Source organism: Acidovorax sp. SRI_002 (assembly GCF_057586455.1).
The window spans coordinates 510832-567855 of the sequence record NZ_JBYCZW010000004.1; the positions used below are offsets into that span (position 1 = coordinate 510832).

Consider the following 57024-nt stretch of genomic DNA (forward strand, 5'->3'; position numbering starts at 1 on the left):
AGATGGAATGGAGTGGACATGCGGGCCTCTTGCCCGCCATTGTGTACTGGCGCTGAGGGCGTGCTGCGGCTGCAGATCGCCAAAAAACAACGGCACCCGAAGGTGCCGTTGTTCTGGAGTCGGATGGAAAAGGCCGTGCCGTCAGTCTTCGACGAAGGCTTCCTCGCGCTTGCTCTTCACCGAAGGCAGCAGCACGATGATGAGCAGCAGTGCCGCAGCAGCCAGCAGGCCTGCCGACAGCGGACGCGTGACGAACACGCTCCAGTCGCCACGCGACAGCAGCAGTGCGCGGCGCAGGTTCTCTTCCATCATCGGGCCGAGGATGAAGCCCAGCAGCAGAGGTGCGGGTTCGGTGCCCAGCTTGTGGAAGATGTAGCCCACCAGCCCAAACGCACCCACCATCCAGATGTCCCAGGTGTTGTTGTTGGTCGAATACACACCCACCGCGCAGAACAGCACGATGGACGGGAACAGCCAGCGGTAGGGCACCGTGAGCAGCTTGATCCAAATGCCGATCAGCGGCAGGTTCAAGATGATCAGCATGGCATTGCCCAGCCACATCGAGGCGATCAGGCCCCAGAACAGCTCGGGATTGCTCGTCATCACCTGGGGACCAGGCTGGATGTTGTGGATCGTCATGGCACCCACCATCAGCGCCATCACGGCGTTGGGGGGGATACCCAGCGTCAGCAGCGGGATGAAGGAAGTCTGCGAACCGGCATTGTTGGCCGACTCGGGCGCTGCCACACCACGGATGTTGCCTTGGCCAAAAGGCACTTCACCGGGCTGGAGCTTGGTCTTCTTCTCCACGGTGTAGGCCGCAAACGCAGCCAGCAATGCCCCACCACCGGGCAGGATACCGAGGGCGGCACCCAGCGCCGTGCCCCGCAGCACGGCAGGAATCATGCGCTTGAAGTCGTCCTTGGTGGGGAACAGGCCTTCCACCTTGGCAGTGAACACTTCGCGCTCATCGTCAGGGCGCGAGAGGTTGGCAATGATCTCGCCGTAGCCGAAAACACCCATGGCGATGGTCACAAAGCCGATGCCGTCGGTCAGTTCAGGAATGTCGAAGCTGAAACGGGCCACACCCGAGTTCACGTCGGTACCCACCAGGCCCATCAGCAGGCCCAGCACGATCATGGCCACGGCCTTGAGCAGCGAGCCCGAAGCCAGCACCACGGCGCCAATGAGGCCCAGCACCATCAGCGAGAAGTACTCGGCAGGGCCGAACTTGAATGCCACTTCGGTCAACGGAGGTGCGAAGGCCGCCAGGATCAGCGTACCCACGCAGCCGGCAAAGAACGAGCCCAGGCCCGCCGCCGCCAACGCAGGGCCCGCACGGCCCTTGCGCGCCATCTGGTAGCCGTCGATCACGGTCACCACCGACGAGGACTCGCCCGGCAGGTTCACCAGAATGGCAGTGGTCGAGCCACCGTACTGCGCACCGTAATAGATACCGGCCAGCATGATCAGCGCAGCCACGGGTGGCAGCGCGTAGGTGGCTGGAAGCAGCATGGCGATGGTTGCCACCGGGCCGATGCCGGGCAACACACCAATGAGCGTGCCTAGCAAGCAGCCCACAAAGCAGTAAATGAGGTTTTGGAACGTGAACGCGACGCCAAAACCCATCGCGAGGTTGTCAAATAATTCCATGGTCGGTGCTCCTGCTCAACCCGTGATGAAACTCGGCCACACAGGGAACTGCAGCTTGAGCGCCCAGACGAATGCCACGTAACTGCCAATGGCCAACACAGTGGCCAGGATGAACACGGACTTCGCGTGGAACTCCTGGCCCGCCAGGCTTGCAATGAAGGTCAGTGCATAGATGCCCACGATGAGGCCCATCGCCGGGACACCTATGCTGGGCAAACCGCCCAGCAGGATACCGAACGCAAAGTTGGCAGCCAGGATGAAGAACAGCGGCTTCCAGGCCCACTTTCCAATCTTGTCACCGTCTTGGGTTTCGACCGTAGTGGCCTTGAAGGTGATCGCGCCGCCGATGATGGCCAGCAAGATACCCAGCAGCAGCGGGAAGTAACCCGGGCCCATGCGGGCCCCGTTTCCGACGTTGTACGTGGTGGCTCCCCACGCAAACGCAACACCAACCCCCATGAACATGAGGCCAGCAAAGAAGTCTTTTTGACTTTTGATTTTCACGAATTGTCTCCTTGGCGGGAAATCTCGACTGCGCGATTGTGCGTGCAACCAAGGCCCGCGCGGATGTGGATTCCACCTACATCCGGTAACGCTTGGGATGTCCTGCATAACCCTCGCGCGTCGTTGGTAGTGCGGATCGGGAAAGGCCGCAAGGCGTCTTTTTGCGGCCAATAGCATGGCTATTGGCAAGAAAAGCAACGCAGCGGACTGCCCGAGATCGCGCTATCACAGACCGCAGGGAGTTATGCAGGACATCCCTTGCTCCTGCGGAGCTGGTTCAAGGTCTTACTCCAGCGGCGGTGTCGCAGCAATCACCTCGTCCAGCGTGGTCAGGCCCTCTGCCACCCGCAGCGCGCCCGCCAGGCGCAAGGGCCGCATGCCATCCTGCACGGCCTGGCGGCGCAACTGGTCGATCGAGGGCGCCTGGTTGATCTTCTCCTTGAGCGCCTCGGTCACGGTGAGCAATTCATACAGGCCCATGCGCCCCCGAAATCCTCCCATGCGGCAGTCCACGCAGCCCACGGGCTTGTAGGGGTGGTAGCCGCCACTGAGCTTCCAGGGCTTGACCACCTCCACCAGCGTTTCGCGCTGCGCCGTTTCATCCTTTTGTTTGCACTGCTTGCACAGCGTACGCACCAGCCGCTGGGCCAGCACCCCCAGCAGCGTGGCATTGAGCAAATAGGGGGGCACCCCCAGTTCCATCATGCGGGTGATGGCCGACGGGGCGTCGTTGGTGTGCAGTGTGGAGAACACCAGATGCCCGGTCAGCGCAGCCTGGATGGCCATCTCGGCCGTCTCCAGGTCGCGGATTTCGCCCACCATGATGATGTCCGGGTCCTGGCGCATGAGGGCACGCAGGCCTTCGGCAAAGTTGAAGTCGAGCTGGGGCTGCACCTGGGTCTGGTTGAAGCTGGGCTCGATCATTTCGATCGGGTCTTCCACCGTGCTCACGTTCACCTCTTCGGTCGCCACCCGCTTCAAGGTGGAATACAGCGTGGTGGTCTTGCCCGAGCCCGTGGGTCCGGTCACCAAAATGATGCCGTGCGGGCGCTTGACCAGCGCCTCCCAGCGCTCGGCATCGTGCTGGGCAAAGCCCAGGGCGTCCAGATCCTTGACGGCATTGTCCGGGTCAAAGATCCGCATGACCATCTTCTCGCCAAACGCCGTGGGCAGAGTGGACAGGCGCATTTCCACCTCGTCCCCGCGCTGGTTGCGCGTCTTGATGCGGCCATCCTGCGGACGGCGCTTTTCCACCACGTCGATGCGGCCCAGGAGCTTGATGCGCGAGACCATGGCGTTGTGCACACCCATCGGCATCTGGTAGACCGGGTGCAGCACGCCGTCGATGCGAAAACGGATCACGCCCTGGTCGCGCCGTGGTTCCAGATGGATGTCGCTCGCGCGCTGGTCAAAGGCGTATTGCCAGAGCCAGTCCACCACCTTGACCACGCCCTGGTCGTTGGCGTCGAGCTGCTTGTTGCTCTTGCCCAGTTCCACCAGCTGCTCGAAGCTGCTGCCCCCGGAGTTGCCCCCTGCCTTCTGCGCGGCGCGCACGGACTTGGCCAGGGCAAAAAACTCTGCAGTAAACCGGTGAATGTCCAGCGGGCTGGCCACCACGCGGCGCACCGTGCGCCGGGACTGGCGCTCCACCTCCGCCACCCAGTCCTCGATGAAGGGCTCGGCCGTAGCCACCACCACTTCCTTGGCGGTGACCTGCACGGGCAGCACCCTGTGGCGCTCTGCATAGGTGGCGCTCATGGTTTCGGCCACGCGCCCCACGTCCACCTTGAGCGGGTCAATCCGCAAATAAGGCAGGCCTGCCCGCTTGGCCAGGTACTCAGACAACGCCTCGATGTCCAGCGGCTTGCCATCGCTGGCACGTTCCATGGCCACGTTGGCCAGGCGCACCAGCGCATGCTGGGAGCTTTCCGCCTGCGAGCAGCGGGCGATGGTGCGTTGAGCTTCTTCCTGGGAGATGACTTCGTCATCGCTGAGCCACTGCACCATGCGTCGCCAGTCCACGGGACCGACGTAGGGTCGCGCCGCAGTGCTGGCCAGGGAAGCGGAGATTGTTTTCATCAGATACCTTTCCGAAACGGGGCTGTGGGCGGCCCGGGGGCTCAGGCCGCGACGGGCTTGAATGCCCGCAGCCATTTGGTGGTCGGCAGGTCCCAGCGCGCCTGGATGGCCTGCGCCTGCACGTCGAGTTCCGCCCGCTTGGGGCGCGTTGGCGTCTTCTGGGCCAGCACCACGGTGTTGCCTTCTCGCGTGGGCTTGAAGGCCCAGAGTGCCTTGTCACCAAAGGCCGCCGCCATGCTCTGCAGGCTGCGTTCAAAGCTGGACGCCCGCCCGAACAGGTTGACCGTCATGCACCCCGTGTCGGTCAGCAAGGCGCGGCAGTCGGCGTAGAAGTCTGCGCTGTCGAGCACCGGCGCTGCGGCCTCATGGTCGTACAGGTCCACCGCCAGCGCATCCACCGTGCCCTGCCACATGGGGTTCTTGATCTCTTGCGCCGCATCGGCCAGCACCACCCGCAGCTTGGGGCCATCGGGCGGCAGCTTGAACCATTGCCGACACACCGCCAAGACCTGTGGGTTGAGCTCGATGGCCGTGGTGCAGATGCGCAGCTTCTTGTGGCAGAACTTGGTGATGGCACCGGCCCCCAGCCCGAGCTGCATGGCATGCCCCTTGGACACCTGGGGCAGGTCGGCAAACAACAGCCACGCCATCATGCGCTGCACGTACTCCAGTTCCAGTTCAAAAGGCTCTGCAACGCGCATGGACCCCTGAATCCACGGGGTGCCCAGGTGCAGGTGGCGCACTTCGCCGTCATCAGAGACGCTGACTTCGGGCAGTTCTTGTGATTTTTCTTTTTTGCGGGTCATTCACAACAATCAAAGCAGGCGGTGGGCCGCCATCAGGTCCGCCCAGGCAGCCAATTTACGTTCAAAACTCCAGGAGGCATTGGCCGGGCTGGTCGAGGGCAGACGGTGCGATGCGATAGAGCGGGCGGAACCAGGCCCGGAACCCGTGCCCACGCGCTGATCGGAAAGCACATCATCATGCGCCGCAGCGCGGGGGGGCCGGAAGCTGCTGAGCACCGCCGGGGCATGCTTGAAGCTCTCACCCCCATTGTGGGCGACGGCGGCGAGCTGCGGACACACCGCATGCAGGCGCGCAAAGTCGTTGACCTGCGCATTGCGGATGCTGGTGTCCAGGCTGCCCTCCCGCTCGCAGCTCTCATACACATCCCACAGGCCAAGCCCCCTTGCCAGCAACCAGTCGCAACGTGCGGCATACCCTTCGGCCCCTGCGGGCGGCAAGGGATGCAGCGGCCACAGCGCTTGCAAGATCTTCCAGAAATGGTTTTGCGGGTGTGCGTAGTACTGGAGCAGCCGCAAGGAGGCAGCCCCCGGAAAACTTCCGAGGACCAGCACCACCGTGCCTGCAGACACCACCGGCGGCAGCCCCTGGAGGCGCACCGGCGGGGCTGGCGCCGGAGCATCAGGGAGCGGAGGGAGCTGCGTCAGAGCGGCGTCGGGCATCCGCCGATTCTGAACCGAAACCCGTCAGCAACCCCGCGACATCCTCAAAAAAAACGATAGCTGTAAACCCTTTACCACAAAGCGCTAGCCTCCTAAAAACCTACCAATTGGTGGATCAGACGGAGACCAGAGCCTGCAACCGGGGCAGCGCAACCAGCGCATTGGCACAGGTGATACCCGCCAAATCCTCCAGCGGCTGACTGCGCAGCTCGGCCAATGCGCTTGCAATGCGCGGGAGTTCGCCGGGTGCATTGCGCCCTTGGGGCAGGCCTTCGAGCCGCTGGGCGGCGGTGGCATACAACCAATGGGGCGGGATGTCCGGCGCATCGGTCTCCACCACCAGGGTCTCTGCGGGCAGTTCTGCCGCCAGGCGACGCAGCTGCAGCGCCCGGTCGTAGGTCATCGCGCCGCCAAACCCCAGCTTGAAGCCCAGGGCGATGAACGCCTGCGCCTGCTGCACGCTGCCATTGAAGGCATGGGCGATACCGCCTTGTACCGGCAGCTCCCGCAAGCCCTTGAGCAATTTGTCGGACGAGCGGCGCACATGCAGGATTACGGGCAGGTCGAACCGGCGCGCCAGCTGAAGCTGCGTGCGATAGAACTGCTCCTGCCGGGCTGGGTCCAGGCCGGGCACAAAATAATCCAGGCCAATCTCTCCGATGGCCACCAGACGCTGGTCAGCCCGGTGTTGCTCCAGTTCCTGCGCCAGCAGCTCCAGATCTGCGTCGTGCGCGCGCCCTGTGTAAAGGGGGTGAATGCCCAGCGCATAGCTATCGCCATGCCGATGGGCCAGGGCGCGCACCGTGGCCCAGTTGCTGCGCTCCACCGCCGGAATCACACAATGGGCCACGCCCTTGGCCCGCGCCTGGGCACGCACGGCATCGCGGTCGGGGTCAAATTCGGGCGCATCCAGGTGGCAATGGGTATCGATCCAGACAGTCATTGGGTGATGATGCCCCATCAGCCCCGACCGCTCCCTCGGCGTGAAACCTTGCAAGTGCACTCTGCAGCGATCCGTGCTAACGTGAAAACCGTGCGCCGTCTCGCGGCGTCTTCCGTAGAAAAGGTGACAGGATGCCCCGGCCCGCCCTCTACAGCAGCTCCCGCCACACCCGCCGCTCCCCGCCCGAGCCGGTTGAAAAAGCGCCTGCGCCCACCGAACAACCAGCGGCCAGTGTGATGGAGCCCTCCCCAAACCCTGCCACCAAGCCAGTGGCGGGCACGGCTCTGTCGCGGCGCCATCTGTACGCCCTGTGGGCACTGATCGCGCTGCTGACCACATTGCTGCTCTACAGCCTGTGGCTGCACCAACGCCCCGCCGCCCAGCGGATCACCCAGGAAGACATTGATACCGCCGTGCTGCGCACGCTGGAGACGACCACCCCGCCCTCCGCCGCCGCCCGCGCTGTGGAAGCGATCTCTCCCTCGATCGTGCGCGTGGTGGGCTATGGCCGCAGCAAAAACGGCAAGGAAGAGGTGGAACGCGGCATTGGCACGGGCGTGGTGATTGTGGACAAAGGCATCATCCTGACCAACCTGCACGTGGTGGCGGGCGCGGACCGCATTGCCATCACCTTCCACGATGGCCTGGAAACCACCGCCAGCATCACGGGCGCCCAGCCCGAAAACGACCTGGCCGTGCTGCAAGCCCACAAAGTACCCGATGACCTCTTCGCAGCCCCGCTGCGTTCCACCCAGGACCTGCGCCCCGGCGACCACGTGGTGGCCGTGGGCTTCCCGTTCGGCATCGGGCCTTCGGCCTCAGCGGGCGTGGTCTCGGGCCTCCAGCGCGAATTCACCTCGCCCGAAGGCAAGCGCCAGCTCAGCAACCTGATCCAGTTCGATGCTGCGGCCAACCCCGGCAACTCCGGTGGCCCGCTGGTCACGCTCGATGGCGAGGTGGTGGGCATCGTCACCGCCATCCTGAACCCCACGTCGGCACGCACCTTCATCGGCATCGGGTTTGCGGTGCCCATCGAGAACGCGGCTTCTGCCGTTGGCATGCCCCCCTTCTGATCCCGACCCTTCACAAGGAGCACCATGGAAACCACCCCATCGCCCTCTGCCATGAACAACGCCGCCACCGCCACCCTGATGGAGCAGGTTCTCTACGAAGTCAAGCGCGTGGTGGTGGGCCAGGACCGCTTTCTCGAGCGGGTCATGGTGGCCATGCTCGCCCAGGGCCATCTGCTGGTCGAAGGTGTGCCGGGCCTGGCCAAGACGCTGACGGTGAAGACGCTGGCCAGCACCATCCAGGGCAGCTTCAAGCGCATCCAGTTCACGCCCGATCTGGTGCCCGCCGATCTGGTGGGCACGCGCATGTACAACCAGAAGACTGGCGAGTTCAGCACCACGCTGGGCCCGGTCTTTACCCACCTGCTGCTGGCCGACGAAATCAACCGCGCGCCCGCCAAGGTGCAAAGCGCCCTGCTGGAGGTGATGCAGGAACGTCAGGTGACGATTGCAGGCGAGACCCACAAGGTGCCCGAGCCCTTCCTGGTCATGGCCACGCAGAACCCCATCGAGACCGAAGGCACCTACGCGCTGCCTGAAGCCCAGGTGGACCGCTTCATGATGAAAGTGCTGCTGGGCTACCCCACCGAGGAGGAAGAGTTCGTGATCGCCCAGCGCGCGCTCGATGTGCCCGTGCAGGTGCTGCCCGTGGCCACCACCGCGCAGCTGGCGGCGCTGCAGGCCGAATGCCGCACCGTGTATGTAGACCCGTCGATGCTGCAATACGCCGTGAAGCTGGTGGCCGCCACCCGCGAGCCCACGCGGCATGGCCTCAAGGACCTGACCGGCTACATCAGCTGCGGCGCCAGCCCGCGCGCCACCATCGCCCTCGCAGAGGGCGCCCAGGCCCTGGCCATGCTGCGCGGGCGCAACTACGTGCTGCCCGAAGACATGACCGACCTGGCGGCCGACGTGCTGCGCCACCGCATTGCGCTGTCGTACGAAGCGCTGTCCGAAGGGCTGGATGCCGATGCCCTCGTCAAGCGCATCATGGCCAAGATAACGGCGCCTGCTCGGCCTCTGCATCATGAGCAAAAAGTTGCCTGACACCACTTCAACCACGGTCCACACGCTGCCCACCCTGCCGGGGCAGGCGGACCGGCTACTGCGCGAGCTGGAGTGGAAGGTGATCCGCCGCCTGGACGGCCTGCTGCAGGGCGACTACCGCACGCTGATGCGCGGCAGCGGCCTGGACCTGGCCGACCTGCGCGAGTACCAGCCGCATGACGACGTGCGCCACATCGACTGGAACGTGACCGCGCGGCTGAACATCCCCCACGTGCGCGTGTTCACCGAAGACCGCGAGATGTCCGCCTGGTTTTTGCTGGACCTGAGTCCGTCCATCAACTTCGGCCCGCAGGGCAACGCCAAGCGCGACATCCTGACCGGCTTTGTGGCCGTGCTGTCGCGCCTGCTGACGCGCCACGGCAACCGCGTGGGCGCCATGCTCTACGGCGCAGGCAATGCACCCGCCCGCGCCGTGGATGCGGTGTTACCGCCCCGCAACAGCCGCGCCCATGTGCTGCATCTTGTGCACCGGCTGTTGACACCGCCCCCTCCTGCCACCGGCACATCCAAACCCGGCGGAGGCGCCACAGAACTGCACCGTTTGCTGCAAACGGGCCTGGCCAACCTGCGCCGCCGCTCCACGGTGTTTGTGGTGTCCGACTTCATCAGCGCACCCGGCTGGGAGAAGCCCCTGGCCCAACTCGCCCAGCGGCACGACGTGGTGGCCGTGCGCCTGCTCGACCCGCTGGAGCTGGAACTGCCCGATGTGGGCCTGATCACGCTGCGCGATGCCGAGAGCGGCGAGCAGCTGCAGGTGGACACCCACGACGCGGGCTTTCGCCGCCGCTTTGCCCGCCTGGCGGCCGAACGCGAGGCCGTGCTGCGCGAAGGCCTGACCCGCGCGGGCGCCGACACGCTGGAGCTGTGCACCGACGACGATCTGGTCGATGCCCTGCTGCGTTTCATGGACCTGCGCCAGCGCCGGGTACGCACCTCCCGAGCCGCGCCCTCCCGCGCTGCAGACCCGGCGCAGCACGCCGCCTGAACGAACCAAAACGCGCCCCGCCCGAAGGAACACACCATGGTTTTTCTCTGGCCCACCCTGCTCTGGCTGTTGCTGGTCGTGCCCCTGCTGGTACTGATGTACTGGTGGCTGCTGCACCGGCGCAAGAAAACGGCGCTGAGCTATTCGAGCCTGTCGCTGGTGCGCGAGGCCATGGGCCCCGGCCAGAACCTGCGCCGCCACATCCCGCCCGCACTCTTTCTGCTGGCGCTGGTGGCGCTGCTGCTGGCCACCGCACGCCCGCTGGCCGTCATCACCCTGCCCTCGCAGGACCAGACCATCATGCTGGCCATGGATGTCTCGGGCAGCATGCGCGCCGCCGATGTGGAGCCCGACCGCCTCACTGCTGCGCAGAACGCCGCCAAGGCCTTCATCGCCGAGCTGCCCCGCCATGTGCGTGTGGGCATCGTGGCGTTTGCCGGCAGCGCCCAGCTGGCCCAGCTGCCCACGCAAAGCCGCGAAGACCTCGTCAAAGCCATCGACAGTTTTCAGCTCCAGCGCGGCACGGCCACGGGCAACGGCATCATGCTGTCGCTGGCCACCATCTTCCCCGACGCGGGCATCGACATCTCCGCCCTGGGCGGCCGCCAGGCCATGCGACCCAAACCCATTGACGAAATTGGCAAGCAAGACCCAGCCAAGGCGTTCACACCTGTGGCGCCCGGCTCCTACACCTCGGCCGCCATCATCATGCTGACCGACGGCCAGCGCACCACCGGCGTGGACCCGCTGGAGGCCGCCAAATGGGCGGCCGACCGGGGGGTGCGGGTCTATACCGTGGGCGTGGGTACGGTGGCGGGGGAGACCATCGGCTTTGAAGGCTGGTCCATGCGGGTGCGGCTGGACGAAGAAACCCTGAAGGCCGTGGCCACACGCACCAACGCCGAGTACTTCCACGCGGCCACCGCCGCAGATTTGAAGAAGGTGTACGAGACGCTCAGCTCACGGCTGACGGTGGAGAAGCGGGAAACCGAAATCTCGTCATTGCTGGCGTTGCTGGGGGCGACGTTGGCGTTGCTGGCAGCCGGGCTGTCGGTGTGGTGGCACGGGCGGATTTTGTGAGATTTTTTGGCTCTACCGCTTACTAGACAAGCGTAAATAGCTACCATTTTTATAGCATATAGCCTGTAGTGCTTGTCTCGGGCGTGCTTGGGATGCGAGTAAGCGCCACCGTGCACTCCTCAGCATTCTCCAAACCATAGACTTCAAAAAAGATAGCTGTCAGCGCATTACCAGCCAGCGCTACACCCCAAAATCTTTTGGAATCTGCTCACGCCGCTCCCAGCGCCATCCGCCCCGACGCCGTCGCCTGGCTCGCATGGCGCGTCTCTACCCGGTTGCGCCCCGCGCGCTTGGCGTCGTAGCACGCCATGTCGGCCGCATACAGCACCGACGGCACATCCTGCAGACTCGCATCCAGCACCACCAACCCGATGCTCACCCCCAGCGTGAAGCTGCGCCCCTGGTACGAAGGCTCCCACGCCTGTACCGAGGCGCGCAGCTGCTCCGCCACCGCCTGGCCCCGTGCCAGCGCGCACCCGGGCAGCACCACCGCAAACTCGTCGCCGCCCAGCCGCGCGGCCCAGCCAATCTGGCGCACCTGGGATTCGAGCAAGCGGGCCACATGGCGCAGCACGTCGTCGCCCGCGTCATGCCCGGCAATGTCATTGACCACGGTGAAGTGGTCCAGATCCAGAAACAGCACCACGCCGTCCCCGGCTGCTTCGCTGCTGTCTGCATCCGGTGCGCGCGGGCGCATCGAGCGTTCGGCCAGCAGCAGGCCCAGACGCTCGTCAAACGCATTGCGGTTGTAAAGCTGGGTCAGGGCATCGTGCGTGCGCTCCCACGCCTGCTGCATCTGTGCCTCGCGTGCAGCGGTGATGTCCTCCAGAATCCAGACGGTGCCGCCCGCCATCTCGTCGGGCCGCACACCACGGCCCTGCACGCGGGCCCACACGGGGGTGCCATCCTTGCGCATGAAGCAGACGTCGCCATCGAAGGCGCCATGTGCGGCGAACTCGGCCTGCACACGCTCGCCAATGCGGCCGTATTCGGCATCGTTGGCATACAGGGTGCGCGCCGGATGGCCCTGCAGTTCGCCCTCGGTGTAGCCCAGCATCAGGCAGGCCTGCCGGCTCACCACCTCCAGGATGCCGTGGCGCGAGATGACGATGCCCACCGAGGCACTGTCGAGCACGGCCTGGAACTGCCCGTCCAGCGTGGCTTTGTGCTGCTGCTGCAGGCTGCCCTGCTGCACCATGCCCTGGAACATTTGCACCAGTTCGCCCACTTCACCCCCCGCACGCGGCCAGGCGACGGTGCCTTGCGGCGGGCCAGCACGCGTGCTGCGCCGCAGCAGCTGGCGGGCACTGTGCGTGAGCTGCGCCAGCGGCTGCGCCATCCAGGCCATCAGCCCGGCCACGAGCAGCATGCACAGCGCCATGCTGGCGGCGGCCAACCACCAGGCTTCGCGCTGTGCGCCCTGCAGTGGCGCCAGCAGCGCCTGCGAGGGGCTGACCCGCGCCACGATCCATTGCGGCAGCGGCATGCCCGCCATGCTGACGATGTGCTGGTCTTCAAGATGGGTCGTGCCCCGCCCTACCACTGGCTGGGCCTGCTCCAGCCAGCGGCTGTAGACGGGCGCCAGGCCCGTCTCGTCGCTCACCTTGCCCATGATGCGGGTCGGGTCCGAGTGCGAGAGGATGGTGCCGTCGCGCGTAAACACCAGCAGCCGAGAATCATCGCGCGCGGGCAGTGTCATGGACGGCGGCAGCAGGCCCTGAGATTGCAGGCGCAACGCACCCGCCACCACACCCAGCACAGTGCCGTCTTCGCGGTGCAGCGGCATGGTGAACATCACACGCGCGTCGCTGGTGCGCCCGGCAATCAACTCGGACACCAGCGGCTTGCCGTCGATGAGCGTGCGGCGCAGCGCATCGCGCTCGGCGGGGTCCAGGTTGGAGGCCTTGTCCAGCCGCCCCCCACGCAAGTTCAGCCGCAGTTCTCCATTGTCGCGGGCGACCTGCATCGCATCAAAGAACTGAACGGCGGGCAGGCCTTGCTGCAGCAGCCATTCGAGGGCTGAGGGTGATTCAAGCATGGCAGGCGTAATACCAGCAGCCACCGTGCGCAACACCTTCTGGCTTTGCTCGATCTTGCTGGCCAGCAGGCGGGCCACCACCTCGACCTCATCGGTCTGCTGGCTCACCACCCGCCGCATGGCCTCCTGCCCGGAGGCCCGCGTGACCAGCCACGCCGACACCGCCCCCGACAGCCCCACGGCCAGCACCGCCACCAGCACCAGCCGCAACACCAGCGGACCGGGCATTGACCAGCCCGGCGCGTCCTGTGGCGGCGCAGGGTGGGTCGGGGGCGTCATGGACACTCCGCGCAGGGAGCGCCCGATGGGCGCAAAGGGGTGGCGTTGGGCATGGGGACAGGTCAAACCGGACAGGTCCCAACAAATATACGCAGCCCCTGCAGCCCAGGGCTTGGGTAGAACCCTCAGTGAAACCCAAGGACAAACCCTGACGAGGAAGCCCCCCTGAGCCGCTGCGCGGCTTCCCCCGGAGGGGGACGCACCCAGTGGCCTGGCAAAGCCAGTTCCACGGGTGCGCTGGCGGGCGGCGCGCCAGTAGCAGAGGCGGTGCGCGCTATTTTTCGCGCGGCGCCAAAGCCATCCACGCTGGGTTCAGTTCAGCAACCGGCCATCGACTGCAGCGCCCGGGGCTGAGGCAGGTTCAGCACATTGCCCGTGCCATGGATCAGGCCCAGTTCCCGCAGATGGCGCAGTACGCGCGAGAAGGTTTCGGGGGCGATGCCCAACTGCGCCGCAATCAGGCGCTTGCGCTGGTGCAGCGTGACCTGCATGGTGCCGCTGTGGTCGGGCTGGGCGTGGTTGAGCAACCACTGCGCGCAGCGCGATTCGGCATCCTGCGCGAGGCGGCTCACGGCCAGCTCGGACTGCTGGCGGTAGCCCTGCGCCATGTCGAGCAACAGGCCCCGTGCACCCGCCGGCATTTCTGCAAGGCTGCGGCGAAACTCCTCGATGGGCAGGCGGCGCACCTGCACACGGGTATCAGCCACCATGTCCACCGGCAGCGGCATGCCCATCAGGGCCGACGCGGCATCGAGCCAGAACGGCCCTTCCACGGCCCCCAGCTGGTGGCGCAGGTAGCCATCGTCGAGCACACCGCGCAGCACGCGGCCACTTTCGAGGTGCAGCACAGACGTCAGCACCTCGTTGCGCCTGCGCAGCACTTCACCGGCGGCAATCACCTCGGTTTCGGCGGGCAGTGAGAAATAGGTAGAGGGCAGCATGGGACGGACTGTGCCGCGCCCCGGACCGCTGGGCATTGAGCAAGATCAAACCGAACCCTCGCGGCAGCCCTGCCGCTGCGCCAGGGTTGAGCCAACGCATGAACAACCTGCATGCCCCCCGAACGTCCACCCCAGGGAATGGCCTGCCACCTCACGGAAACAGTGTGTAACAAGGTTGTCACACCCGGCCGATATCGTGGGCACCTTGCTCAGAGTCCCCCATCTACCGTGACGCACAACCCCCTTTGGAGCCGACTGGAGGCGATGATGGCCTTGCTGTCCCCGGCTGCGCGCCATGGCAAGGGCCCTCTGGCACAACTCATGCGCGAAGGGGGCCTGCACTGCGTGTTTCAGCCCCTGGCCGACCTGCGCGAGGGCAGCGTGTATGCCCACGAAGCCCTGATCCGGGGCCCCGAGGGCACCCCTTTGCACACGCCCGATGCCTTGCTGGAGCTGGCGCGGCGCGAGCACATCCTTCAGGACTTCGAGCTGCTGTGCGTGTTCACCGCCTTGCAGCAGTGGGGCGTTCAGAAGGCGCCGGGCCGCCTGTTTGTGAACATCAGCGCCGACGCGCTGGTGCACGGCGTGGCCCTGGTGGGCGCACCGATGCTGGGCGAGGCCGTGCGCAGCTTTGGCGTGAGCGCCCGCCTTCTGGTGCTGGAAATCACCGAGCACGAGCGCGTGACCGACATGCCCCAGCTGCGCCAGGCCATCAAGGCGGTGCACGCCTGCGGCGCGCGGCTGGCGCTGGACGACTTTGGCGATGGCCGCTCCAGCCTGCGGCTGTGGTCCGAGGTGAAGCCCGACTTCGTGAAGATCGACAAGTACTTCATCCGCGACATCAGCAACCAGCCCGAGAACCTGCAGATGCTGCAGGCCATCAAGGGCATAGCCCATATGTTTGGCACCAAGCTGATAGCCGAAGGCATCGAGACACGCGACGACCTGCGCGCGCTGCGCGACCTGGACGTCCCTTACGGACAGGGCTGGCTGCTGGGCCGCCCCGCCAAGGCCCCGCGCGAGGCCGTGGAGAGCCCGGCACAGGAAGTGATGCAGGACCGCCGCGTGGCCGTGCTGCCGCACCTGGGCCAGACGGCGCGCCCCGGCATCCTGCGCAGCCTGCTGGTGGTGCAGGCGCCCACCGCCGCGCCCGCCACCAGCAACGATGCAGTGGCTGCCATGTTCCATGAGCGCACCGACCTGCATGCGCTGGCCGTGGTGGACGGCACGCGCCCCGTGGCGCTCATCAACCGCCAGCAGTTCATGAACCACTACGCCACGCTGTACTTTCGCGAGGTGCATGGCCGCAAATCGTGCCTGGCGTTTGCCAACCAGGCGCCGCGTGTGGTCGAGCTGGACTGTGACGTGGACCAGCTCGTGGGCATCCTCACCTCGCAGGACCAGCGGTATCTGAACGACGGCTACATCGTCACCGACAACGGCCGCTACCTGGGCCTGGGCACGGGCGACCAACTGGTGCGGGCCGTGACCGAGACCCGCATCGAAGCCGCGCGCCATGCCAACCCGCTGACCTTTCTGCCCGGCAACATCCCCATCAGCCTGCACATGCAGCGCCTGCTGGACCACCACACCGAGTTTGTGGCGTGTTATGCCGACCTGAACAACTTCAAGCCCTTCAATGACCACTACGGCTACTGGCGCGGCGACCAGATGATCCGCCTCGTCGCCCGTCTGGCCACGGCGCACTGCGACGCGCGGCGCGACTTTGTGGGCCATGTGGGTGGGGACGATTTCATGCTGATCTTCCAGAGCAGTAACTGGCTGCAGCGCTGCAAGAACATCGTGGACGCCTTTGCCCGCGAAGCGCTCACGCTGTTTGACGACGAGGCCCGGCGCGCCGGTGGCATCCAGGCCGAAGACCGGCATGGGGTGCCACGGTTCTTTCCGTGTACCACGCTGGCCATTGGTGCGGTGCGCATCACCCCCGGGCGTTTTCGGCATGCCGAGGAAGTGGCCAACCTGGCGGCCGTGGCCAAGCACGAAGCCAAGCAGGCAGCGACCGGGGTGGTGCTGCATGGTGGGTTTACTGAATCCGCCCTGGGCGCACTGGCTGCTACGCGGGCGTTGCAGGATGTGCTGGCGGCGTGACTGAATAACTCCTGGCCCGGTCCTCGACTTCAATCTCTTCGTCCAATGGCGAAGGTCACCGGAACACTCAGCGCGCCTCCACGGGCCGGTACACAGGAACGCCCGGAGGTTTGAGAGGAAATTGTTTCCATACAGCATCCCAAATCGCCGAGAAACGATCACGTTCAGCTGATGGGGCCACGCTCATCGGATCGTAAAGCTCCACTCGGCGCCTGGTCGCGTCCACTCGGATTTCTACCGTATAGCTTGGCGCATGGAGAGGCAGCAGCGCAGGCCGAATTTTGCGAGGAAGGCCATCAAATTGATGCAATCGTGCCTCTTCGAGCAAAGGCAACAAGCTATCGGAATCAAGGAAGAATTCCCCGCTCAATGTTCCAAAAGGATGCCCACTATGGAAGCGAAAGTATGCGAACCCGGTCGGCAAAATATGAATACTCCAATCTTTGCCGCCATGTGTGGATAGCCATGCCTGGATTTCCACCTCAGGTTTGGCGGCAGATTCCACATTCGTCGAATCGGCTGACGCAGTCCTGCACAGAAGCACCAGGGCAAAAAACAGGACAGATAGCGTTCTGAAATTCATGTTCAAAAACTAGTAGAGCATCTCCGTACCGCGGCGGTGTGAGGGAGTTCACGGGAAGGAAGGGCAAAGCACCATTACCGCCAGCGGTTAGCGCCCCGCAATTCTTCCACACCGTTCATGCAAGACCTCTACAAGACTTCCCGATCCAGCGGCCGGAACAGTAAGACAAAACCCGACTGCGGCAAAACTACCGTTACACGTCCCATCTAAATTGGCCGAGCGCCCGGCCCAGCTCAAGGCCCCGTCGCTGCCCCCGCCTCAAACCACCGCCCAATCAGTGCCCGCTCCGCGTCGGTGATCTGCGTGGCGTTGTTCATGGGCATGAGTTTTTGCACCACCACTTGCTGGTAAATCGCCTGGGCGTGTTGCTTGACGCTGTCGGGTGAATCGAGCCGCAGGTTCTTCATCTGCACCGCCTCGCCGTGGCACAGGTAGCAGCGTTGCTCCAGCACGGCTTGCACCGACTTGTAGTCATTTTGGCCGCTAGCGCTTGCTGCAATTGCGCTAGCAGCTCCTGAAACAGGAGCACCACTGACAGCAGCCATGGGCGCGGGGCGCATCCACACGATGGCGCCGACGATGACGGCCACGCCCACCAGCGCATAGGGCAGCGGGTTGCCGTTGCGGCCCAGCTTGTAGCCGTGGCGCATCACAAAGAACTGGCGGATGGCGGCGCCCGCAAACATCATCAGGATCAGCACCAGCCAGTTTTGCGGGTGGCTCCAGGTAAAGCTGTAGTGGTTGCTCAGCATGGCAAACAGCACCGGCAGCGTGAAGTAGGTGTTGTGCACGCTGCGCTGTTTGCCGCGCTTGCCGTGGATCGGGTCCACCGGTTCGCCCGCCTTGATCTGTGCGATCACGGTGCGCTGGCCGGGGATGATCCAAAAGAAAACGTTGGCACTCATGGCCGTGGCGATCATCGCGCCCACCAGCAAGAAGGCTGCGCGGCCAGCAAACCAGTGGCAGGCCAGCCACGAGGCGATGCACACCAGCACGAAGACGAGCGCACCCACGATGGCGTCGCCGTTCTTCCTCTGGCCAAAGATGCGGCAGATCGCGTCGTACAGCAGCCAGAACACGACGAAGAACGCGAGCGCCACCACGATGGCCGTGACAGGCGCCCAGTCCATCTTCGACTTGTCGATGAGGTAGGTGCTGGCGCTGTAGAGGTACGACACGGTGAACAGCGCAAAGCCGCTGATCCAGGTGCTGTAGCTTTCCCAGAAGAACCAGTGGAGGTGGCCGGGCAGCTTGGGCGGCGACACGGCAAACTTGACCGGGTGGTAGAACCCGCCGCCGTGCACGGCCCAGAGCTCGCCGCTGACGCCCTGTTTTTTGAGGTCTTCGTCTTCGGGCGGCGTGAGGCTGCTATCGAGGAAGACAAAGTAGAACGACGAGCCAATCCAGGCGATGGCGGTGATGACGTGGACCCAGCGCAACAGCAGGTTGGCCCAGTCGAGAAAGTAGCTTTCCATATCTCAACCTTGGCAGCGCGGATGCGCTGCAATTAGCAAACCTGCTCACCACTGCGGGCGCTCTGAGCAGAAATTTTGGTCGCGCACCTTGGCGGGCAAACCCGCCGGGGCACCGCTGCGACCCGTAAACCGTCAACAAATCCGTTGAAAAGTGTATGCAGGAATTGTTCCCGACTCCAGCCCCAATCCGAGGCATGGAGGCCCGGAATTACCCTCAGCCCACCCCCTTCAGCGTCTGCAGCAGCTGTGCAGCCACCGCCACGGCGATCACTTCGGGCTCCTTGCCCTCAATGCCGGGGATACCAATGGGGCAGGTGACCTGTGCCAGTTCGTCCTGTGCAAAGCCGCGCCCATGCAGGCGATTGCGAAACGTCGCCCATTTGGTCTTGCTGCCTATGAGGCCGATGAAAGGCAGGTCGCCCTGTTCCCGCTGGCGGCGCAGGCAGGCGGCCACCACGTCCAGGTCTTCGGCATGGCTGAAGCTCATGATCAGCACGCGGCTGCCCGGCGCCAGGCGGGGCACAGCCAGTTGCACGGGCTCGGAGTGTTCGCAGACCACGCCCTCGGGCGTGGGGCTAGGGAAGATGCCGTCGCGGCTGTCGATCCAGGTCAGCGCAAACGGCAGCGGCGCCAGCACCCGCGCCAGCGCGTGGCCCACATGGCCGCCACCGAACAGTGCCACGGGGTGCTGGTGCGGCGACAGGCGCGCGCGCAGACCCGCAGCGGGGGCCAGGTCGGCTGCGGTCAGCACCTCAAAACCCAGGTACACCACGCCCCCGCAGCATTGCCCCAGCGCCGGGCCCAGTGCAAAACGCATGGGCGGCTGCCCCGGGGCCGGGCCGGGCACACCGCCCAGGCGGCGGCGCGCTTCGGCAATCGCCTGCAGCTCCAGATGGCCGCCGCCGATGGTGCCCACGATACGGTCTGCGAACACGGCCATCCACGCGCCGGGTTCACGCGGGGCCGAGCCTTCGGTAGACTCCACCCTTACCAGACAGGCGGGGGCGGCTGCAAGGCCGTCCAGCAACAAAAGTACATCAGTCAATCCAGATCCTTCACGCCACCAAGGGTCGCCCGCCCCACGGGGCATCGTTCAGTTCACAAAAGCCATCATGCCGCCCACCCCCACCGAGCGCTCCTCCAGCCACCGCAGCCCCTGGCTGCTTGCCGGACTCATGGCCGCCGTTGCATCGCTGGTGGCGGCCTGTAAGTCGGCCCCCGAGCCACCAGCCCCGGCGCAGGACAGCACCATGCCCAGCCCGGACACCGCCAGCGTCAAGGGGCCTGTGCCCGCTGCCGCAGGCTCGGCCCGCGCGTCTGCCGCCAGCACGGCCCGCGCCTACCGCGAAGACGCCGCCACCCACCTCTATGGACTGAACGCACAGCGTGTGTACAAGGGCAAGCTGCCGCCCATGCTGTATGCCATCGGTGTGCTGGAGGTGGATATCGACCGCGCCGGCAAGGTCACGCGCCTGCGCTGGATGCGTGCTCCCAAACACGCCCCCGAGGTGGTGGCCGAAATCGAACGCACCGTGCGCGCCGCAGCCCCCTTCCCTGCGCCCACGCGCATGGGCAAGGTCACCTACACCGACACCTGGTTGTGGGACAAAAGCGGGCATTTCCAGCTCGATACGCTCACCGAAGGGCAGCATTAGGTACATCCCCCTGAGCGGCTACGCCGCTTCCCCCTTCTCTCGAAATCGCTCCGCGACTTCGGGAGAGGGGACGATGCCCTCGCCGCGGGGCGGCCCTTGCTTGGCATCCCTGGTCCGGGCAGCGCCAGTAAGGACGGCCACGCGATGCCACGCACCGCAGCAGTACCTCTCACGACCCACGGTAGGTCGAATAGCTCCACGGGCTGACCAGCAGGGGCACGTGGTAGTGCTGGTCGGCGTGCGCAATGCCGAAGTCCAGGCTCACCTGGTTCAGAAAATTGGGTTCGGGCAACTCCACACCCCGGGCCTTGAAGTACCCCGCCACATCAAACCGCAGCCGGTAGGTGCCGGTGCGCAGGCTGGCGTTGTCGAACAGCGGGGCATCGGTGCGGCCATCGTGGTTCAGCACCAGGCGCTTGATGAGGGTGGCGTTGTCGCCGTCGGTGGAGTACAGGGCCACCTCCATGCCAGCGGCGGGGCAGCCGTTCATGGTGTCCAGAACGTGGGTGCTCAATCCCATAGGGAATCTCCTGAAGTGGGGGCCACGGCCAATCGGCGAGGATTGCCGGACCGCAGTGTGTAGACCAAAAGTGTATACACTTTTCGCCATCCACCGTATCATGCCGCCATGGAATCCTCATCCACCAGCGCCATTGTTGACGCTCTGACCCGCGCCATCGTAGAGCACCGCCTGCAGCCAGGCACCAAACTGGCCGAGCAGAAACTGGCCGACCACTTTGGCGTGTCGCGCACGCTGGTGCGCCAGGCGCTGTTTCAGCTTGCGCAAAACCGCCTCGTCACGCTGGAGCCTGCGCGCGGTGCGTTCGTGTCCACCCCCTCGGTCGAAGAAGCCCGCCAGGTGTTCGCCGTGCGCCGCATGCTGGAGACCGAGATGACCCGCGCCTTCGTGCAGAGCGTAACCCCCGCCAAGATCAAGGCGCTGCGCACCCATGTGGCCAGCGAGAAGGCCGCCATGGACACCGCCGACGCCAGCAGCCGCACCGAGTTGCTGGGCGACTTCCATGTGCGCATGGCCGAGCTGATGGGCAACGAGGTGCTGGCGCAGATGCTGGGCGACCTGATCTCGCGCTGCGCGCTCATCACGCTGATGTACCAGTCGGCCAGCGCCGCAGAACACTCGCACGAGGAGCACGCCGACATCGTGACAGCCCTGGCCGCGCGCGACGAAGAACGCGCCGTCGCCCTGATGCAAAGCCACCTCGAACATGTCGAAGCCAGCCTGACCTTTGACCGCAAGCGCCCGGCCAGCGACCTGGCCGCCGCCCTGGCCCCCATCACTGCCTGACCTTCCGAAGTTTTCCGCATTCCCATGATCTACGACTCCACCCAAGCCTACCCCCGCGACCTCATCGGCTACGGCAAGACCCCACCCCACGCGCAGTGGCCGGGCGGTGCGCGCATTGCCGTGCAGTTTGTGCTGAACTACGAGGAAGGCGGCGAAAACGCCGTGCTGCATGGCGATGCGGGCAGCGAGCAGTTCCTCTCCGAAATGTTCAACCCCGCCAGCTACCCCGAGCGGCACATGAGCATGGAGGGCATCTACGAATACGGCTCGCGCGCCGGCGTGTGGCGCATCCTGCGCGAGTTTGAAAAACGCAATCTGCCGCTCACGGTGTTTGGCGTGTCCACTGCTCTGCAGCGCCACCCCGAGCTCACAGCCGCCTTGGTGGAGCTGGGCCACGAGATCGCCTGCCACGGCCTCAAGTGGATTCACTACCAGCACATCCCTGAAGAGGTGGAACGCGCCCACATGCAAGAGGCCATGGACATCATCCAGCGCATGACGGGTGAGAGACCCCTGGGCTGGTACACCGGCCGCGACAGCCCCAACACCCGCCGCCTGGTGGCCGACTTTGGCGGCTTTGAATATGACAGCGACTACTACGGCGATGACCTGCCCTTCTGGATGAAGGTGCGCAAAACCGATGGCAGCACGGCACCGCAGCTCATCGTGCCCTACACGCTGGACTGCAACGACATGCGCTTTGCCCTGCCACAGGGTTACTCGCACGCCGACCCGTTCTTTCAGTACATGAAGGACACCTTCGACGCACTGTATGCCGAGGGCGACCCCGACGGTGACAACGCCCCCAAGATGATGAGCATCGGCATGCATTGCCGCCTGTTGGGCCGCCCCGGCCGCATCACGGCATTGCAGCGTTTTCTGGACCACATCGCACAGCATGACAAGGTGTGGGTGGCGCGGCGCATCGACATTGCGCGCCACTGGGCGCAGCACCACCCTGCGCCCGTCATGTGAGCCACATTGATGAATCAAATTGCCCCCAGCGCTTATCCAACAAGCGCAAGCAGCTCACTTTTTTGAAGCACCACCATGCCACTGACCCTGGAACAACTCAACGCCGCCAGCCCCGCCGAGGCCTTGGCGCTGCTGGACGGGCTGTACGAACACTCGCCCTGGATTGCCGAGCAGGCCCTGGCGCAGCGGCCCTTCCGAACGCTGGCGCACCTGAAGCACGCGCTGGCGCAGGTGGTGCGCACTGCCGAGCTGGACGCCCAGCTGGGTCTGATCCGCGCCCACCCCGAGCTGGCGGGCAAAGCCATGGTGGCGAAAAACCTCACGGCCGAATCCACCAACGAGCAAAGCACGGCGGGCCTGACCCAATGCACGCCCGAGGAGTTCGAGCGCATCCAGCAGCTCAATGCGGCCTACAACGAGCGCTTCGGCTTCCCGTTCATCCTGGCCGTGCGCGGGCCGCGCGGCACGGGCCTGCCCAAGCGGGAGATCATCGACACCTTTGCGCGGCGCCTGGACAACCACCCCGAGTTCGAACTGGCCGAGGCCCTGCGCAACATCCACCGCATTGCCGAGATTCGCCTGAACGACAAGTTCGCGGCCGAGCCCGTGCTGGGCAACGAAGTGTGGGACTGGCAGGAAAAACTGGCCGAACACTCCGACCCCGGCTTTGCCGAAAAAGGCCAGCTCACCGTCACCTACCTCACCGACGCGCACCGCGCCTGCGCACAGCGCATCAGCCACTGGATGCGCGACTGCGGCTTTGACGAGGTGGAGATCGACGCCGTGGGCAACGTGGTGGGCCGCTACCACCCGGCGGCCACAGGCGCACGCTACCTCATGACCGGCAGCCACTACGACACCGTGCGCAACGGCGGCAAATACGACGGCCGCCTGGGCATCTTCGTGCCCATGGCCTGTGTGCGCGAGCTGCACCGCACGGGCCAGCGCCTGCCCTTCGGCATCGAGGTGGTGGGCTTTGCCGAAGAGGAAGGCCAGCGCTACAAGGCCACCTTCCTGGGCTCGGGCGCGCTCATTGGCGACTTCAACCCCGCCTGGCTCGACCAGAAGGACGTGGACGGCATAACCATGCGCGCGGCCATGCAGCACGCGGGCCTGTGCATCGACGACATTCCCAAGCTGCAGCGCGACCCTGCGCAGTACCTGGGTTTCATCGAGGTGCACATCGAGCAGGGCCCGGTGCTCAACGAGCTGGACCTGCCCCTGGGTGTGGTCACCTCCATCAACGGCAGTGTGCGTTTTCTGTGCGAGATGATCGGCACCGCCAGCCACGCTGGCACCACCCCGATGGACCGCCGCCGCGACGCGGCCGTGGCCGTGGCGGAGCTGGCGCTGTATGTGGAGCAGCGCGCCGCGCAAGATGGCGACTCGGTGGGCACCATCGGCCAGCTGCAGGTGCCCGCTGGCTCCATCAACGTGGTGCCGGGGCGTTGCCTGTTTTCACTGGATCTGCGCGCCCCTACCGATGCCCAGCGCGATGCGCTGGTGAGCGATGTGAAAGAGCAGCTCGCCCACATCGCGGCCCGGCGTGGCCTGCGCTACACCCTGGAAGAATCCATGCGCGCCGCCGCCGCGCCCAGTGCGCCCGCCTGGCAGCACCAGTGGGAGCGCGCCGTGGACACTCTGGGCGTGCCCGTGTTCCGCATGCCCAGCGGCGCGGGGCACGACGCGATGAAGCTGCACGAAATCATGCCCCAGGCCATGCTCTTTGTGCGCGGCCAGAACTCCGGCATCAGCCACAACCCGCTCGAATCCACCACCAACAACGACATGCAGCTGGCCGTGGACGCCTTCACCCAGGTGCTGCGCCAACTTGCCGAGGAACCACAACCATGACAACGAATAACAACTACGCCGCGCTGGACGCCTGGATCGACCAGCACTTCGACGAGGAAGTGCGCTTTCTGCAGGCCCTGGTGCGCGTGCCCACCGACACACCACCCGGCAACAACGCGCCCCATGCCGAACGCACGGCCGAGCTGCTCAAGGAGTTTGGCTACGAGGCCGAAAAACACGCGGTGCCCGCTTCCGATGTGCTGGCCTACGGCATGGAATCCATCACCAACCTCATCGTGCGCCGCAAGTACGGTGCGCAGGGCGACGGCGGCAAGACCATTGCCCTGAACGCCCACGGCGACGTGGTGCCCCCCGGCGAAGGCTGGACGCACGACCCCTATGGCGCCGAGATCGTGGATGGCGCCATGTATGGCCGCGCCACTGCCGTGAGCAAGAGTGACTTTGCATCGTTCACCTTTGCCGTGCGCGCCCTGGAAGCCGTGGCCAAGCCCACGAAAGGCGCGGTCGAGCTGCACTTCACCTACGACGAAGAGTTTGGCGGCGAGCTGGGCCCCGGATGGCTGCTTCAAAAGGGGCTGACGAAGCCCGATTTGATGATTGCCGCAGGCTTCAGCTACGAAGTGGTCACCGCCCACAACGGCTGCCTGCAAATGGAAGTGACCGTGCACGGCAAGATGGCCCACGCCGCCGTGCCGCACACCGGCGTGGACGCGCTGCAGGGCGCGGTGCACATCCTGAACGCGCTGTACGCACAGAACGACGAATACAAGAAGGTCACGTCCAACGTCACCGGCATCAAGCACCCCTACCTGAACGTGGGCCGCATCGAAGGCGGCACCAACACCAATGTCGTGCCCGGCAAGGTGATGTTCAAGCTCGACCGCCGCATGATCCCTGAAGAGAACCCGGTGGAAGTCGAAGCCGCCATCCGCCGCATCATTGAGCAGGCGGCGGGCGAACGCGCTGGCATCAGCGTGGAGATCAAGCGCCTGCTGCTGGCCAACGCCATGACCCCGCTGGCGGGCAATGCACCGCTGGTCGAGGCGATCCAGAAACACGCACAGGCCGTGCTGGGCGAGCCCGTGCCCGCCGTGGGCACGCCGCTGTACACCGACGTGCGCCTGTATGTGGAGCGCGGCATCCCCGGCGTGATCTATGGGGCCGGGCCACGTACGGTGCTCGAATCCCACGCCAAGCGCGCCGACGAGCGACTGCAGCTGGAAGACCTGCGCCGTGCGACCAAGGTGATTGCGCGGGCGCTGTGCGATCTCCTGGCGTGAACTGTCAGGCAGAACTTGGGTGAAATTAGCCTCTAGCGCTTATCCATCAAGCGCTTGCAGCTACAAAATCAATAGCACACGGAAATCATTCACATTGGTGTGGGTAGGCCCCGTCACCACCAGATCCCCCAGGGGCTCAAAGAAGCCATAGGCGTCGTTGCGGTCCAGGTGGGCTGCGATGCGCAGGCCCGCCGCCTCGGCCCGCGCCAGCGTGTCGGGCGCCACGCGGGCACCCGCGTTGTCCTCCACGCCATCGATGCCGTCGGTGTCTGCGGCCAGCGCCCACACACCCGGCTGCCCCTGCAACGCCTGCGCCAGGCCCAGGCAGAACTCGCCCGCGCGGCCACCCCGCCCCCGGGGTGTGCTTGGCGGCTGTGGGCGTACCGTCACGGTCGTCTCGCCGCCCGACAGGATCACGCACGGCCTTGTGAAGGGCTGACCACGCCGCGCCACGGCCCGCGCCAGTGCGGCGTGCACCTTGCCCACCTCGCGCGATTCGCCTTCGATTTCGTCCGACAGGATGTGCGCCTGCACACCCGCCGCCCGCGCGGCCTCGGCCGCAGCTTCCAGCGACTGCTGGGGCGTGGCGGTCATGTGCACCACATGGTGGGCAAACACGGCGTCGCCGGGCTTCGGGGTTTCCAGCGCGCCTGCTTCGAGGGCTGAGCGCACTGCAGTGGGCACCTCGATGCGATAGCGGTCCAGGATCGCCAGCGCATCAGTGCAGGTGGTGGCGTCAGGCACCGTGGGGCCGCTGGCAATGACCGAAGGGTCGTCCCCCGGCACATCGCTGATGGTGAGCGTGACCACCCGCGCAGGCGCGCAGGCCGCCGCCAGCCGCCCGCCCTTGATGCGCGAGAGGTGCTTGCGCACACAGTTCATTTCGTCGATGGCAGCGCCGCTTTCGAGCAGCGCCTTGTTGATGCGCTGCTTGTCCTCCAGCGTGAGGCCGTCGCCCGGGAGCGTGAGCAGGGCGGAGCCCCCGCCCGAGATGAGGCACAGCACGAGGTCGTTTTCAGTCAGACCCTGCGTCAGCGCCAGGATGCGCTGCGCAGCAGCCAGGCCCGCCGCATCGGGCACGGGGTGGGCGGCCTCAACCACTTCGATGCGCTGCGCCAGGCCTTGCGGCCGGGGCGGTGTGTGGTGGTAACGCGTGACCACCAGCCCCGACAAGGGTGCATCCGCAGGCCACAGTGCTTCGACGGCCTGCGCCATGGCGCCGCCCGCCTTGCCAGCACCCAGCACCAGCGTGCGGCCTCCGCTTTCGCGGCTGGGCGGCGGGGGCAAAAAGGCTGCAGTGTTGTGCAGCGGCAGCGCGCGGCGCACGGCAACACCGTAGAGATATTCGAGGAATTCGCCGCTCTGGCGAACGGGGTTTGGCACGGTGGGGGGGGTGGTCATGAATGGTCGTCTCCGCGAGCGATTGTGCGGGCACGGCCAGGGCATGGCCGTGCGCAGAAGTCAAAACTACTTCAACCCAGCCCACGGCGGCACGACGCGGTGGCGACGCGCAGCGCGGGATAACCCCATGTTCTGGCCCGCAACTGTTGTCTACAGTTCTTGTATGCAAGATTGACCAACAGTATCGCCTTCCTATCCAAAGGGTTCACATGCTCCGCTTTCTCAACTCCTTGTTTGGCCGGGTGGTCCTGGCCTTGATTGCTGGCGTGGCCATCGGGCTGCTCTGGCCCGACACGGCCGTGCAGCTCAAGCCGCTGGGCGACGGTTTCATCAAGCTCATCAAGATGCTGATCCCGCTCATCGTCTTTTGTGTGGTGGTTCACGGCATCGCGGGCACGGGCGACCTGAAGCGTGTGGGCCGCGTGGGCATCAAGTCGCTGATCTACTTCGAGGTGGTCACCACCATCGCGCTGGTGCTGGGCCTGGCGCTCGCGTTCTGGTTTGAACCCGGTGTGGGCATGAATGTGGACCCGAAGGCGCTCGACCCCAAGGCGATGGGCGCCTATGCAGACAACGCCAGCAAGCTCACGGGTGGCGGCTTCAGCGACTTTTTGCTCAAGCTCATCCCCACCACCGCCGTGAGCGCCTTCGCCAATGGCGATGTGCTGCAGGTGCTGCTGTTCTCCATTGTGTTTGGCTGCGCGCTGGCGCTGATGGGCGAGCGCGGCGCGCGCGTCACCAGCCTCATCGAAGACCTGTCGCACGTGCTGTTCAAGACCATGGGCCTGATCATCAAGCTGGCGCCGCTGGGTGTGCTGGGCGCGATTGCGTTCACGGTGGGCAAGTACGGCATTGGCTCGCTCAAGCAGCTGGGCATGCTGGTGGTGCTGTTCTATGCGGCAGTGGCCATCTTCGTGGTGGTGGTGCTGGGCCTGATCATGCGGTTTTCGGGCTTCAGCCTGTTCAAGCTGCTGCGCTACCTGCGCGAGGAGCTGGCCGTGGTGTTTGCCACCACGTCGTCCGACAGCGTGCTGCCGCAGATCATGGCCAAGCTCAAGCACATGGGCATCCGCGACTCGACCGTGGGCCTGGTGATCCCCACGGGCTACTCGTTCAACCTGGACGCGTTCTCGATCTACATCACGCTGGCGGCCGTGTTCATCGCCCAGGCCACGAACACGCCCATCTCGATGGCCGACCTGCTGACCATCCTGGCGATCTCGCTGGTCACCTCCAAGGGCGCTCACGGTGTGCCGGGCTCGGCCATTGTGGTGCTGGCCGCCACGCTGCACGCAATCCCGGCCATCCCCGCCATCGGGCTGGTGCTGGTGCTGTCGGTGGACTGGTTCATGGGCATTGCCCGCGCCCTGGGCAACCTGATTGGCAACTGCGTGGCAACCGTGGCCATCGCGGCCTGGGAGGGCGACATCGACCGCGAGCGCGCACATGCAGTGCTGGACGGCCGCAGCACGCCGCCGCTGGCCCCCGAGGTCTCGCCAGAGATGGCGCCCCCGGTAGCGCCACAATCGGCCGCATGAGCATCAACCAGACCCAGATCGCCCAGCAGGTGGTGGAATCCATCCTTGCGCAAAAGCTCTCACCCGGCGAGCGCCTGGGCGAGCAGGAACTGGCCGACCTCTTCGGTGTGAGCCGTACCCTGGTGCGCGAGGCGCTCATGCAGCTGCAGGCCCGTGGTTTTGTCGAAGTGCGGCCACGCCGGGGCTGGTATGTGGTGGAGCCTACGGTGGAAGACGCACGCGATGCGTTCTCGGCCCGGCGCATCATCGAGTCGGGCATCCTGGCCGATGCGGGCCGCCCGCTGCAGAGCGTGACCCGCCGCCTGCGGGCGCACATCGCCGAAGAACAGCAGGCCATCGAAGGTGCAGATGCCGCCACACGCGCCTTTCTGCTCGCAGACTTCCACGTCTGCCTGGCCGAGGCGATGGGACACCGCAGCCTGAGCGACATCCTGCGCGACCTCACGGCGCGCACCACTTTGGCGGCCTCGCTGTACCAGTCGCAGCACGCGGCCAGCCAGTCGTGCGCCGAACACGCCGCCATCGTCGAAGCGCTGGAAGCAGGCAACACCACGATGGCCCGCGAACGCATGCTGGCCCACATCGGGCATGTGGAAGGCGCCCTCAACCCCGGCCAGCCGCTGGTGCGGGACCGGCTGCGTGAATCCCTCGCACCGCTGACCAGCCAACGCACCAAGGCGGCATCGACAGCCCTGAGCTAGCCCAAGCCGGTCGCGCCCCGGCCACAAACCTTCCAATCGCCTGCATCCACTGCAGGCGGGTATTTTGCTGCGCCACTCTAAGGGTTTACCGGGATAAGCGCGTCCGGTCATTTTGTATACGATTTTTGTATGGACACTTGTGCACCATCCGGCTCAGGTATCCCTTCCGTATTCATACCCCCAACCCCCGAAAGACTCGCATGAACCCGCCTGTACACCCCGTGGACGAACACCTACCTTTGGGGCGACTCACGGCGCTAGGCTTGCAGCATGTGCTGGTGATGTATGCGGGCGCTGTAGCGGTGCCGCTCATCGTGGGCCGCGCCCTCAACCTCACGCCCGACCAGGTGGCCAAGCTGATTTCGGCCGACCTGTTTGTATGCGGGCTGGTCACGCTGATCCAGGCGCTGGGCGCCTCGCGCTGGTTCGGCATTCAGCTGCCCGTGATGATGGGGGTGACCTTCGCATCGGTGGCGCCCATGGTCTCGATGGCGCAGACCACGGGCGGCACGGCCGGGGCCGGGCTTATCTTTGGCTCGGTGATTGGCGCGGGCGTGATTTCCATCCTGATCGCTCCGCTGGTCAGCCGCATGCTCCGGTTCTTCCCGCCGGTGGTCACGGGCACCATCATCGCGGTGATCGGCATCAGCCTGATGCGCGTGGGTATCAACTGGATCTTTGGCAACCCCGTGGGCCCCACGGCGCCCAGCGTGCCCAACCCCGAGCACCTCAAGTGGCTGGCCGATGCCCAAGCCGCTGCCGGAGCCCCCGGCTCTTCGCTGCCTCCGGTGCCCAAGGGCTTTGCGGTGGTGCCTACGGTGCCCAACCCCAAGTACGCGGACCTGACCGGCGTAGGCATCTCGGCCCTGGTGCTGCTGTCCATCCTGCTGATAGCCAAGTTCGCCAAGGGCTTCATTGCCAACATCTCGGTGCTGTTGGGCATCGTGATCGGCGCAGTGGTGGCCGTGGGCATGGGACTGATGAACTTCGACAAGGTGGCCAAGGCACAGTGGTTTGACCTGGTGCTGCCGTTCGAGATTGCCAGCCCTGTCTTCGACCCCATCCTGATCCTGACCATGACCCTGGTGATGATCGTGGTCATGATCGAATCCACCGGCATGTTCCTGGCCCTGGGGGAGATGACCGACCGCAAGGTGGACCAGGCGGCACTCACGCGCGGACTGCGCACAGATGGCCTGGGCACGCTGCTGGGTGGCATCTTCAACACCTTTCCGTACACCAGCTTCTCGCAGAACGTGGGGCTGGTCGCCGTCACCGGCGTCAAGAGCCGCTTTGTGTGCGTGGCCGGCGGCGTGATCCTGATCGTGCTGGGCGTGCTGCCCAAGATGGCCGCGCTGGTCGAGTCGCTGCCCACCATGGTGCTGGGCGGTGCGGGCCTGGTGATGTTCGGCATGGTGGCGGCCACAGGCATCCGCATTCTGGGCGGGGTGGACTTCAAGACCAACCGCTTCAACGCCATGATCGTGGCCGTATCCATCGGCGTGGGCATGGTGCCGCTGATCGCGCCCAACTTCCGCCAGTGGATGCCGCATGCCATCCACCCGCTGATCGAATCCGGTATCCTCCTGGCCTCGATCACGGCGGTGGCCCTGAACGTTTTCTTCAATGGCGCCAGCCGCGACACCTCCGCCGCTGTCAACGCCGCACGCCAGGCCGACGCCCACTAGGCCTGACGCCTGCACGCTGCCGAAAACCTGACACCGCCCGCGTGGCTCCGCCCCCTGTCCGCCATGGCTGCCAGGGGGTTTTGGCTTCATGCTGCATACGCATAAACCTGCATGTCCGCCACCCACGCCATCGGGTACCCTTGTTTTGCATTCCGCCGAGGACTTCCAGGATTTCCGTATGACACAGAACATTTCCGCCGCCGAACAGGCCCTGCGCGACGCTGCGCGCGAGTACCACCGCAACCCCACCCGGGGCAAGATTTCGGTCACCCCCACCAAGCCGTTGTCCAACCAGCGCGACCTGTCGCTGGCCTACTCGCCAGGCGTGGCCTATCCGTGCCTGGACATCGCGGCCGACCCCTCCAAGGCGTTTGACTACACATCGCGCGGCAACCTGGTCGCGGTGATCACCAACGGCACGGCGGTGCTGGGACTGGGCGACATCGGGCCGCTGGCCAGCAAGCCCGTGATGGAAGGCAAGGGTTGCCTGTTCAAGAAGTTCGCGGGCGTCGATGTGTTCGACATCGAACTGGCCGAGCGCGACCCCGACAAGCTCATCGAGATCATTGCGGCGCTGGAGCCCACGCTGGGCGGCATCAACCTCGAAGACATCAAGGCGCCCGAGTGCTTCTACATCGAGCGCGAACTCAGCAAGCGCATGAACATCCCGGTGTTCCATGACGACCAGCACGGCACGGCCATCATCAGCAGCGCCGCGCTGCTCAACGGCCTGGAGCTGGTGGGCAAGCAGATCGGCGAGGTGAAGATTGCCGTTTCTGGCGCGGGCGCGGCCGCCATTGCCTGCCTGAACGTGATGGTGGGCCTGGGCGTGAAAATCGAGAACGTCTTCGTGTGCGACTCCAAGGGCGTGATCTACGAAGGCCGCCCCGGGGGCTACGATGAGTCGAAGGCGCGCTACGCGCAAAAGACCGATGCCCGCACGCTGGCCGATGCCGTCAACGGCGCCGACGTATTCCTGGGTTGTTCGGCACCGGGCGTGCTCACGGCCGAAATGGTCAAGACCATGGGCCCCAAGCCCATCATCCTGGCGCTGGCCAACCCCGAGCCCGAGATCCGCCCCGAACTGGCCAAGGCCGTGCGCCCCGACTGCATCATTGCCACGGGCCGCTCGGACTACCCCAACCAGGTCAACAACGTCCTGTGTTTCCCGTACATCTTCCGCGGCGCGCTGGACTGCGGCGCGACCAAGATCACCGAGGCGATGAAGCTGGCCTGCGTGCGCCAGATCGCCGACCTGGCCAAGGCCGACATCAGCGAAGAAGTGGCCAGCGCCTATGCGGGCAAAGAGCTGACCTTTGGCCCCGACTACCTCATCCCTACACCGTTCGACTCGCGCCTGATCCTCAAGATTGCTCCCGCCGTGGCCAAGGCCGCAGCCGAATCGGGCGTGGCCACGCGCCCCATCGAAGACATGGAGGCCTACAAGGAAACGCTGTCGCGCTTCGTCTACCAGACCGGCATGCTGATGCGCCCCGTGATCATGGCTGCCAAGGCCCTGCCCGACGCGCAAAAGCGCGTGGCCTACGCCGACGGTGAAGACGAACGCGCCCTGCGTGCCGCGCAGATGGCCATCGACGACAAGATCGCGCAACCCATCCTCATTGGCCGCCCCGCCGTGATTGCTGCGCGCATCGCCAAGGCCGGCCTGCGCATGCAGCTGGGCAAGGATGTGGAGGTGTGCAACCCCGAGGACGACCCACGCTTCCGACAGTACTGGGAGCACTACCACCAGCTCATGAAGCGCAATGGCGCATCGCCCGAAGTGGCCAAGGCCGCCGTGCGCCGCTCCAACACCATCATTGCCTCGCTGATGGTCAAGCTGGGCGATGCCGACGCGATGATCTGCGGCCTGGTGGGCACGTATGAAACGCACCTGGAACGCATCCACAGCATCATCGGCCGCCAGGAAGGTGCCCACAACTACGCTGCCCTGAACGCGCTGATGACCAACCGGGGCACGCTGTTCATTGCCGACACCTACGTGAACGAAGACCCCACGGCACAGCAGCTAGCGGACATCGCCTGGATGTCGGTGCAGGAGGTGCAACGCTTTGGCATCCCACCCAAGGTCGCCTTCCTCTCGCACTCCAGCTATGGCTCGTCCAAGCGCGCATCAGCCCGCAAGATGCGCGAGGCGCGCGACCTGTTCGTGGCCGCCCACCCCGAGATCGAATGCGATGGCGAGCTGCACGGAGATGCCGCGCTGGAGCCGAACATCCGCAACGCCTACATGGCGGACTCGACCCTGACGGACTCGGCCAACCTGCTGATCTGCCCCAACCTGGATGCAGCCAACATCCTCTACAACGTGCTGAAGACGACCACCAGCGGTGGCGTGACGGTGGGCCCCATCCTGATGGGCGCCGCTGCCACGGCCTACATCCTGACCCCGGCCGCCACCGTGCGCCGGGTGCTCAACATGACGGCCCTGGCCGTGGCCAGCGCTGCCGCCCGGCCACGCTGAGCGCGCTGTGCCGTGCTGACCGTGCGCAGTCCATGATCAGGCCTGCCCACACACCGTTGCAACGGGGCCCACGGGCCCCGTTTTTCATGGGCAAGCCAACCCCTCACCCGGCGCATGCACCATTTCGGGAAACCCAGCATGCTGGCGTGCACCACTTCGGTGAACAATGGGGCACAGCAAAACACCCGCGTACACAAACCGGGCATCGTTTTTGCTGACTGCAGGTGTATGGCCCCTGGATGGGGCCCATGCCTTCCCTCACCGCATTTCCCCTCGCCCGACAGGAGCCCCCGATGAAAAAGAGACTGTTCATGCAAACCGCTGCCGCCCTGGCCCTGATCGGCAGCACCTCGCTGGCCCAGGCGCAGGCCACCACGCCCATCAAGTTCCAGCTCGACTGGCGCTTTGAAGGCCCCGCCGCGCTGTTCCTGCAGCCCGTGGCCAAGGGTTACTTCAAGGCCGCAGGCCTGGATGTGGCCGTGGATGCTGGCAACGGCTCGGGTGGTGCAGTGCAGCGCGTGGCCTCGGGCACGTACGACATGGGCTTTGCTGACCTGGCCGCCGTGATGGAGTTCCACGCCAACAACCCCGACGCACAGAACAAACCCGTGGCGGTGATGATGGTGTACAACAACACGCCTGCCTCGGTCATGGCGCTCAAGAAGAGCGGCATCACGAAGCCCGCCGACCTGGCGGGCAAGAAGCTGGGCGCCCCCGTGTTTGACGCGGGTCGCCGCGCATTCCCCATCTTCCAGAAGGCCAACGGCATTGGCGCTGTGACCTGGACGGCCATGGACCCGCCCCTGCGCGAAACCATGCTGGTGCGCGGCGATGTGGACGCCATCACCGGCTTCACCTTCACCTCGCTGCTGAACCTGGAAGCCCGTGGCGCCAAGGCCGCCGACGTGGTGGTGCTGCCCTATGCCGATTTCGGCGTAAAGCTCTATGGCAACGTGATCATCGCGTCTCCAAAGCTCATCAAGGAGAACCCGGCCGCCATCAAAGCGTTCCTGTCGGCCTTTGCCAAGGGCGCCAAGGAAGTGATCGCCAACCCCGCAGCCGCCATTGAGCATGTGAAGGCGCGCGACGGCATCGTGAACGTGCCGCTCGAAACCCGCCGCCTGCAACTGGCCATCGACACTGTCATCAACAGCCCCGACGCCCGCGCCGAAGGTTTTGGCCAAGCCAAGCCCGGCCGCCTGTCGCTGATGGCATCGCAGGTGTCGGACGCGTTCAACACCAAGACCCGCGTGAACGCCGACGATGTGTGGAACCCCAGCTTTCTGCCCCCTGCAGCCGAGCTGAACATCCTGCCGAAGAAGTGACACCCCCTGAGTCGCTTCGCGCCTTCCCCCTCTCTCGACTCGCTGCGCGAGTCGGGAGGGGGACGCCCCCGGTGCGACGGGGCGGCCCTTGCACGGGGGCGCTGGCCTGGGCCGCGCCCAGCATCAACCTCGGTGCACAAACACTACTCACTACGGACCTCTGATGCAGGCTGCTGATTCCTACTTTGTGGACTTCCGCGATGTCTGGCTCGCCTACAACGACGAGCTGCGCGCCAAGAACCAGTTTGCGGTGGAGGCCATCGACCTGCAGGTGCGCCAGGGCGAGTTCATCGCCATCGTGGGCCCCTCGGGCTGTGGCAAGTCCACCTTCATGAAGCTGGCCACGGGGCTGAAGATGCCATCGATGGGCAAGATCCTCATCGACGGACAGCCGGTGACGGGGCCGCTCAAGGTCTCGGGCATGGCGTTTCAGGCGCCCTCGCTGCTGCCCTGGCGCACCACGGTGGACAACGTGCTGCTGCCACTCGAAATCGTCGAGCCCTACCGCAGCAACTTCAAGCAGAAACGTAAGGAATACGAAGAACGCGCCCGCAAGCTGCTGCAGAAGGTGGGGCTGGCGGGCTATGAGGACAAGTTCCCCTGGCAGCTGTCGGGCGGCATGCAGCAGCGCGCCAGCATCTGCCGCGCGCTGATCCACGAGCCCAAGATGCTGCTGCTGGACGAGCCGTTTGGGGCGCTGGATGCCTTCACGCGCGAGGAGCTGTGGTGCATCCTGCGCGACCTGTGGACCGAGCAGAAATTCAACGTGATCCTGGTCACGCACGACCTGCGCGAATCGGTCTTCCTGGCCGACACGGTGTATGTGATGAGCAAGAGCCCGGGCCGGTTTGTGGTGCGCAAGGAGATCGAGCTGCCCCGCCCGCGCGACCTGGAGGTGACCTACACCAAGGAATTCACCGACATCGTGCATGAACTGCGCGGCCACATCGGCGCCCTGCGCAAGGCCGGCGCGCCCATCCAGCAGTAACCCGAAGACCTTCCCACCATGCACAAGAAAACCGTAGAGCGCTGGTCCCCCTGGCTGCTGCTGACCGCCACCATTCTGCTGTGGCAAATCATCTGTTCGGCCTTCAGCGTCCCCGAATTTCTCTTCCCCAGCCCCTGGGTCATTGCCACGCAGCTGGTCGAGTTCAGCGGCGTGATCGCCGCACACGCTTGGCGCACCTACTGGGTCACGATGGCGGGCTTTGGCATTGCCATCGTGGTCGGCGTGCTGTTAGGTTTTGTGATCGGCAGTTCTCGCCTGGCCTATGCCGCCGTATACCCGCTGATGACCGCCTTCAACGCCCTGCCCAAGGCAGCCTTTGTTCCCATCCTCGTGGTGTGGTTCGGCATCGGCGTGGGCCCGGCCATCCTCACGGCCTTTCTCATCAGCTTCTTCCCCATCATGGTCAACATCGCCACCGGCCTGGCCACGCTGGAGCCCGAGCTGGAAGACGTGCTGCGCGTGCTGGGCGCCAAGCGCTGGGACGTGCTGACCAAGGTGGGCCTGCCCCGCTCCATGCCGTACTTCTACGGCTCGCTCAAGGTGGCCATCACGCTGGCCTTTGTCGGCACCACGGTGTCGGAGATGACCGCCGCCAACGAAGGCATCGGCTACCTGCTCATCAGCGCGGGCTCGTCCATGCAGATGGGCCTGGCCTTTGCGGGCCTGATGGTGGTGGGTGCGATGGCCATGGTGATGTACGAGCTGTTCAGCTGGATCGAAAAGCGCACCACAGGGTGGGCGCACCGGGGCTCGCAAGGCGAGTAGGTAGGGTATATCCCCCTGAGTCGCCTTCGGCGCCTTCCCCCTTCTCTCTAATCGCTGGCGCGATTCGAGAGAAGGGGGACACCGCCAGCGCGGCGGGGCGGCCCTTGCGCGGCGGTTCTCGACCAGGCCGCGCCGGTTTCGACGATTGCGCTCCTTGCCAGTGCAAAGGATGCGCCGGCACTTCCTCTTCAGAAGCAATTGGCCGTCTTTCCCGCGCTGCCAAAACGCCGCCGATATACTGCCCGCCCGTTGACCGCAGGACTCCCGGCATGCACCTGACCGCCCTTTTCCACCCCATCGCGGCGTTTGCAGCGCCCCCCGTCATCCGGATCGCCATCGTCACGGCGGCGACCTTCTGGCTGGCGGCATGCGGCAGCACCAGCACCGCCCCCGCGCGCGCCGACGATTCCCCCAGCGCGCCGCTGGCGACATCTACCCCCGCCCCCATCCGCATCGGCATCGCGCTGGGCGGCGGCGCCGCCAAGGGGTTTGCGCACATCGGCGTGATCAAGATGCTGGAAGCCAACGGCTTCGCGCCCGCTGTGGTCTCTGGCACCAGCGCAGGCAGCGTGGTCGGTGCGCTGTATGCCAGCGGCATGAATGCGTTCGAAATGCAGGAAAAGGCTGTGGCGCTGGACGAAGCCAAGATCCGCGACCTGCAGCTGTCGTCCGACGGCCTGGTGCTGGGCCAGAAGCTCGAAGACTATGTGAACGAGCAGGTGCGCCGCAAGCCGCTGGAGCAGATGGCCAAACCGTTTGTGGTGGTGGCAACGCGCCTCGAAGATGGCGAGCGCACGGTGTTTGCACGCGGCAACACGGGGCAGGCGGTACGTGCATCGAGCAGCGTTCCCGGCGTGTTCCAGCCCGTCACCATCGGCAAATACCATTTTGTGGACGGCGGCATCGTGAGCCCGGTGCCGGTGGACGCCGCGCGCCAGCTGGGCGCCGACATCGTGATCGCGGTGGACATCTCCAACAAGGCCCGGGGCCAGACGCCGGGCAACATGCTGGGCGCGCTCAACCAGTCCATTGCCATCATGGGCCAGAAGCTGGGCCAGGCAGAACTGGCGCGGGCCGACGTAATCGTGCGCCCGCAGGTGCTGGACATCGGCGCCGCCGACTTCAGCCAGCGCGCCAACGCCATCGTGGAAGGCGAGAAGGCCGCGCTGGCCGTGATGCCGCAAATCCGCGAGCGTGTGGCCCAGCTCCAGGCCGAGCGCAGCAAGGCGGCGGTGCAGGCCCAGCAGAAGGCGACCGAGGTGCAGCACCAGGCCTGCCTGGACAACCGCAGCCGGCTGCAGAAGCTGGCGGGCCTGGCCAAACTGGACGACTCCTGCCCGGCGCCCAAGTAGCGCGGCAAACAAACGATTCCGGCGCAGTGCCCTTCGGGTAAAGTCACCTGCGCCCCGGCCTGCCCGCACATCCCGGCACCGACTTCACGCCCCACTGCCCGCCCCGCCCATGTCTTCGCCGTTCTCCGCCGTCAAACCCAGCGCCAAGCTCTCCGACCAGGTGGCCAGCGCGCTGGAGGCCGAGATCCGTGCGGGCCGCATCCAGGCGTCCGACAAGCTGCCCACCGAGGCGGTGCTGGCGCAGCAGTTTCAGGTCAGCCGCACGGTGGTGCGCGAGGCCATCTCGCGCCTCAAGTCGCTGGGGCTCGTGGACTCGCGGCAGGGTAGCGGCGTGTATGTGCTCGCGCCGGGCATCGAGCCGCTGCAGTTCGATGTGCCCCTTGCCGCATCGCGCGAGGCGGTGATGCAGATCGTGGAAGTGCGCCGTGCGCTGGAGGCCGAGGTGGCCGAGCTGGCAGCCCTGCGTCGCACCGATGAAGACATTGCCGCCATCCGCGCCGCCATGCAGCACATTGCCGACGCCGTGCGCGCAGGCCGCGACGGGGTAGAGGAAGACGTGCTGTTCCACCGCGCCATCGCCCAGGCGGCAGGCAACCCGTTCATGATCAGCACGCTGGACTATCTGGCGCAGTTTCTCAAGGGCGCCACCCGCGTGACCCGCGCCAACGAGGCGCGGCGCGCCGACTTTGCCGACGCCGTGACCCATGAGCACACGCAGATCGTGCTGGCCATCGAGGCAGGCGATGCACTAGCTGCCCGCGCTGCGGCGGCGCAGCACATGAAGAACGCACTGGCCCGCATCGAACAGGCCGACCTGGCCTTCTGGGCCCAGGACGGCGCGCGGCTGGCACAGCCGCTGGTGGCGGCATCCGGTCCACTGATCTTCTGACCTTGTTGGCCGCCCAGCGGCGCGGGGACCTTGAGGCGGGAAAAGGCCTCTCCGAATTGCTATTAAATCAATAGCTATTAGCGCTTAACAGATAAGCGCTAGATAGCAAAAAACCTTGTAAACACGAGCGTAGCGCCCGCCGCAGATGGCTACCGATACGGGTTAACCCGAAGCGGAATAGAACGCGGTAATTTGTATGATAACCATATAAACACATCAATCAAGGTGCCGACAGGAGCTGCAAATCGGCCGCTTGCACTGACCCGTTGCTCCGTCTGCCACCCTTCCATCCTGGAGATATCCCTCACATGTCCACCCTCGCACTTCTCGGAATCGGCGCCGGCAGCATTGCCCTGCTTCTGTTGCTCATCATCCGTTGGCAAGTCCACGCCTTCGTGGCCATGATGCTCGTGAGCTTTCTCGTCGCCTTCGCCACGGGCATGCCCATCGGCGACATCATCAGCACGCTGATTGCGGGCATGGGCGGCACGCTGGGTTCGGTCGCCATCCTGGTGGCGCTGGGTTCCATGCTGGGGCGCATGATCGAGGTCTCGGGCGGCGCAGCCAGCCTGGCCAACCGCTTCACGCAGCTGCTGGGGCCCACACGGGTGCCCATGGCCCTCACGGCCGCCGCGCTGGTGCTGGCCATCCCGGTGTTTTTTGATGTGGGCTTCATCATCCTGGTGCCCATCGTCTACGGCTTTTGCAAGGCGGCGGGCGTCAATCCCATCAAGTTCGGCCTGCCCGTGGCGGGCATCATGCTGGCCGCGCACGTGGTGGTGCCACCGCACCCCGGCATCGTGGGCGGGGCGACCATCGTCAAGGGCGACATCGGCTGGATCACCATCATTGGCCTGGCCATCTGCATCCCGCTGGCGGCGCTGTCGCAGGTGGTTTCGGGCTGGCTCAACCGCAAGGGCTACCCCATGCTGCCCACCACGGCCGAGCAGTTTGCGGCCTTTGGCAGCAGCCAAGAAGGCGCGGATTCCAAGGCCCCCAAGGCTGCCGCTGCCCCCGGCGTGGGCACCATCATGGCGCTCATCCTGATTCCCCTGGCCCTCATCATGGCCGGTACCACTGGTGCCACCCTGTTGCCCAAGGGCGACAGCCTGCGCAATGTGCTGGGCTTCATCGGCTCGCCCATTTTTGCGCTGATGGTGGCCGTGGGCCTGGCGATGTACCTGCTGGGCCGCAACCAGGGCTGGAACCGCGAGCGCACCAACGCCATCATGGAATCCGCCCTGCCCCCTGCCGCCACCGTGATTTTGGTGACGGGTGCGGGCGGCGTGTTTGCCAAGGTGCTCACCGCCAGCGGCATTGGCACGGCGCTGTCGCAAAGCCTCACCGCTACTCATCTGCCGCTCATCCTGCTGGCGTTCATCATTTCGCTGGCGCTGCGCGCCGCGCAGGGTTCGGCCACCGTGGCCATCATCACCACTTGCGGCCTGCTGGCCGACGCGATGGCGGGCGGCGGGTATTCCCCCTTGCAAGTGGCGCTGCTCACGGTTGCCATTGGCTTTGGCAGCCTGGGCCTGTCGCACGTCAACGATTCGGGCTTCTGGATCGTGACCCGCTACCTGGGCCTGAGCGTGGGTGATGGCCTGCGCACCTGGACCGTACTGACCACCGTGCTGGGCCTGGCGGGTTTTGCCCTCACGGCCTTGCTGTGGGCACTGGTGGCCTGAACGCCCCCTTTTTGAATTTCTTTGAAGGACTGACAACATGACAAAACCCACCGTCGGCATCATCGGCCTGGGCGCCATGGGCGCTGGCATTGCCAAGACCCTGCGCAACAACGGCTTCACCATCCACGTCTGCGACGTGCGCCCCGGCGTGGCCGATGCCTTTGTGGCCGATGGCGGGACGGCCCACGCCACCACCGCCGCACTGGCAGCGGTGAGTGATGTGGTGGTATCGGTGGTGGTCAACGCCGCGCAGACCGAGAGCGTGCTATTTGGCGACGATGGCAAGGGCGGTGCAGCCAGCACCATGCGCCCCGGCAGCACCTTTGTGATGTGCTCCACCGTGGACCCCAACTGGTCCGTGGCGATGGAAGCGCGCCTGAACGCCCTGGGCCTGCACTATGTGGACGCCCCCATCTCCGGCGGCGCAGCCAAGGCTGCCTCGGGCCAGATGACCATGATGACCTCGGCCAAGCCCGAGGCCTATGCCGCAGCGGGCGCCGTGCTCGACGGCATGGCCGGCAAGGTGTACCGCCTGGGCGACAAGGCGGGTGCGGGCAGCAAGGTCAAGATCATCAACCAGTTGCTGGCCGGTGTGCACATTGCCGTGGCCGCCGAAGCCATGGCCCTGGGCCTGCGCGAAGGCGTGGAAGCAAGCGCCTTGTATGAAGTGATCACGAACAGCGCGGGCAACAGCTGGATGTTTGAAAACCGCATGGCCCATGTGCTGGCGGGCGACTACACGCCGCTGTCGGCCGTCGATATCTTCGTGAAGGACCTGGGCCTGGTGCTGGACACCGCACGCGCCAGCAAATTTCCCCTGCCGCTGGCGGCCACTGCGCACCAGATGTTCATGCAAGCCTCCACCGCAGGCTTTGCCAAGGAAGATGACAGCGCCGTGATCAAGATCTTCCCTGGCATCACGTTGCCCGAAGGAAAGGAGAAGGCATGACACGCGCGTTGCTGGGCTGCATTGCCGACGACTTCACGGGCGCGACCGACCTGGCCAACAACCTCGTGCGCGCAGGCATGCGCGTGGTGCAGGCCATGGGCGTGCCCACCGCACCGCTCGACGCCGAGGCAGACGCCATTGTGGTCGCGCTCAAGTCGCGCACCATTCCCAAAGACGAGGCCATCGCCCAGTCCCTGGCCGCGCTGCAATGGCTGAAAGCGCAAGGCGCCGAGCAGATCTACTTCAAATACTGCTCCACCTTTGACAGCACGGCCGAAGGCAACATCGGCCCCGTGACCGATGCGCTGATGCAGGCCCTGGGCACCGACTTCACCATCGCCACGCCCGCGTTCCCCGACAACAAGCGCACCGTGTTCAAGGGCTACCTGTTTGTGGGCGATGTGCTGCTGAACGAGAGCGGCATGCAGAACCACCCGCTCACGCCCATGACCGACCCCAACCTGGTGCGCGTGCTGCAGGCACAAACACCCAGCCGCGTGGGCCTGATCGACCACAGCGTGGTCGCACAGGGCGAGGCCGCCATCCGCGCGCGCACCGATCAACTCAAGGCCGAGGGCGTGCGCATGGCCGTGGTCGATGCGGTGTCCAACGCCGACCTGCTGCGCCTGGGCCCTGCGCTCAAGGGCATGCCGCTGGTCACCGCAGGCTCCGGCGTGGCCATTGGCCTGCCGGGCAACTTTGGCGTGGCCCCCAGCAACGAGGCAGCCCGCCTGCCCGCCGCGCAAGGGCTGCAGGCCATCGTGTCGGGCAGCTGCTCGGTGGCCACCAACCAGCAGGTCATGGATTTCATCAAGGCGGGCAAGCCAGCCCTGGCCATCGACCCGCTGCGCATCGCCGCAGGCGTGGACGTGGCCGCCGAAGCGCTGGCCTGGGCCGAAGACCACATCGGCCAGGGCCCGGTGCTGGTGTATTCCACCGCCGAGCCCTCGGCCGTGCGCGCCATTCAAGGCAAACTGGGCTCCGAAAAAGCCGGTGCCATGGTGGAGGAAACCATTGCCGCCATTGCACGCGGCCTGGTGCAGCGCGGTGTGCGCCAGCTCATCGTGGCGGGTGGCGAAACCTCCGGCGCCTGTGTGCAGGCACTGGGCATCACGCAGATGCGCATTGGCGCGCAGATTGACCCCGGCGTGCCGTGGTGCCATGCGGTGGCCCCGGACGCCAAGGACGGGCTGCACATCACGCTGAAGTCGGGCAATTTTGGTAGCACCGATTTTTTCACCAAGGCTTTTGCACAATTGTTGGCATGACCTCTACCCCCGCCTTCATGGATGAGCGCCAAGCCCGCGACGAAATCTGCCGCGTGGGCCGCAGCCTGTTTGAGCGGGGCTATGTGCATGCCACCGCAGGCAACATCAGCGTGCGCCTGGCCGACGGTTACCTCATCACCCCCACCGATGCCTGCCTGGGCACGCTGCAGCCCGAGCGGCTGGCGCGCCTGGACGCACAAGGCCAGCAGGTGGCGGGCGACCGGGCCAGCAAAACCATTGCGCTGCACCGCCAGATTTACGAGGCATCGGCATCGACAGCCGTACCCGCCCGCTGCGTGATCCACACCCACAGCACGCACCTGGTGGCCTGCTCGCTGCAAGCCGACACGGCTGCGGGTGGCCAGCTGGCGCCCGATGCGCAATTGCTGCCCCCTATCACGCCCTACTTCGTCATGAAGGTGGGCCGTGTGCCGCACATCCCCTACCACCGCCCCGGTGACGCCGCAGCGGCAGCGCTGGTGGCGCAAACCATCACCCGCTATGCCGCACAGGGCAGCCCTGTGTGCGCCGTGATGCTGGCGCGCCTCGGGCCCAATGTGTGGCACGACACGCCCGCCGCCGCCATGGCCGTGCTGGAAGAGCTGGAAGAAACCGCCCGCCTGTGGATGCTGTGCCAGCCCCGCCCCACGCCGCTGACCGAGCCCCAGATCGAGGAGCTGCGCCAGAGCTTTGGTGCCCACTGGTAACTGGTAACCGGCTGGCTGCGCACAAGGCGCGGGGACGAAAGAACACACACAAGGAGACAAACCATGACCCTTTCTTTCTGGCGCAAAGCCTTTGCTCCCATGCTGCTGGGCGTGCTGGCCACAGGCGGCGCATCGGCTGCGGACTACCCCGCCCCCAAACACGGCGAGTGGGTCGTCAAGGATTTCCGCTTCCACACCGGCCAGACCTTGCCCGAACTCAAGCTGGCCTACTCCACCGTGGGCGAGCCCACCGGCGAACCCGTGCTGGTGCTGCATGGCACCAATGGCTCGGCAGAAAGCATGCTCACACCCGGCTTTGCAGGCACGCTGTTTGGCCCTGGCCAGCCGCTGGATGCACGCAAGCACTTCATCATCCTGCCGGACGCCATCGGCACCGGCCGCTCCAGCAAGCCATCAGACGGCCTGCGCGCTGCCTTTCCAGCCTACAACTATGACGACATGGTGCAGGCGCAGTACCGCCTGTTGACCGAGCACCTGGGCGTGCGCCATGTGCGCGCCATCATTGGCAACTCCATGGGCGGCATGCACACCTGGGTGTGGGCCCAGCGCCACCCGGACTTCATGGACATTGCCGTGCCCATGGCCTCGCTGCCCGCCGCCATGTCAGGCCGCAACTGGATGATGCGCCGCCTGCTGGTGGATGCCATCCGCAACGATCCCGAATGGCAGGGCGGCAACTACACCCGCCAGCCCCGAAGCCTGCAGTTTGCGTCGGTGTTCTTTGGCACGGGCACCAACGGTGGCAATCAAGGCTTGCAAAAGCTGGCCCCCAACCGCGCTGCGGCCGATGCGCTGGTGGAGCAGCGCCTCAAAGCCCCTTTCCGCGGCGATGCCAACGACCACATCTACCAGTGGGAAGCATCGCGCGACTACGACCCCGAGCCCGGGCTGGAACGCATCACCGCACGCGTGCTGGCCATCAACTCGGCAGACGATGAGCGCAACCCACCCGAGCTGGGTGTGCTGGACAAAGCCATCGCCCGCATCCCCCACGCCCAGGCCTACGTGATCCCTGCCAGCGCCGACACCATCGGCCACAGCACGGTGGGCCTGGCGCGCTTTTACCAAGACCGGCTGGCGCAGGTGCTCACCAGCGCACCGCGCCGCTGACCGCTTTTTTCACAGGAATCTTTCATGCCCCGCTTTGCCGCCAACCTGTCCATGCTCTACAACGACGTGGACTTTCTTGACCGTTTTGCCGCCGCCGCGCGCGATGGCTTCAAGGCGGTGGAGTACCTTTTTCCCTACGCCTACCCGGCGCAAGAACTGGCCGCGCGCCTGCAGGCCAGCGGCCTGCAGCAGGTGCTGTTCAACGCCCCGCCCGGTAACTGGGACGCGGGCGAGCGCGGGCTGGCCTGCCTGCCCGGGCGTGAGGCCGAGTTCCGCGACGGCATTACCAAAGCGGTTGAATACGCCCAGGCCCTGCAATGCCCCCGCATCCACGTGATGGCCGGGCTGGTGCCCCAGGGTGCAGATGCGGCCACCGTGCACGCCACCTACATCGCCAACGTGCGCTACGCGGCCGAACAGGCCGCGCCCCATGGCATCCAGATCCTGCTGGAGCCCATCAACGGCCGCGACATGCCCGGCTTCTTCCTGAGCCGCCAGGACCAGGCCCATGCGCTGATCGCCGAGATCGGTGCCCCCAACGTGAAGGTGCAGATGGACCTGTACCACTGCCAGATCGTGGAAGGCGACCTGGCCATGAAGGTGCGCCAGTACCTGCCCACCGGCAACGTCGGCCACTTCCAGATTGCCGGTGTGCCCGAGCGCCACGAGCCCGATGTGGGCGAGCTGAACTACACCTATTTGTTCAAGCTGCTGGACAGCCTAGGCTACGACGGCTGGATTGGCTGCGAATACCGCCCGGCACGCGGCGCGGCGCCCCATGCCACATCCGACGGGCTGGGCTGGCTCCAGCCCTGGCTGTAAGCCGCACGGCCACCGGCGGCCTACGCGCCATCAGTACGCCTTGAAGTTGGCCGCCACCCGCTGGTTCAGGTAGTCACCCGCAGCAATCGCCGGGTACTTCTTGCCCGGCCCTTCGATGATGGCGTCGCGGTTGGCCTGGGCAAAGAAGGCGATGCTGTAGCGCGGGCCCATGTACTCGCCCGGCAGCGGGTTCTTCACACGGTGGAAGTTGCTGGGCAGCTGGTCGTCGCTCCAGCGCATCAGCATGTCGCCGATATTGCAGGTGATGGCCTGCTCGTCGGGCTCCACCGAGGTCCAGGCCTGGGTGTCCATCTCCTTGCCCGGGCACACCTGCAGGCCGCCCTGGCCCTGGCGCTGAAAGAGCAGGGTCATGCAATCAAAGTCGGTATGCGCCCCGGCGCGCCACAGGCCCAGGCTGGCTTGTTGCTCGGGCGGGGTCGCAAAGTAGTGCAGCAGGCGCAGGGTGCTTTGGTAGCTGGCCTGTGCTGGGTCATGCGCGCGGGCAAAGAAGGCCTCGTCAAACCCCAGCTTCCACGCAAAACACGACAGCACCTGCATGGCCACCTGCCAGCACTGGCCCTCAAAGTTCAGCATGGTGGATTGAAAGCCCGCCAGCTCCTCGTCGGTGGGCCACAGTCCTGCCATGTGCGGGCGGGTGATCTGGTACGACTCCTTCTGGTCCGGTGTACCGGTGGAGGGGCGCACCTGCGCGCGGCTCTCCCAGCCCACGTTGAGCGCCTTCTTGAGCGGGTACTGCGCCTTCACGGCATGCGGCAGCGCAAAGAAGCGCTCGGTCATCGCAAAGGCTTTGTGCACCTCGGCCAGGTCAATGCCGTGGTTCACGATCTGGAAAAAGCCGACATCGACTGCGGCGTCCCATAGCTGGTCGGCAATCTCGGTCTTGCGCTGAGCAAAGTGGCTGAGGTCGATGCGGCGGATCTCGCGGCTCGCGGTTTCCGAGCCCATCGCGCCCATGCGCGTTTCTTTTTGCAGCTCGGCGAGGTCGTAGGTGGCGGTGGTGGTGGTCATGCAGTTCTCCTGAAGACAAGTGGAAGGAAGAAAGGCCCTCCCGCTGGGTGCTTCAAGAGCGTTTGGCACCACCTGCTGCGGCCGTCCGTTCAACCCTTGAAGCCCCGGTGTGCAAGCGCACACCGCTGTGCGCACAGCGGGCTTCAAGAGCAATTTCCGACTGGCATCGCGTCGTGCAGGACTGCACAGGGGGCAACGCAGTGAACGCTTCTACTCTTGCCAATGGCGATGCAAGAAGAATGCCCACAACGCCTTGCGTTTGTGCCCGCGCAAAGTCAGAGCGCTTGTGTACAGCGCGCCGAAAGCCATGCACACATGTCACTGATTGTGATTGGCATGCCAAATGCATAGCGCCCCGCACCACAACGGCGGGCGTGCAGACGGCCTGGCGTTGCACAACGACAGCCACCAACCCACCATCGACGGAGACACCCCATGCACGCGCTCATGTCTGCACGCCCTGCCAGTTTTGACGACCCCACGTCCATCAACGACACCGACGGCACCTACCTGCGCCAGGCCATCGTCTGGTCCTGCACGGCACGAGCGCGCGGCAATCGTCCATTTGGCGCCGTGGTGGTGGGCGCAGGCGGCGAACTGCTTGCCGAGGCCTACTGCAACACCACCGAAACCGGCGACTGCACGGGCCATGCCGAAACCAACGCCGTGCGCCAGCTCAGCCCCCGCGTGGGCCGCGATGCACTGGCCAAGGCCACGCTGTACTCGTCGGCCGAGCCCTGCGTGATGTGCGCAGGCGCAATTTTCTGGTCTGGCATCGGTCGCGTGGTGTTTGGCATTGACGCCGTTCGCCTGCGGGTCTATCGCGGCGAGCGAGCGGAACAACGCGATGCAGAGCTGTCCTGCCGCGATGTGTTCGCAGCATCGCCCCATTCCATCGAGTGCATTGGCCCCGCGCTGATCGAGGAGGCCAGCGTTCCCCACATCGGCTTCTGGAAAGCGTGAAGCGAGCAGTAGCGCGCAAAATCGCTATCTTCTACCTGTTGTCTCTTGCAAGCCGCGCATCCCGCACCCCGCCCGTCCATGACTGAAACCGAAACCGATGTCGCCTCAGGCGCACTCCTGGGCCGCGCCAAACAAGGGCGCGAGCGCATCCTCACCGCCATCCGCGAGGCGGCGGTTGCCGAGTTCAGCCGCCATGGGTTCAAAGGGGCATCCACCAAGGCCATTGCCGAGCGCGCGGGCCTGACCAAGCCCCAGCTGCACTACTACATCAGCAGCAAGGAAGAGCTGTATGAAGAGCTGCTGTACTCGGTGCTCAACGGCTGGTCGGGCGCCTTCATTTTTGACAGCAACAGCGACGATCCCAAGAAGGTGTTGAGCAGCTACGTGCGCAAGAAGCTCGACTACGCGCTGGACAACCCGGGCCTGTCGCGCATCTTCACCACCGAGGTGCTGGGCGGTGGGCGCAACCTGGGCAAATACTGGCCCGTGGCCGTCAAGTCCACCCAGCAGAAGGTGGACCTCATCAACCGCTGGATTGCCGAAGGCCGCATGCGCGCCGTCAACCCCACGCTGCTGCTCATGCAGATCTGGGGCATGACGCAGCACTACGCCGACTACGGCGTGCAGGTGCACATCATGCTGGGCCTGGCGCCCGACGAGCCCATCGACCGCGAGCCCATCGTGCGTGAACTCACCAGCTTTGTGCTGCTGGGCTGCGGCCTCGCACCAGACTAAGGCCCCCGCCCCATTCTGGGCATCCCTTGGGTGCCCGAGGGGCGAAACCCGGGCAATTTGCACCAGCACGCGGCGTCAAAAGCCCCTTTCAGGCCGCGTTGATCCACCACAAAGACGTTTGACCGATTTCTGTGGCTGGCACAGCCTTTGCAATAGTTTGACCAATCGATCAAATCACATGGTCAAACAATGCAGACAGCCCCTGACACCGCCAGCGCCACCCGCACAGAACACACGTTCGAGCTGATCCTGCAGCGCAGCCAGATGCGCTTGCCCGTTGGCCCCGGCGAGAGCATGGCCGACGTGCTGCAGCTCGCTGGCGTGCCGCTGGAAACCCTGTGCGAGCAGGGCGTGTGCGGTACCTGCGTCACCCGCTGGCTGGACGGCGAGCCCGACCACCGCGACAACTGCCTGAGCGCAGCAGAGCAAGCCACCCACGTCGCCGTGTGCTGCGCACGCTGCCACGGGCCCACGCTCACGCTCGACCTCTGAACTTCAACAACCAGGAAGCCCCGCCATGCGCATCCTCGTGATCTATTGCCACCCGGTAGAGACCAGCTACAACGCCGCCCTGCACACCGAGGTGGTGCAGCAGCTGTGCGGCGCAGGCCATGAGGTGGACGACTGCGACCTGTACGCCGAGGGCTTCAACCCCGTGATGACACGCGAGGAGCGCCTGGGCTACCACGAGGTGCCCAGCAACCAGTTGCCCGTGCAAGGCTACGTGGACCGCTTGCTCTGGGCCGAAGCCGTGGTGTTCTGCTTTCCCACCTGGTGCTTTGGCATGCCGGCGATGCTCAAGGGATTTTTCGACCGCGTGCTCATGCCCGGCGTGGCCTTTGACATCAGCGATCCGCACAACGTCAAGCCCTCGCTCACGCACATCCAGCGCATCTCGGCCGTGGTCACTTACGGGCGCCCCCGCTGGACGGCCCTGTTCATGGGCGACCCGCCGCGCAAGTCCATCACCCGCTACATGCGCCTGCTCACGGGCGGCAAGGCGCGGGTGGACTACCACGCCTACTACCACATGAACGTGGCCACACCGCCCCGGCTGGCGGCCTTCAAGGCCCGCGTGGGCCAGGCGATGGCGCGCTTTGCGTAAGACCACGTTCTAAGGGCCACGGCATGCACGCATCCAACACTCCCGACCACATCCTGCGCGCCCGGTTGCCGCGCTGGCTGCTGCCCTCTGCGTGGCCGCAGCAGGGCCACCAGCCCGCACTGGCCGACCTGCACCTGGCCCAGGGCCGCATCGTGCAGGTGGTGCCCCACGGCACCCAGCCTGCGCCACATGGCACCGTGTGGGACGTAGCGGGCGCCTTGGTGTTGCCCGGCCTGGTCGATGCCCACACCCACCTGGACAAGGCCTTCACCCTGCCGCGCATGGGAGAGGTCAAACCCGGCCTGCTGGGTGCCATCGAGGCCATGATGGTGGAGCGCCAAAGCTGGACCGAAGCAGACATCCACGCCCGCGCCAGCCGCGCGCTGCAATGGGCCTACGACGCAGGCACCGTCCACCTGCGCACCCACTGCGACTGGTGGGAGCCCGACGCGCAGCCACTGGCCTGGAACGTGTTGCGCGCACTGGCCCACGACTGGGCCGACCGCATCACGCTAGAGCGTGTGAGCCTGATCCCCTTGCACCTGTACGCAGACCGCAGCGCCGCCCTGCGGCTGGCCGCCACCGTGGCCGCCAGCGGCCCCGGCGCATTGCTGGGCGGCTTTGTGCATTCCACCAACTGGGACCCGCAGGCGCTGCGCCACCTGTTGGAAGCCGCACAACACCACGGGCTGAACGTGGACCTGCATGTGGACGAAGAACTGCACCCCGGCGCACAGGGCTTGGCGACGACGGCCGCACTGATCAAGGAGCTGCGCTTTGAAGGCCATGTGGTCTGCGGGCACACCTGCGCGTTGGCCGCACAGGACGAGGCCACAGCGCTCGCCACGCTCGACGCCGTCGCGCAAAAACCCATCACGCTGGTCACGCTGCCCATCACCAACCTGCTGCTGCAGGACGCCACCACCGGTCGCACGCCGCGCCAGCGTGGCCTGACGCTGGTGAAGGAAGCCCGTGCACGCGGCATCCCGGTGCTAGTGGCCAGCGACAACGTGCAAGACCCGTTCTGCCCTGTGGGCAGCTTCGACCCGCTGGAGGCCCTGGCCACGGGCGTGCTGGCGGCGCAGCTGGATGCACCTTTCGACCAGTGGAGCGAATCGCTGTGCCGCACCGACTGGCTGCGCACCGGCCGCACTGGCACCACGGCGCTGCCCCTGCAGCCCGGTGCGGTGGCCGACCTGCTGGTCTTCACGCAGGCCGACCACTGGGGCTTTCCATCGCGCGCACAAAGCCGTGTGGTGCTGCGCCAAGGCCGCGTGGCCAGCGGCCATGCACCGGCTGCCTGGCATGTGCCCACCACCCAGTCCGCAAGGAGCCTCGCATGAGCCCCACATCTGCGCCCGTACCTGCGCCAGGTATCGCCCAGCCCCTGGCCCGCTACGCCGCGTGGCGCCGCGCAGGCGACTTCATCTACCTGAGCGGGATCATTGCCGTGGACCCTGTCGCCAGCCGCATCGTGCTTGGCTATGCCGACATCCCTGACGAAGCTGCCACGCTGATTGGCCGCACCGGCGAGTTCAGCAGCGACATCAAGGAGGGCCCCATCCTCGCGCAGAGCTGGTATGTGCTGGACCGCATTCGCCAGACCATTGAAGCGGCGGGCGGCCAGATGTCCGACGTGTTCAAGCTGGTGCAGTACTTCAAGAACCTGGACCACTTCCCACAGTACAGCCGCGTGCGCAAGCTGTTCTTTCCTGGCGAGCCCCCCGCATCCACCGTAGTGGAAGTGAGCGGCATGTTGCCCACGCCCGACATCCTCATCGAGGTGGAGGCCACGGCCTACCTCCCTTTGCGCTGACAACAGCTTCCTTCACGAAAGAACCACCCATGCTGCACGGCTACAACCCGCCCCACCGCTACCTGCCTTACCTGAGCTGGACCGAGATCGCCGACCTGCCAGACAAGGAAAACATCGTCATCGTGCTGCCCACGGGCGCCACAGAGCAGCATGGCCCGCACCTGCCGTGTGCGGTGGACACGGTGATCAGCGCGGGGGTGGTGGGCCATGCACTGGCCCGCCTGCCGGCCGATGTGCCTGCGTTTGCGATGGCCCCCATCACCTACGGCAAGTCCGAAGAGCACCTGCACTTCCCCGGCACCGTCACGCTGAGCGGCGAGACCCTGCTGGCTACCATGAACGAGGTGGGCGAATCGGTGTACCGCGCAGGCTTTCGCAAGCTGCTGTTCGTCAACGGCCACGGCGGTCAGCCGCAGGTGATGGAGATGTGCGCGCGCGAGCTGCGCCTGCGCCATGGCGACTTCATCGTGGTGCCCAGCTTCACCTGGCGTGTGCCGCATGTGGCGGGCAAGTACCTGTCCGACACCGAAAAGAAGCTGGCGATGCACGCAGGCCACGCCGAGACCGCGTTGATGCTGGCGCTGGCCCCCGACACCGTGCACATGGAGCGTGCGGTAGTCAACTACCCGCCCGTTTTTGATTCGCCCCTGCTCTCACCCGACGGCCGCCCGGCCTGCGCCTGGAGTGCGCGCGACTTCGGCCCCAGCGGAATCATTGGCGACCCGCTGCCCGCCACGGCCGAACAGGGGCACGCCATCCTCGACTCGCTGGCCGTGAGCTGGGCCGCCGCCATTACCGAGCTGCATCGGCTGCAGTGGGCACCGCGCACTGAGCCCACCTGGGGCCGCGCCCATCACACCGGCCACGTGGAGCACTCCAGCGCACTGGCCTGAAACCTGCGAACGCCACCACAAAGTCCTCTTCGCTTTTCCCTTCGTTGTCCCTTCGTTCCACCTCCACCACCCTACCGGAGTACCACCATGATGAAGACCGCCTCCCGCCTTTCCAAACTTGGTGCAGCCGCGCTGCTCGCTGTTGGTGCCGTCGGCACCATGCAGGCCCACGCGCAGGAAAAGTTCACCTACATGACCAACTGGTACGCGCAGGCCGAGCATGGCGGCTTCTACCAGGCGGTGGCCACGGGCCTGTACAAAAAGTACGGGCTGGATGTGACCATCAAGATGGGCGGCCCGCAGGTCAACATCGTGCAGATGATGGCCGCCGGCCAGGCCGAATGCGTGATGGGGTCGAGCGACCTGCAGATGATCCAGATGCGTGAAGGCGGTGTGCCCGTGGTCAACGTGGCGGCCGTGTTCCAGAAGGACCCGCAGGTGCTCATCGCGCACGAGGACGTGAAGAAATTCGAAGACCTCAAGGGCAAAACCATCCTGATCGCCTCGTCGGCCCAGCGCGGCTACTGGCCCTGGCTCAAGGCCAAGTACGGCTTCACCGACTCGCAGACGCGCCCCTACACCTTCAACATCCAGCCCTTCGTGGCCGACAAGAACACCGCGCAGCAGGGCTACCTGACATCCGAGCCGTTTGCGATTGCCAAGGCGGGCGTCAAGGCCAATACGCTGATGTTCAGCGACCAGGGCTACCCAGCGTACGCCACCACCATCTCGTGCATGGAAAAGACGGTGAAGGACCGCGGCGCCGCCGTGGCCTCGTTCGTGAAGGCATCGATGGAAGGCTGGAAGAGCTACCTGGCCGACCCCGCACCCGCCAACGCGCTCATCAAGAAGGACAACCCCAACATGACCGACGAGCAGCTCGCCTACAGCGTGGCCAAACTCAAGGAAATGGGCATGGCCACCGGGGGTGACGCGGCCACCATGGGCATCGGCATCATGACCGACGCACGCGCCAAGGCCAGCTACGACTTCCTGGTGGACGCCAAGCTCATCGACCCTGCCAAGGTGAAGCTGGCCGAGACCTACACAACTTCGTTCGTCAAAGACCTCAAGGTTCTGCCCTGAGCCTGACAGCCCTGAAACAGCGGCCGGTGCGACCCTTTGCCCGCCCGGCCGCATCCATCGAAAGGCGACCATGACATCCCCCGCTGACTCTCCGCCGCTGGTGCACACCCCGATGCCAGCCACCTATTCCACACCCGCCGTGGAGGTGCTCTCGGCCGAAAAAACCTACCCCAATGGCACCCAGGCCCTGCTGCCGGTGGACCTGACCATTGAGGAAGGCGAGTTCGTCACCCTGCTGGGCCCCTCGGGCTGCGGCAAGAGCACGCTGCTGAAAATGGTGGCAGGCCTGCTGGAGCCCACCGACGGCCGCCTGCACCTGTGGCGCAAGCCCGTGGCGCAGCTGGAAGAGAGCGGCAAGAAGATGGCGTTTGTCTTCCAGTCGCCCACGCTCATGCCCTGGGCCAGTGTGCAGACCAATGTGCGCCTGCCGCTCGACTTGGCGGGCGTGCCCCGCGCCGAGGCCGATGCGCGCGTGACCGAAGCGCTGGCGCTGGTGGGGTTGTCGAAATTTGCCCATGCGCTACCCCGCGCGCTGTCGGGCGGCATGCAGATGCGCGTGTCGATTGCGCGCGGCCTGGTCACCCAGCCCGACCTGCTACTGATGGACGAGCCCTTTGGCGCGCTCGACGAAATCACGCGCCACAAGCTCGACGCCGACCTGCTGGATCTGTGGCGCAAGAAGAAGCTCACCGTGATCTTTGTGACGCACTCGATCCACGAGGCGGTGTTCCTCTCCAGCCGCGTGGTCATGATGGCCGCGCGCCCGGGCCGCGTGGTCGAAGAGTTCCGCATCGACGCGCCCTACCCCCGCACGGCCGACTTCATGGTGTCGCCCGAATTCAGCCGCTATGCCAAGCTGCTGCAGGACAGCCTGCTGCGCGCCAGCGTGGACACCGAGGAGACCGTGGCATGAGCACCCCCTTCCCTTCCGCACCGATGGCGTCGCCCGTGGTCACCGCCCACCCCGCAGCCGCACCGCGCTCAGCGCCTGCAACAGTCGCTGCCAAACCTGCCGCCAAGGCCACACCCAAACGCCCGCCGCTCATGGCCCAACCCCGCGTGCAGCGCGTGGTGTACCCCGTGCTGGTCGGCCTAGTGCTGATCGCGCTGTGGCAGGGGCTGGTCACGGCCATGGAGCTACCACCCTACCTGGTGCCCTCACCCATCTTGATGATGAAGACGCTGTTCACCGACTGGGCCGCCCTGGGCGGCTCGCTGTGGGTCACCGTCAAGATCACGGTGCTGGCCTTTGTGGTGGCCACCGTGGCGGGTGTGCTCATCTCGTTCCTGTTTGTGCAGAGCAAACGCATCGAGACCGCGCTCTTCCCCTACGCCGTGCTGCTGCAGGTCACGCCCATCGTAGCCGTGGCACCGCTCATCATCATCTGGGTCAAGGACCCGACGGCCTCGATGGTGATCTGCGCCGCACTGGTCGCCCTGTTCCCCATCATCAGCAACACCACGCTGGGTTTGCGCAGTGTGGAGCCGGATCTGCAAAGCTACTTCCAGCTCAACCGCGCCACGCGGCTGCAGACGCTGCTGCGCCTGCGCATTCCCAGTGCGCTGCCCTACTTCTTTGGCGGGCTGCGCATTTCCAGCGGCCTGGCGCTCATCGGCGCCGTGGTGGCGGAGTTTGTGGCGGGCACCGGGGGCCAGGGTGCGGGGCTTGCGTACCAGATTTTGCAGGCGGGCTTCCAGCTCAACATCCCGCGCATGTTTGCTGCGCTGCTGCTGATCTCGCTCACCGGGGTCGCATTGTTCGTGCTGATGGCCTGGCTCACCCGTGTCGCCCTGGGCGGCTGGCACGCCAGCGAAACGTCGCACGACTAGCCCTTTCAACCCCATCGCCAACAAACCTCGCGCAGCCAGTGGCGCGCGGCAAGGGCTTTCTTTTGCCCAAAACGGCCACCAGCGGCCAAGGAGATACCGACATGACCACCACCGCCCATCAACTGCCCGACCTGCTGCCCGGCCTCGACTGGATCGCCGACCCGCTGCGCGTGGGCCGCCTCTCACAGGACTTTGCCTGGTTCAGCCCCGTGCTCAAGCGTGACCTGGCGGGCAAGCGCGGCGACATCGCCGTGCGCCCGCGCACCGAAGCAGAAATCCGCCAGGTGGTGGCCGCCTGCGCCAGCGCGGGCATTCCCCTCACCGTGCGCGGCAGCGGCACCGGCAACTACGGGCAAAGCACGCCGCTGCACGGCGGCGTGATCCTGGACCTGTCGGGCTACAACGCATTTGGCTGGGTGCGCGGCGGTGTGGGCCGCGCGCAGTCGGGCATCCGGCTGGCAGACTTTGATGCGCAGGCCAAGCCCCATGGGCAAGAGCTGCGCTGGCTGCCCAGCACCTACCGCAGCGCCACGCTGGGCGGGCTGTTTGGCGGCGGCTTTGGGGGGGCAGGCTCCATCAACCACGGCCCGCTGGCCGCGCCTGGCAACGTGCTGGCCGTGCGTGCGATGACGGTGGAGCCCGAACCGCAGATCATCGAACTGCACGGCCCCGAAGCCATGCTGCAGCACCACACCTACGGCACCAACGGCATCGTGCTGGAGCTGGAAGTGGCCCTGACCCCTGCCGTGGAGTGGACCGAATGCATCGCTACCTTCGACAAGTTTGACGACGCGCTGGAATTTGCCGACCGCTTTGGCAGCGCCCCCGGGCTGGAGAAAAAGGAGGTGTGTTTTCTGGCCGCACCCATCCCGCAATACTTCACCAGCCTGGCCGAGCACTTGCCCGCCGACCAGCACGCGGTGCTGATGCTGGTAGCCCCGCACTCCGAAGCCGGCATGCGCGATATGGTGGCTCAGCACGGCGGCCAGATTACCTACCGCAAGACCGCCGACGAAGTGGCCGGCAGCCACAAGACGCTGCTCGAATACACCTGGAACCACACCACCCTGCACGCCCTCAAGGTGGACAAGGGCCTGACTTACATCCAGAGCGGCTTCAACCCCATGCACCGCCTCAAGCAGGTGAAGGCGCTGGAGGCAGCGCTGAAGGGCGAGGTGATGATGCACCTGGAATTCTTGCGCACCAAGGAAGGCGCCTTCAACTGCAGCGGCCTGCAGATCATCCGCTACACCACCGAAGAACGCCTGAACCAGATCATGCAGATCTACCGCGACCACGGCGTGCAGATCAACAACCCGCATGTGTACATCGTAGAAGACGGCAAGCAGAACAACCTGGACCCGGCCGTGGTGGGCATGAAGCGCCGCTTCGACCCGCAGGGCCTGCTCAACCCCGGCAAGCTGCGCAGCTGGTATGCGGAAACACAACTGGCGCCCGAGACAAAGCCAGCGCGACAAACTGCCTGAGAGCGCCTCACAAACTTCCCTGGCGTCGTTGTCCCACCTTGCCGTACTCCTTGTACTGCCTGAGGCCGAACGCCTAGGGATGGCCGTTTCGCTGAGTTTTTTGAGCCGCTCTAAGTCCATCCCGCCCACCACTGCGCCCTCGTCCACAAGGCGAGAGGAAGGAAGCTCAGGTCAGATCCATCCGCTGCGCGCCAACCACTGCACCAGCAGCCGTGTCACCGTTTCAGGTTGCTCCATGGTCAGCATGTGGCCGCTGTCCGGCAAGAGGTGGTGCTCAGCACCGGGCACCAGCGCCGCAATCTCAGCCGAACATTCGGGCGGCGTGAGCTGGTCAGCCTCGCCGCATACCACCAGCACCGGGCAGACCACGCCGGGCAGGTGCTGGCGGGCATCGGGCCGATGGATGACGGCGCGGTTCTGGCGAACCAGGTGGGAGGCGCCTGCGTCCAGCACAAAGTCGAGATAGGCCTGCACCAGCTCAGGCCGCGTGGCGTTGTCAGGATGAAAGGCAAAGGCCACGTTGGGCTCGATCACTTCGCGCAGGCGGCCTTGTTCAAAGAGTTCGATAGCGGCTTCGCGCAGCGCCCGCATATCCGGCGTCTCGGGCCGCGCGGTGGTGCCCAGCAGCGCGAGCCCGGCCACACGCTCCGGCGCTTGGCGCGCGGCTTCCATGGCGATCATGCCGCCCATCGATGCACCGGCCAGCACCAGTGGCCCCGCGTGCTGTGCCAGCAGCCGGGCGGCAAAGTCCTCGATGGTGTGCAGACCCACATCCTGGTGGGCCGTGGCGACAGCGGGGCGCAGCGCGGCGGGCAGCAGCGGCAGCACGCCGCGCCACATGCGTTCATCGGCCGCGAGGCCGGGCAGGAGCAGAAGTTGGGGGGAATGGGACATGGGTGAATCAGGGCATCACCAAGTTGGTGCGCGATAAGCTAGAGAGAGAGAGAGAGAGAGAGAGAGAGACAGCCCCAGCAGCGGGGCACGGACCGCACATTGTGAACAGCCGATGACCGCTTGTCACCGCCCTTGGAATAGTTGCCCGCGATGGCTCGGGACTTGCT

General features: G+C 65.6%; 51 protein-coding genes. 36 read left to right on the plus strand and 15 right to left on the minus strand.

What is annotated here, in order from left to right:
• Window positions 1-141 precede the first annotated feature (141 nt).
• The 6 genes from AC2YJX_RS13590 to AC2YJX_RS13615 form a co-directional block, all read right to left on the minus strand.
• Entirely contained in the window at window positions 142-1653 is a 1512-nt protein-coding gene (locus AC2YJX_RS13590) for a tripartite tricarboxylate transporter permease (protein ID WP_055401467.1), read from the minus strand.
• A gap of 15 nt (window positions 1654-1668) precedes the next feature.
• Window positions 1669-2157, minus strand: a complete 489-nt coding sequence (locus AC2YJX_RS13595; RefSeq protein WP_055401465.1) for a tripartite tricarboxylate transporter TctB family protein — start codon at window positions 2155-2157, stop codon at window positions 1669-1671.
• Window positions 2158-2442: 285 nt separating this feature from the next.
• Window positions 2443-4236 (minus strand): type IV pilus assembly ATPase TfpB, encoded by a 1794-nt coding sequence (gene tfpB / locus AC2YJX_RS13600; protein ID WP_487256308.1) that lies wholly within the window; start codon window positions 4234-4236, stop codon window positions 2443-2445.
• A gap of 41 nt (window positions 4237-4277) precedes the next feature.
• Window positions 4278-5042: a class I SAM-dependent methyltransferase gene (locus tag AC2YJX_RS13605; protein WP_055401461.1), complete on the minus strand. Its 765-nt coding sequence runs from the start codon at window positions 5040-5042 to the stop codon at window positions 4278-4280.
• 9 nt (window positions 5043-5051) lie between these two features.
• A complete protein-coding gene (locus tag AC2YJX_RS13610; RefSeq protein ID WP_487256309.1) occupies window positions 5052-5702 on the minus strand; it encodes a DNA-deoxyinosine glycosylase in 651 nt (216 codons plus the stop codon).
• A 115-nt stretch (window positions 5703-5817) separates the two neighbouring features.
• A complete protein-coding gene (locus AC2YJX_RS13615) occupies window positions 5818-6645 on the minus strand; it encodes a TatD family hydrolase (protein WP_487256310.1) in 828 nt (275 codons plus the stop codon).
• Between the two features lie 131 nt (window positions 6646-6776).
• Here AC2YJX_RS13615 and AC2YJX_RS13620 point away from each other — a divergent pair, with 131 nt between their 5' ends.
• Genes AC2YJX_RS13620 through AC2YJX_RS13635 form a run of 4 tightly spaced genes read left to right on the plus strand, consistent with a single transcriptional unit; the run spans window position 6777 to window position 10848 of the window.
• Entirely contained in the window at window positions 6777-7718 is a 942-nt protein-coding gene (locus tag AC2YJX_RS13620) for a S1C family serine protease (RefSeq protein WP_487256311.1), read from the plus strand.
• A 24-nt stretch (window positions 7719-7742) separates the two neighbouring features.
• A complete protein-coding gene (locus AC2YJX_RS13625; RefSeq protein WP_487256312.1) occupies window positions 7743-8762 on the plus strand; it encodes an AAA family ATPase in 1020 nt (339 codons plus the stop codon).
• On the plus strand, window positions 8743-9768 hold the full coding sequence (locus AC2YJX_RS13630) for a DUF58 domain-containing protein (protein WP_487256313.1): 1026 nt from the start codon (window positions 8743-8745) through the stop codon (window positions 9766-9768). The genes AC2YJX_RS13625 and AC2YJX_RS13630 overlap by 20 nt, the downstream gene beginning before the upstream one ends.
• A gap of 36 nt (window positions 9769-9804) precedes the next feature.
• Complete coding sequence (locus tag AC2YJX_RS13635) at window positions 9805-10848, plus strand: VWA domain-containing protein (RefSeq protein ID WP_121420892.1); 1044 nt, start codon at window positions 9805-9807, stop codon at window positions 10846-10848.
• A gap of 208 nt (window positions 10849-11056) precedes the next feature.
• Here the strand turns inward: AC2YJX_RS13635 and AC2YJX_RS13640 are convergent, their stop codons facing one another.
• Entirely contained in the window at window positions 11057-13165 is a 2109-nt protein-coding gene (locus AC2YJX_RS13640; protein ID WP_218300448.1) for a sensor domain-containing diguanylate cyclase, read from the minus strand.
• A gap of 317 nt (window positions 13166-13482) precedes the next feature.
• Window positions 13483-14106 carry a Crp/Fnr family transcriptional regulator gene (locus AC2YJX_RS13645; RefSeq protein ID WP_055401449.1) on the minus strand — a complete coding sequence of 208 codons (624 nt, stop codon included), beginning with the start codon at window positions 14104-14106 and terminating at the stop codon, window positions 13483-13485.
• 264 nt (window positions 14107-14370) lie between these two features.
• On the opposite strand from AC2YJX_RS13645, the gene AC2YJX_RS13650 reads away from it, so the two are divergent.
• Window positions 14371-16215 carry an EAL domain-containing protein gene (locus AC2YJX_RS13650; protein ID WP_487256364.1) on the plus strand — a complete coding sequence of 615 codons (1845 nt, stop codon included), beginning with the start codon at window positions 14371-14373 and terminating at the stop codon, window positions 16213-16215.
• Window positions 16216-16282: 67 nt separating this feature from the next.
• Here the strand turns inward: AC2YJX_RS13650 and AC2YJX_RS13655 are convergent, their stop codons facing one another.
• The 3 genes from AC2YJX_RS13655 to xdhC form a co-directional block, all read right to left on the minus strand.
• Window positions 16283-16798, minus strand: a complete 516-nt coding sequence (locus AC2YJX_RS13655; protein WP_487256314.1) for a hypothetical protein — start codon at window positions 16796-16798, stop codon at window positions 16283-16285.
• 233 nt (window positions 16799-17031) lie between these two features.
• Window positions 17032-18273 carry a urate hydroxylase PuuD gene (locus AC2YJX_RS13660; RefSeq protein WP_487256315.1) on the minus strand — a complete coding sequence of 414 codons (1242 nt, stop codon included), beginning with the start codon at window positions 18271-18273 and terminating at the stop codon, window positions 17032-17034.
• A 214-nt stretch (window positions 18274-18487) separates the two neighbouring features.
• Window positions 18488-19318 carry a xanthine dehydrogenase accessory protein XdhC gene (gene xdhC, locus AC2YJX_RS13665; protein ID WP_487256316.1) on the minus strand — a complete coding sequence of 277 codons (831 nt, stop codon included), beginning with the start codon at window positions 19316-19318 and terminating at the stop codon, window positions 18488-18490.
• 67 nt (window positions 19319-19385) lie between these two features.
• Here xdhC and AC2YJX_RS13670 point away from each other — a divergent pair, with 67 nt between their 5' ends.
• Window positions 19386-19928, plus strand: coding sequence for an energy transducer TonB (locus AC2YJX_RS13670; RefSeq protein ID WP_431150312.1), 543 nt, complete (start codon window positions 19386-19388; stop codon window positions 19926-19928).
• 169 nt (window positions 19929-20097) lie between these two features.
• Here the strand turns inward: AC2YJX_RS13670 and uraH are convergent, their stop codons facing one another.
• Entirely contained in the window at window positions 20098-20448 is a 351-nt protein-coding gene (uraH, locus tag AC2YJX_RS13675; protein ID WP_055394878.1) for a hydroxyisourate hydrolase, read from the minus strand.
• 108 nt (window positions 20449-20556) lie between these two features.
• Between uraH and AC2YJX_RS13680 the strand changes: the two genes are divergently transcribed.
• The 4 genes from AC2YJX_RS13680 (at window position 20557) to AC2YJX_RS13695 (ending at window position 25304) form a co-directional block, all read left to right on the plus strand.
• Window positions 20557-21234: a GntR family transcriptional regulator gene (locus AC2YJX_RS13680; RefSeq protein ID WP_055394876.1), complete on the plus strand. Its 678-nt coding sequence runs from the start codon at window positions 20557-20559 to the stop codon at window positions 21232-21234.
• Window positions 21235-21258: 24 nt separating this feature from the next.
• Window positions 21259-22209, plus strand: a complete 951-nt coding sequence (gene puuE, locus AC2YJX_RS13685) for an allantoinase PuuE (RefSeq protein ID WP_487256317.1) — start codon at window positions 21259-21261, stop codon at window positions 22207-22209.
• A gap of 75 nt (window positions 22210-22284) precedes the next feature.
• The gene (uraD, locus tag AC2YJX_RS13690) at window positions 22285-24063 is read left to right on the plus strand and encodes a 2-oxo-4-hydroxy-4-carboxy-5-ureidoimidazoline decarboxylase (RefSeq protein WP_487256318.1); all 1779 of its coding nucleotides are present in this window, start codon (window positions 22285-22287) and stop codon (window positions 24061-24063) included.
• Window positions 24060-25304 (plus strand): M20 family metallopeptidase, encoded by a 1245-nt coding sequence (locus AC2YJX_RS13695; RefSeq protein WP_487256319.1) that lies wholly within the window; start codon window positions 24060-24062, stop codon window positions 25302-25304. The genes uraD and AC2YJX_RS13695 overlap by 4 nt, the downstream gene beginning before the upstream one ends.
• Before the next feature lie 60 nt (window positions 25305-25364).
• Here AC2YJX_RS13695 and AC2YJX_RS13700 read toward each other — a convergent pair whose 3' ends face one another.
• Complete coding sequence (locus tag AC2YJX_RS13700) at window positions 25365-26705, minus strand: glycerate kinase type-2 family protein (RefSeq protein WP_487256320.1); 1341 nt, start codon at window positions 26703-26705, stop codon at window positions 25365-25367.
• Between the two features lie 209 nt (window positions 26706-26914).
• Here AC2YJX_RS13700 and AC2YJX_RS13705 point away from each other — a divergent pair, with 209 nt between their 5' ends.
• The 15 genes from AC2YJX_RS13705 to otnI all read left to right on the plus strand — a co-directional run bounded on the left by AC2YJX_RS13705 (window position 26915) and on the right by otnI (window position 45019).
• Entirely contained in the window at window positions 26915-28243 is a 1329-nt protein-coding gene (locus AC2YJX_RS13705) for a C4-dicarboxylate transporter DctA (protein ID WP_055394897.1), read from the plus strand.
• A complete protein-coding gene (locus AC2YJX_RS13710) occupies window positions 28240-28944 on the plus strand; it encodes a GntR family transcriptional regulator (protein ID WP_487256321.1) in 705 nt (234 codons plus the stop codon). Before AC2YJX_RS13705 ends, AC2YJX_RS13710 begins: the two co-directional genes overlap by 4 nt.
• A 200-nt stretch (window positions 28945-29144) precedes the next feature.
• A complete protein-coding gene (locus AC2YJX_RS13715; RefSeq protein ID WP_055394864.1) occupies window positions 29145-30632 on the plus strand; it encodes a nucleobase:cation symporter-2 family protein in 1488 nt (495 codons plus the stop codon).
• A 178-nt stretch (window positions 30633-30810) separates the two neighbouring features.
• Window positions 30811-33117 carry an NADP-dependent malic enzyme gene (locus tag AC2YJX_RS13720; protein WP_487256322.1) on the plus strand — a complete coding sequence of 769 codons (2307 nt, stop codon included), beginning with the start codon at window positions 30811-30813 and terminating at the stop codon, window positions 33115-33117.
• A 293-nt stretch (window positions 33118-33410) separates the two neighbouring features.
• Window positions 33411-34442 (plus strand): ABC transporter substrate-binding protein, encoded by a 1032-nt coding sequence (locus AC2YJX_RS13725; protein WP_218300439.1) that lies wholly within the window; start codon window positions 33411-33413, stop codon window positions 34440-34442.
• Window positions 34443-34605: 163 nt separating this feature from the next.
• A complete protein-coding gene (locus tag AC2YJX_RS13730; protein WP_431150328.1) occupies window positions 34606-35430 on the plus strand; it encodes an ABC transporter ATP-binding protein in 825 nt (274 codons plus the stop codon).
• A gap of 18 nt (window positions 35431-35448) precedes the next feature.
• Complete coding sequence (locus tag AC2YJX_RS13735) at window positions 35449-36216, plus strand: ABC transporter permease (RefSeq protein WP_055394856.1); 768 nt, start codon at window positions 35449-35451, stop codon at window positions 36214-36216.
• Window positions 36217-36485: 269 nt separating this feature from the next.
• The gene (locus tag AC2YJX_RS13740) at window positions 36486-37568 is read left to right on the plus strand and encodes a patatin-like phospholipase family protein (RefSeq protein WP_487256323.1); all 1083 of its coding nucleotides are present in this window, start codon (window positions 36486-36488) and stop codon (window positions 37566-37568) included.
• A gap of 109 nt (window positions 37569-37677) precedes the next feature.
• Window positions 37678-38457 carry a FadR/GntR family transcriptional regulator gene (locus AC2YJX_RS13745; protein ID WP_487256324.1) on the plus strand — a complete coding sequence of 260 codons (780 nt, stop codon included), beginning with the start codon at window positions 37678-37680 and terminating at the stop codon, window positions 38455-38457.
• Between the two features lie 308 nt (window positions 38458-38765).
• A complete protein-coding gene (locus AC2YJX_RS13750) occupies window positions 38766-40142 on the plus strand; it encodes a GntP family transporter (protein WP_487256325.1) in 1377 nt (458 codons plus the stop codon).
• Window positions 40143-40179: 37 nt separating this feature from the next.
• Window positions 40180-41091 (plus strand): L-threonate dehydrogenase, encoded by a 912-nt coding sequence (gene ltnD, locus AC2YJX_RS13755; RefSeq protein WP_487256326.1) that lies wholly within the window; start codon window positions 40180-40182, stop codon window positions 41089-41091.
• Window positions 41088-42359: a 3-oxo-tetronate kinase gene (otnK, locus tag AC2YJX_RS13760; protein WP_487256327.1), complete on the plus strand. Its 1272-nt coding sequence runs from the start codon at window positions 41088-41090 to the stop codon at window positions 42357-42359. The genes ltnD and otnK overlap by 4 nt, the downstream gene beginning before the upstream one ends.
• Before the next feature lie 17 nt (window positions 42360-42376).
• On the plus strand, window positions 42377-43066 hold the full coding sequence (locus AC2YJX_RS13765; RefSeq protein WP_487256365.1) for a class II aldolase/adducin family protein: 690 nt from the start codon (window positions 42377-42379) through the stop codon (window positions 43064-43066).
• A 63-nt stretch (window positions 43067-43129) separates the two neighbouring features.
• A complete protein-coding gene (locus AC2YJX_RS13770) occupies window positions 43130-44197 on the plus strand; it encodes an alpha/beta fold hydrolase (RefSeq protein WP_487256328.1) in 1068 nt (355 codons plus the stop codon).
• Window positions 44198-44221: 24 nt separating this feature from the next.
• Complete coding sequence (gene otnI, locus AC2YJX_RS13775; protein ID WP_431150339.1) at window positions 44222-45019, plus strand: 2-oxo-tetronate isomerase; 798 nt, start codon at window positions 44222-44224, stop codon at window positions 45017-45019.
• A 30-nt stretch (window positions 45020-45049) separates the two neighbouring features.
• Here otnI and AC2YJX_RS13780 read toward each other — a convergent pair whose 3' ends face one another.
• Complete coding sequence (locus AC2YJX_RS13780) at window positions 45050-46048, minus strand: isopenicillin N synthase family dioxygenase (protein WP_431150341.1); 999 nt, start codon at window positions 46046-46048, stop codon at window positions 45050-45052.
• Between the two features lie 435 nt (window positions 46049-46483).
• On the opposite strand from AC2YJX_RS13780, the gene AC2YJX_RS13785 reads away from it, so the two are divergent.
• The 11 genes from AC2YJX_RS13785 to AC2YJX_RS13835 all read left to right on the plus strand — a co-directional run bounded on the left by AC2YJX_RS13785 (window position 46484) and on the right by AC2YJX_RS13835 (window position 55963).
• Window positions 46484-47011, plus strand: coding sequence for a nucleoside deaminase (locus AC2YJX_RS13785; RefSeq protein ID WP_431150342.1), 528 nt, complete (start codon window positions 46484-46486; stop codon window positions 47009-47011).
• Between the two features lie 78 nt (window positions 47012-47089).
• Window positions 47090-47746 carry a TetR/AcrR family transcriptional regulator gene (locus tag AC2YJX_RS13790; RefSeq protein WP_218300432.1) on the plus strand — a complete coding sequence of 219 codons (657 nt, stop codon included), beginning with the start codon at window positions 47090-47092 and terminating at the stop codon, window positions 47744-47746.
• Between the two features lie 189 nt (window positions 47747-47935).
• Window positions 47936-48238, plus strand: a complete 303-nt coding sequence (locus AC2YJX_RS13795) for a 2Fe-2S iron-sulfur cluster-binding protein (protein ID WP_431150344.1) — start codon at window positions 47936-47938, stop codon at window positions 48236-48238.
• Between the two features lie 25 nt (window positions 48239-48263).
• Window positions 48264-48851, plus strand: a complete 588-nt coding sequence (locus AC2YJX_RS13800; RefSeq protein WP_431150346.1) for an NAD(P)H-dependent oxidoreductase — start codon at window positions 48264-48266, stop codon at window positions 48849-48851.
• A 23-nt stretch (window positions 48852-48874) separates the two neighbouring features.
• Window positions 48875-50194 carry an amidohydrolase family protein gene (locus AC2YJX_RS13805; RefSeq protein ID WP_487256329.1) on the plus strand — a complete coding sequence of 440 codons (1320 nt, stop codon included), beginning with the start codon at window positions 48875-48877 and terminating at the stop codon, window positions 50192-50194.
• On the plus strand, window positions 50191-50667 hold the full coding sequence (locus tag AC2YJX_RS13810) for a RidA family protein (RefSeq protein WP_431150351.1): 477 nt from the start codon (window positions 50191-50193) through the stop codon (window positions 50665-50667). The genes AC2YJX_RS13805 and AC2YJX_RS13810 overlap by 4 nt, the downstream gene beginning before the upstream one ends.
• Window positions 50668-50696: 29 nt before the next feature.
• The gene (locus AC2YJX_RS13815) at window positions 50697-51560 is read left to right on the plus strand and encodes a creatininase family protein (protein WP_487256330.1); all 864 of its coding nucleotides are present in this window, start codon (window positions 50697-50699) and stop codon (window positions 51558-51560) included.
• Between the two features lie 87 nt (window positions 51561-51647).
• The gene (locus AC2YJX_RS13820) at window positions 51648-52646 is read left to right on the plus strand and encodes an ABC transporter substrate-binding protein (RefSeq protein WP_228896478.1); all 999 of its coding nucleotides are present in this window, start codon (window positions 51648-51650) and stop codon (window positions 52644-52646) included.
• A gap of 112 nt (window positions 52647-52758) precedes the next feature.
• Window positions 52759-53559, plus strand: coding sequence for an ABC transporter ATP-binding protein (locus tag AC2YJX_RS13825; protein WP_210568256.1), 801 nt, complete (start codon window positions 52759-52761; stop codon window positions 53557-53559).
• On the plus strand, window positions 53556-54476 hold the full coding sequence (locus AC2YJX_RS13830; protein ID WP_370107923.1) for an ABC transporter permease: 921 nt from the start codon (window positions 53556-53558) through the stop codon (window positions 54474-54476). The genes AC2YJX_RS13825 and AC2YJX_RS13830 overlap by 4 nt, the downstream gene beginning before the upstream one ends.
• A 101-nt stretch (window positions 54477-54577) precedes the next feature.
• Window positions 54578-55963, plus strand: a complete 1386-nt coding sequence (locus tag AC2YJX_RS13835) for an FAD-binding oxidoreductase (RefSeq protein WP_487256331.1) — start codon at window positions 54578-54580, stop codon at window positions 55961-55963.
• Window positions 55964-56134: 171 nt separating this feature from the next.
• Here AC2YJX_RS13835 and AC2YJX_RS13840 read toward each other — a convergent pair whose 3' ends face one another.
• Window positions 56135-56857 (minus strand): alpha/beta fold hydrolase, encoded by a 723-nt coding sequence (locus tag AC2YJX_RS13840; protein ID WP_487256332.1) that lies wholly within the window; start codon window positions 56855-56857, stop codon window positions 56135-56137.
• Window positions 56858-57024: the final 167 nt, after the last annotated feature.

Bases quoted from the DNA above. Each gene is read 5' to 3' on its own strand.
- AC2YJX_RS13795 (WP_431150344.1), top strand. From the start codon at position 47,936: ATGCAGACAGCCCCTGACACCGCCAGCGCCACCCGCACAGAACACACG.
- AC2YJX_RS13785 (WP_431150342.1), top strand. From the start codon at position 46,484: ATGCACGCGCTCATGTCTGCACGCCCTGCCAGTTTTGACGACCCCACG.
- AC2YJX_RS13610 (WP_487256309.1), bottom strand. From the start codon at position 5,702: ATGCCCGACGCCGCTCTGACGCAGCTCCCTCCGCTCCCTGATGCTCCG.
- AC2YJX_RS13645 (WP_055401449.1), bottom strand. From the start codon at position 14,106: ATGCTGCCCTCTACCTATTTCTCACTGCCCGCCGAAACCGAGGTGATT.
- AC2YJX_RS13700 (WP_487256320.1), bottom strand. From the start codon at position 26,705: ATGACCACCCCCCCCACCGTGCCAAACCCCGTTCGCCAGAGCGGCGAA.
- AC2YJX_RS13805 (WP_487256329.1), top strand. From the start codon at position 48,875: ATGCACGCATCCAACACTCCCGACCACATCCTGCGCGCCCGGTTGCCG.
- AC2YJX_RS13740 (WP_487256323.1), top strand. From the start codon at position 36,486: ATGCACCTGACCGCCCTTTTCCACCCCATCGCGGCGTTTGCAGCGCCC.
- AC2YJX_RS13735 (WP_055394856.1), top strand. From the start codon at position 35,449: ATGCACAAGAAAACCGTAGAGCGCTGGTCCCCCTGGCTGCTGCTGACC.
- ltnD (WP_487256326.1), top strand. From the start codon at position 40,180: ATGACAAAACCCACCGTCGGCATCATCGGCCTGGGCGCCATGGGCGCT.
- AC2YJX_RS13840 (WP_487256332.1), bottom strand. From the start codon at position 56,857: ATGTCCCATTCCCCCCAACTTCTGCTCCTGCCCGGCCTCGCGGCCGAT.
- AC2YJX_RS13825 (WP_210568256.1), top strand. From the start codon at position 52,759: ATGCCAGCCACCTATTCCACACCCGCCGTGGAGGTGCTCTCGGCCGAA.
- AC2YJX_RS13695 (WP_487256319.1), top strand. From the start codon at position 24,060: ATGACAACGAATAACAACTACGCCGCGCTGGACGCCTGGATCGACCAG.
- AC2YJX_RS13680 (WP_055394876.1), top strand. From the start codon at position 20,557: ATGGAATCCTCATCCACCAGCGCCATTGTTGACGCTCTGACCCGCGCC.
- AC2YJX_RS13640 (WP_218300448.1), bottom strand. From the start codon at position 13,165: ATGACGCCCCCGACCCACCCTGCGCCGCCACAGGACGCGCCGGGCTGG.
- AC2YJX_RS13705 (WP_055394897.1), top strand. From the start codon at position 26,915: ATGCTCCGCTTTCTCAACTCCTTGTTTGGCCGGGTGGTCCTGGCCTTG.
- AC2YJX_RS13815 (WP_487256330.1), top strand. From the start codon at position 50,697: ATGCTGCACGGCTACAACCCGCCCCACCGCTACCTGCCTTACCTGAGC.
- AC2YJX_RS13720 (WP_487256322.1), top strand. From the start codon at position 30,811: ATGACACAGAACATTTCCGCCGCCGAACAGGCCCTGCGCGACGCTGCG.
- AC2YJX_RS13750 (WP_487256325.1), top strand. From the start codon at position 38,766: ATGTCCACCCTCGCACTTCTCGGAATCGGCGCCGGCAGCATTGCCCTG.
- uraH (WP_055394878.1), bottom strand. From the start codon at position 20,448: ATGGGATTGAGCACCCACGTTCTGGACACCATGAACGGCTGCCCCGCC.
- AC2YJX_RS13655 (WP_487256314.1), bottom strand. From the start codon at position 16,798: ATGAATTTCAGAACGCTATCTGTCCTGTTTTTTGCCCTGGTGCTTCTG.
- AC2YJX_RS13620 (WP_487256311.1), top strand. From the start codon at position 6,777: ATGCCCCGGCCCGCCCTCTACAGCAGCTCCCGCCACACCCGCCGCTCC.
- AC2YJX_RS13835 (WP_487256331.1), top strand. From the start codon at position 54,578: ATGACCACCACCGCCCATCAACTGCCCGACCTGCTGCCCGGCCTCGAC.
- AC2YJX_RS13650 (WP_487256364.1), top strand. From the start codon at position 14,371: ATGATGGCCTTGCTGTCCCCGGCTGCGCGCCATGGCAAGGGCCCTCTG.
- AC2YJX_RS13810 (WP_431150351.1), top strand. From the start codon at position 50,191: ATGAGCCCCACATCTGCGCCCGTACCTGCGCCAGGTATCGCCCAGCCC.
- AC2YJX_RS13820 (WP_228896478.1), top strand. From the start codon at position 51,648: ATGATGAAGACCGCCTCCCGCCTTTCCAAACTTGGTGCAGCCGCGCTG.
- AC2YJX_RS13800 (WP_431150346.1), top strand. From the start codon at position 48,264: ATGCGCATCCTCGTGATCTATTGCCACCCGGTAGAGACCAGCTACAAC.
- AC2YJX_RS13635 (WP_121420892.1), top strand. From the start codon at position 9,805: ATGGTTTTTCTCTGGCCCACCCTGCTCTGGCTGTTGCTGGTCGTGCCC.
- otnK (WP_487256327.1), top strand. From the start codon at position 41,088: ATGACACGCGCGTTGCTGGGCTGCATTGCCGACGACTTCACGGGCGCG.
- AC2YJX_RS13725 (WP_218300439.1), top strand. From the start codon at position 33,411: ATGAAAAAGAGACTGTTCATGCAAACCGCTGCCGCCCTGGCCCTGATC.
- AC2YJX_RS13730 (WP_431150328.1), top strand. From the start codon at position 34,606: ATGCAGGCTGCTGATTCCTACTTTGTGGACTTCCGCGATGTCTGGCTC.
- AC2YJX_RS13605 (WP_055401461.1), bottom strand. From the start codon at position 5,042: ATGACCCGCAAAAAAGAAAAATCACAAGAACTGCCCGAAGTCAGCGTC.
- AC2YJX_RS13770 (WP_487256328.1), top strand. From the start codon at position 43,130: ATGACCCTTTCTTTCTGGCGCAAAGCCTTTGCTCCCATGCTGCTGGGC.
- AC2YJX_RS13615 (WP_487256310.1), bottom strand. From the start codon at position 6,645: ATGACTGTCTGGATCGATACCCATTGCCACCTGGATGCGCCCGAATTT.
- AC2YJX_RS13780 (WP_431150341.1), bottom strand. From the start codon at position 46,048: ATGACCACCACCACCGCCACCTACGACCTCGCCGAGCTGCAAAAAGAA.
- AC2YJX_RS13790 (WP_218300432.1), top strand. From the start codon at position 47,090: ATGACTGAAACCGAAACCGATGTCGCCTCAGGCGCACTCCTGGGCCGC.
- AC2YJX_RS13710 (WP_487256321.1), top strand. From the start codon at position 28,240: ATGAGCATCAACCAGACCCAGATCGCCCAGCAGGTGGTGGAATCCATC.
- AC2YJX_RS13630 (WP_487256313.1), top strand. From the start codon at position 8,743: ATGAGCAAAAAGTTGCCTGACACCACTTCAACCACGGTCCACACGCTG.
- AC2YJX_RS13745 (WP_487256324.1), top strand. From the start codon at position 37,678: ATGTCTTCGCCGTTCTCCGCCGTCAAACCCAGCGCCAAGCTCTCCGAC.
- AC2YJX_RS13660 (WP_487256315.1), bottom strand. From the start codon at position 18,273: ATGGAAAGCTACTTTCTCGACTGGGCCAACCTGCTGTTGCGCTGGGTC.
- uraD (WP_487256318.1), top strand. From the start codon at position 22,285: ATGCCACTGACCCTGGAACAACTCAACGCCGCCAGCCCCGCCGAGGCC.
- AC2YJX_RS13765 (WP_487256365.1), top strand. From the start codon at position 42,377: ATGGATGAGCGCCAAGCCCGCGACGAAATCTGCCGCGTGGGCCGCAGC.
- AC2YJX_RS13590 (WP_055401467.1), bottom strand. From the start codon at position 1,653: ATGGAATTATTTGACAACCTCGCGATGGGTTTTGGCGTCGCGTTCACG.
- AC2YJX_RS13625 (WP_487256312.1), top strand. From the start codon at position 7,743: ATGGAAACCACCCCATCGCCCTCTGCCATGAACAACGCCGCCACCGCC.
- AC2YJX_RS13715 (WP_055394864.1), top strand. From the start codon at position 29,145: ATGAACCCGCCTGTACACCCCGTGGACGAACACCTACCTTTGGGGCGA.
- tfpB (WP_487256308.1), bottom strand. From the start codon at position 4,236: ATGAAAACAATCTCCGCTTCCCTGGCCAGCACTGCGGCGCGACCCTAC.
- AC2YJX_RS13670 (WP_431150312.1), top strand. From the start codon at position 19,386: ATGCCGCCCACCCCCACCGAGCGCTCCTCCAGCCACCGCAGCCCCTGG.
- puuE (WP_487256317.1), top strand. From the start codon at position 21,259: ATGATCTACGACTCCACCCAAGCCTACCCCCGCGACCTCATCGGCTAC.
- AC2YJX_RS13830 (WP_370107923.1), top strand. From the start codon at position 53,556: ATGAGCACCCCCTTCCCTTCCGCACCGATGGCGTCGCCCGTGGTCACC.
- otnI (WP_431150339.1), top strand. From the start codon at position 44,222: ATGCCCCGCTTTGCCGCCAACCTGTCCATGCTCTACAACGACGTGGAC.